This window comes from Pseudomonas sp. (assembly GCF_028293835.1).
Classification (GTDB): domain Bacteria; phylum Pseudomonadota; class Gammaproteobacteria; order Pseudomonadales; family Pseudomonadaceae; genus Aquipseudomonas.
This window is the reverse complement of record NZ_JAQGNX010000089.1, coordinates 57,672-111,954: the sequence shown is the minus strand read 5'-3', so window position 1 is coordinate 111,954 and position 54,283 is coordinate 57,672. Positions and strand designations below refer to the sequence as shown.

Here is a 54,283-nt window from a genome sequence, read left to right as displayed (position 1 = left end):
TATGACCCGTCTGGGGTGTTTTTCGTCGGCTTAAAATAGCCGTTTTAGCCTTACTTTGCCTTTTTGAGATGCTCTTCAATATGACCGACGTTCATAAGCGGCTGTACCCCTGGATTTGAGACCCTTTAGCTAGAAACCGGGTTAGAGTGTTCATCAATGTCTGTTCATAAGGGCCCTCCACTCGATTCGCGTAGTCGCGCCAAGCGGTTCCAGTGAATGAACAGAACCAAAATCCGTGTATCAATCGTTATGTGAAGAATGAAACGTTCGTTATTTGTTTCTCTAGATGGGCCCAAGGGAGCCGGCAAAACCACATTGTTGGAGGCCGTTACTAAAGAACTGAGGGCAGACAACAAAAAGGTGATCCGGCTTTGCGAGAAAAAAAGCGATCCCTATAGGGGTGAAACAATGGCCCTGGTTAACGAGCTCGTCAGATATCCCTCCCGGGATTTGGAGATGAGGGTTTGTGAGCGCTTTGCTGATAGTCGTACTTGGATTTCCCAGCACGTGCTGGCTAAACAGCCATCAGGCAGCATTATCTTGATTGACCGCTGGTACCCATCTGATGCCGCGTTTCGCCGGATAATCCCGTTTGCAGAGATCCTACAGTTGAACATCGATCGAAACGTGCGAGTGCCAGACCTGCATGTCGGGGTTGTCACCGCCCCTGATATTTCATGGGCGAGGGCAGCGGCACGACGGCGTGGGCTGGGCAGTACTGTGATCCATAAGCTGGAAGAACATGTCGCTTGTACCAAGGCGTTCGAGCGAGCGATTGCAGATCACGGTTGGTTTTTATGCCGTAATGAAGGAACGATCGAAGACGCAACGATGCAGGTGATTTCTGAGATATATAGAGTCCTTTGATGCCAATAAGCGAAGTTCGTTGCGCCGGTCTTGATGCGGTTGAGATAGCCGTAGATATAGTTTGTTAACAGGATCGATGATGAAACGGCCTGCATCGACTTCAATAAACGTGTTCTGATCCATCGCTGTGCTGGACACCATCCAACCACAATATACGGAGGAAGCCGAGGAGGGCGCTGGGCTGTCCAGCTCCCTCTCGGTTGATGCCAACGTTATGGCTGACCAGACTTAGCGCTAGTAATCCCTCCAATTTTACCTGCAGCAGCCAACGCCAAATAGTCCTTAGGTGGCAACGTCTCAATGGTGTAGGTCTTGATAGGGATGATCTTGGCTTTCGCATTTTCGTAGATCGCAACTCGGGTATTTGACGCTGCCACCAGAAATCCAGTAGCTACGATTCGAGAGCCGTCCATGATCACATGGCAGTAACCTTTAGGATTGTTGGGGTGATCACAGCCTTTGTCATAAATGGCGAGATCACGTTCCAAAGATTGATGCGCACCGTAAGTGCCGACAATCGCAGGCACAATGATAAGGGGCAAGATTATTAAGGGAACGAGTAAAAGCACTGTAGTGACAGCAGCGGATAATCCAACCAAGGCTGCCGTTAATGCCATGTACTTATTACGATCCAATGGGGTTGCTAGAGATTTGGCTGCTGCAGTTTTTGGAAGTTTTTCTAGGCAAATCCACTCAATGCCAAACAGCAAGATAATGCCAATGATGGAAAGCCAGACCCATGGATTAGAAATCAGGGTCATCCAGTTTCTGAGTGTCTCCAGTACGGCAATATAGGCGTAGACGAAGTATTCACTGACGTCACTTTTGAACAAAGTCTCGGGAACATCAAACCGCTCAAGGTAAATCTGCCTATAAACCAGCCCGGTAAGGTAAAGCGCTGCATAGCAAATCGATGCGAGAATCGGAACCGCCACAAGCGATCCAATGCGGGCGGCAAATGCAACGGCAGGTTTCTCAACAACCGATGGTTTTTCTTCGACAACGTCCATGGGAGTCTCTAGGAGTGTACGTGGATTGCAGAGTTGCGTAATTTCGTCCGAGTGGCAGAAACGGCAGGAAGCATAGGCGCTGATAAATCCACAAGCAACACCACACGACCTGATACGCGCGGGTCGACAGCGGACGGCCTCGGTCGGAGATGAACAAATAGCGGTAAAGCAATTTCATAAGTTTGCCGTCACGCAGAGGGCGCTGTTCGTTCTGGATATAGCGCTCGTAGACCAGATCGTGTAACCGTCCAATAATGCCAAAAGCGCCTGAAGTGGCAGGCCAAGATGTCGTCGATATCCAGATCTCGGCTTTTGGCATAGGTGTAGAAAGCCTGGTTGCAAGCAGGTGCGCTGCGGCGGTGTTGTATGCAGGATGCCTGAGCTTGAGCTGGATGAAGATACATGGAATGAGCATGGGCAACGTCGCCGCTTTACCAGCTTGCACGAGCAGCGACACGAGCTGATGTGGAGAGAAACGACACTGAATCAGCTTCATTAGCGGCCACCTCATTCAATGACGGGTTATGAACACCAGTACATGACCCGTTGAGATAGTGGACGTCATAAGCGGGTTTGTCGGATCAGTACCTTGGCCTGCTTATGAACATCTATGACATGACCCGTTATTTAACATAATATACATTATGCGAACCCACGATTCACTTCGCTGGCCTGCGGACATCGGTCTGGTACACCCACTTCTCGGCACCGTTGGTGGCGTCCAGAGCCAGCAGCGATGCGCCGTACTTGTGGTTCAATTCGGTGCGTTCAACACCATAGATGTCGGTGGACGAACTACCCATTGGCAGGAACGTAGTGTTGGTTGCCGGATCGTAAGACATCGGCGCCCAACTGTTTGGGGTGCTGCGTACGTAGGTGCTGTTCCCTGCCGGAACGGTTTTGCTTACCGGGTTACCCGGATCGAACGCCCAACGCATCTGGCCGCTGATCACGTCAAAACCACGAACCACGCCACCCGGCATGTCGGTCTGAACGTTGTCGGCAACGCGACCGCCGACCACCACGGTGGTGCCGGCCATCAGCGGCGCCGAGGACAATTGATAATAGCTGTCCGGGACATCGCCAAGACCGGCTTTCAGATCAACATGGCCATTGGTGCCGAAACAAGGTTATTCGGCAGCGGAGAAAAATGTCCGCCAGTAATTACTGCTAGCGTAGAGAAGGTCCGGCCGAACGTTTCCGCGTGCCCTTATCGAAGTTGGCCAAATAAAAGGTCTCGAAAGCCTTTACCCCTAGGCTGAGTACTTTGTTGGCAGAGCAGGAGGCCACCAAGGCAGCCCGGAAGAAATTCCGGTATGTGGACGTGGTATCGGTTCAGTCGATGTAAAGCAGATCTCCACAGCACGCGCTGCGACAGGCTGCTGTCGGCCAGGCTGGGTGAAAACTACTGCGGGCTGGGCACCTCGGTGCTACCACGCAATACTGCGTTAAAAACAGGCTCGTACGCGAGTCCGATCAAAATGCTCATTTACAACCGGTAGAGTCGATCGCGACCCCGGCCGTTTCTCGCCTGTTTTTGCCTTGTCTTGCCTTCGCTCGCTACGTTTTCACACAGCCTGGGCCAGAAGCGGCCTGCCAACGTTCTGCATCCCAGCCAGAACTAGACGCTTTAAGGCCAGCTCCTCCCGGATGAGCCCCGCCGTTCCCACACCCACTCTGCTGCAAAAAGTGACGGAAAGTAGCACCGCGATCAAACGGTGCTACGCGTTGGCGCATATTGGCACCTCAGCCAGATGTTTCACCAGTAAAAAGCCTTTAAGTATCTGAAATCTACGGAAAATAGTTATTTCCTTAATTAGGGAAATAATGGCATCTCCCGTGCATGAAACGTTGCCTCACCCATCAAACACCGAGGTAACACGTGAAAGCACTTTCCATAAGCATCCTAGGCGCTGGTATCGGCGGCCTGTGTGCCGCTATCGCCCTCCATCGCGCAGGGCATCAGGTCACGGTGTACGAGCAGGCGAAGGCGTTCATGCGCGTCGGCGCGGACATCAACCTCACTCCTAATGCCGTCAAAGCTCTGGACGGCTTGGGTATAGGCGAAGGCATCCGCCGCTTTGCCGCCCGCCCTACCCACCGCATAAGCCGTATCTGGGACACCGGCGAAGAAACTTCCCGGCTGGAAATGTCCGACGTTGCCGAACGCCAATACGGCGCGCCGCAGTTGACCATCCACCGCGCCGACCTGCTCAGCGTGCTGGCCGATGCCTTCCCGCTGGAACAGGTCCAGTTCGCCAAGCGTGCCGTAGCCGCTAGTCAGGACCTGGACGGTGCGCTGCTGCAATTCAGCGACGGCAGCCAGGCGAAGATGGACGTACTGATCGGTGCCGACGGTATTCATTCGGTGGTGCGCAATACCATGTTCGGCAAAGAGAGTCCGCGCTTTACCGGGGTCGTTGCCTTCCGCGCCGTGGTGCCGGCCAGCCGCGTGGCTCATGTGCCGAATATCCAGGCGTTCACCAAGTGGTGGGGGCCAACGGCCTATAGCCAGATCGTCACCTTCCCGCTCAACCGCGGCGAAGACATCTTTATCTTCGCCACCACCGCCCAGGACAGCTGGCATGAAGAGAGCTGGACCACCCCTGGCAGCGTCAGCGAACTGCGCGACAGTTATGCCGACTTCCATCCCGATGCCCGCGCGCTGCTCGATGCCTGCGATGAAGTATTGAAGACCGCCCTGTATGAGCGCGATCCGCTGCCCTATTGGACCCAGGACCACCTGGTGCTACTGGGCGATGCGTGCCATCCGATGATGCCGTTCATGGCCCAGGGTGCTGGCCAGGCAATCGAGGATGCCGTGGTCTTGGCGCGAGCACTCAATGAAGTGCAGTCTGCGAGACAGATGACCGATGCCTTGCTGAACTACCAGAACGCACGGATGGAGCGCGCCAGTCAGATCCAGATCGGCTCGCGCGGCAACCAATGGCTCAAGGCGGGCGGCAATGCCGATTGGGTGTATGGCTACGACGCTTGGCAAGTCTCTACCCGCCCAGCGGCATAACCCGCGACCTCACGACAGCGGCGCTGTTTCATATATAAAACAATGTTCCAAAAAAGCACTGTTATTTGGCACAAAATGTAACAGTGCCCGAGAAATGTGCAGCGCCGTATCACATTACAAACGTCGTTTCATATATAAAACATGCGTTGACCTTCAGAGCTGATGCAACTAATTGATTATCATCAGTTTTATTAATTAACGATGATTCAAACCCATATGGCATTGTTCATGCACTAACCGTTGTATCACTAGTAAAACAGACCAGAGACCTTTCCCAATGGCTGTCAAAGAGATGTTTGCAATCGCCCCCGACTGGACAGAAGCCCGCCGCTTGGCCAACGAGCCAACCGAGATAGAATTCCGCAAAGTCGGCAAGAGCTTCCCAGCCAAAGGGAAAGCCGATGCGCCATTCGCTATCCGTGACGTGAACTTCACCATCGCCCGCGGCGAAGTGGTGTCGATCATCGGCCCTTCCGGTTGCGGTAAAAGCACCATTCTCAACATGGGCTCGGGCCTCTACCGCCCTAGTGAAGGCGAAGTGTTCGTCGGCGGCGAAGCCGTCAACGGCCCGGTGAAGAAGGTTGCGTTCATGCTGCAGAAGGACCTGCTCATGCCGTGGCGCAGCATTCGTCAGAATGTTGAGCTGGGCCTCGAAATCCAGGGCATGGCCGCCAACGAGCGCCGCACTATCGCTGAAGACCTGCTCGACCGCTGCCACCTGCAGGGCTTCGCGGACCACCATCCGTTTCAGCTGTCAGGTGGCATGCGCCAACGCGCAGCCTTGGCTCGCACCTTGGCCATGGACCCACAGGTGCTGTTCCTCGACGAGCCGTTTTCGGCCCTTGATGCGCAGACCAAGATGATCCTGCAGCAAGACATGGCCCGCATGTTGTTCGAGGAAAAAAAGACCGCCCTGTTCATCACTCACGACCTGGTAGAGGCTATCGCCATGTCCGATCGACTGCTGGTAATGAGCGCGAGGCCCGGCACCATCATCGAAGAAATCGTCGTCGATTTGCCCTACCGCGAAAACCCCTTGGAACGCCGGAAGCTCGCCGAGATCGGTCCGCTTGCCGGTCGCCTGATGGAGCTGCTCAAAGTCGGCGAAGACACCGATCTGCATTGATCACTGCCCCGAACGGCCCTTCAACCCCTTCAGGAGTCACCATGTTCAAATTCGCTGTCATGACTGCATCGACTGCCCTCGGCCTTAGTTTCGCATTGGCCGCCCATGCCGCCACTGACGTCACCTATCTGTTGCCCGCTCCGCCCAGCTCCGCCGCGTTCGCGCCGTGGATCATCGCCAAGGAAAAGGGCTACTACGCTAGCGAGGACTTGAACGTCACGTTCATTGCGGCCAAGGGCGGGGTCGACGTCGCCAAGCAGATCGGCGCGGGCAATGCACTGATCGGCGGGGCTATCGGAGATACACCGATCGTGGTCCGCGCCAACGGTATTCCGGTGCGCGACGTGGCGGTACTGGGTGCCGGCGGGGTGACCATGATCGCCACCAATGCCGACGAGAACATCAACTCGGTGAAGGATCTCAAGGGCAAGACCCTGACAGTGATGTCGTACTCCGACACCACGTACTACGCCCTCCTCGCCTCCCTGCGCAAGGCCGGCCTGGACAAGAACGACGTCAACATCCAGGCCGCAGGACCTGCTGGTGTGTGGCAGCTGTTCGCCGCCAAGAAATCTGCAGCCATGGCCGGCGTTCCAGACTGGGTGACCGACTCGCAGGAAGCGGGCCTCAACGTCAAGCTGATCCCCCAGGATCAAGTGTTCGAGAGCATGGCGCAATCGATCATGGCTTCTGACGACGCCATCAACAATCACCCCGAGATCGTCCGCGGCGTGGTCCAGGCCACTCTGCAGGGCATGCGCGACATCATCGCCGATCCCCATGCCGCCGCCGCGACGTTCGCTAAGGCCGTGCCAAGCTACGCCGGCAAGGAAGCGCAGCTGGAGAAGACCTTCAAGCTCTACGTCGAGCACGTCTACGCGCAGCAGACCGTACTCGGTCGCATCGACCCGCAGCGCCTGGAAAAGGTCCGCCAGTTCTACGTGAGCGAAGGCATCGTCAGCAAGGAACCGAAGCTCGAAGACCTCTACACCAACCAGTTCATCGACACCACCACTGCCGCCAAGTAAGGGCCCGTGTCGTAAGCGCAAAGGTACTACCTTGATGAAAAGCCTCAACAATTCGATGTTCGGCAGCGTTGCTCTGCTGATCCTGTTTCTCGCCCTGTGGCAATGGGGCCCTGGCCTGCTGGCCATGCCTGAATTCGTCATGCCCAAGCTGAGCCGAGTGGCGCAGGAAGGCGTGCTGATGTGGAGCGCCAGCAACCTGCTGGAACATACCCTGATCACCGCCGTGGAGATTGTGGTGGGCTTTGCCCTCGGAGGCCTGCTGGGGGTGGTGATCGGCACCTCTCTGGGCCTTTCGCCCAAGGCCGAAGCCATGCTCTCGCCCTACATCCTGGCGCTGCAGATCGCGCCAAAAGTGGCATTCGCTCCGCTGTTCGTTATGTGGCTGGGCTACACCGTGTATCCGAAGATCCTGATCGCGGTACTGATCGTATTCTTCCCGGTGATGATTAACGTGCTCTCGGCGATCCGTACCGTGGACCCGGACATGATCAACCTGGTGCGCACCATGAACGCGAGCCGCTGGCAGATTTTCCGCCTGGTGGAGTTCCCTTCGGCGATGGCCGCGCTGTTCTCCGGCTTGCGCATCGCCTCGACCCTGGCCGTCATCGGCGTGACCGTCGGCGAGCTAGTCGGCGGCAATCAGGGCCTGGGCTTTCTGCTCGTGGACGCTGAAGGCCAGGGCAACACCGCTGGTGTGTTTGTTGCCATCGTCATGCTCACCCTGATCGGCGTGCTGGCCTATGGCGCGGTGGTCTGGGCCGAGAAACGCGTCCTGCATTACATGCCCAAAGCCATGCTGAGCACCAACTGATGAACCATTCGAACCAACTGTTGCAAGGTCGCCGCGTGCTCATCACCGGTGGCGCTCGCGGCTTGGGCTATGCATTCGCCCAAGCCATCGCCGAAGCCGGCGGGCGCGTGGTCATCGCCGATATCCTGGCCGAGCGCGTACAGCAGGCCGCTGCCGATCTGCGCGCCTTGGGCCTGGACGTTAGCGGTCTGAGCGTCGACCTGGCCGATCCGCTATCTATCCAGAGCTGCGCCGCCCAGGCTAGCGAACGACTGGGCGGCCTCGATGGCCTGGTCAATAACGCGTCGGTGACCAACTCCGGCGGCAAGTCCTGCGAAGCGCTAAGCATTGATACCTGGGATCAGGTCATGCAGGTCAACGTGCGCGGTACTTGGCTGATGACTATCGCTTGCCTGCCGGCACTGCGCCAGAGCGGCCAGGGCGCCATCGTCAACCTGGCCTCCGACACACCGCTGTGGGGCGCCCCCAACCTGATGGCCTATGTCGCCAGCAAGGGCGCGATCATCGCCATGACCCGCAGCCTGGCCCGTGAACTGGGCGTCGACAACATCACTGTCAATGCCATTGCCCCCGGCCTGGTACTGGTAGAAGCCACTGCTTATGTGCCCGAAGCGCGCCACCGCCAGTACACCGAACAACGCGCCATCCAACGTGCGCAGTTGCCCGAGGACGTCAGCGGCGCCGTGGTATTCGCCCTGTCGAACCTGGCCCGCTTCATCACTGGACAAACCCTGCCGGTCAACGGCGGGTTCGTCATGCCCTGAACCCTTGTTGAATTTAATGAAAATGGAGACTGCCATGACTGACCTGTCCACCACCACCGAAGCCCCAAAAAGCTGGGAACGTCCTGAAGGCGCCAGCCTCGAAGCCTGGATGCAGAGCCGCGTCGCACGTTACGAGACCCGCAAATACGACTGGAATGCGCTCAAGTTCCAAGCCGACTTCGACCCCAAATACGGTCGCGCACAGATGCGCTATATCGGCACTGGCGGCACCGGCGTCAGCACCGACATGAACACCATCCCCTCGGAGAACTTCACCTTCAGCACCATGGTCATCCCCGCCGGCCACGAAGGTCCGCCCCACCTGCACACCGACGTCGAAGAAGTGTTCTTCGTGCTGCGCGGCAAACTCAAGGTGGTGATCGAGAAGGACGGCGAGCGCTACGAGACCATCCTCACCGACCGCGACGTGATTTCCGTACCGCCAGGCGTGTACCGCGAGGAGATCAACATCGGTGACGAAGACGCGTTGATGTGCGTGATGCTCGGCGCGAAAAAACCGGTTACTCCGACCTATCCGCCAGAGCACCCTCTGGCGTCGGTCAAGCGCGGATAACCCCATGTTGCCAGCCACCCATACCCGCAGCCCTGTCGCCGATCTCGAGGCGCTGCTTGCCCAGCGCTTCGCACAACGCACCCTGGTGCTCGACGACAGCTCCCAAGCCGTTCGCGAGACCGGCACCGGACCCGCCGTAATGCTATTGCACGGTATCGGCTCAGGCGCCGGGTCGTGGCTGGAAGTCGCCCTGCTACTAGGGCAGTACGCCCGCGTGGTGGCCTGGGAAGCCCCGGGCTATGGCGACTCGACGCCGCTGTCGGTCGAGGCACCGAGTGCCGAGGATTACGCCGAGCGTCTGGTCGCCACCCTGGACGCGCTGGGCATCGACGATTGCCTGCTAGTCGGCCACTCACTGGGCGCCATCACGGCCGCCGCCTTTACGCGCCTGTATCCACAGCGGGTGCGCCGCCTGGTGCTGATCAGCCCGGCGCGGGGCTATGGCGGCCCGGCTCGCGAGATTCAGCGCCAACAGGTGCGAAGCAAACGCATCAGTACGCTCGAACAACTGGGCATTGCGCAGATGGCCGCCCAGCGCAGCGCAGCCATGCTCTCGCCGCGGCCTAGCGTCAAGGCGCTGGAATGGGTGCGCTGGAACATGTCGCGGCTCAACGCCGATGGTTATCGTCAGGCCATCGAACTACTGTGTGGCGCTGACCTGCTACGCCACACCCCGCTGGCGGTGCCTTGTGAAGTGCACTGCGGCGAAGCGGACGGGATCACCGCCCCCGAGGCCTGCCTGACGCTGGCCAAGGCGCTGGGTGCGCCCTTCACCCTGATCCCCGATGCCGGGCATGCCAGCCCTATCGAACAACCTCATCTGGTGGCAGGCCGACTGGCCTTCGCCCTCAAGGAATCACTGCCAGGAAGTGCTCAATGAATGACTCCGATCTGAAGGATTCGCAGGATAAATACATCGTTCCCGGGTTAGAGCGCGGTTTGTTGCTGCTGTGCGAATTCACTCGCCAGAACCGTACCCTCACCGCCCCCGAACTGGCTCGCCGCCTGGAACTGCCGCGCTCGACCATCTTTCGCCTGCTCACCACTCTGGAAACCATGGGCTTCGTCACCCGTAAGGGCAATGAATACCGCCTGGGCATGTCAGTGTTGCGCCTGGGGTTTGAATACCTGGCCTCCCTGGAGCTGACCGAGCTGGGCCAACCGTTACTGGCGCGGCTGTGTGACAAGCTCAACTTCCCGAGCAACCTGGTGGTGCGCGACGGACGCTCGATCGTCTACGTGGCCAAAGTATCGCCGCCATCGGTGTTTTCCAGCGCCGTCAACGTTGGCACGCGCCTGCCAGCCCATGCCACGGTGCTGGGGCGCATCCTGCTCGAAGACCTGTCCTTGGCGGAACTGCGCGAGCTGTACCCAGAAGAACACCTGGAACAGCATTCGCACTGCACGCCCAAGACCGTGCTGGAGCTGTTCGATCTGGTGCAGCACGACCGCGAGCGCGGCTTCGTCAGCGGCGAAGGCTTCTTTGAGTCAGCGATCTCTACCGTCGCCGCCCCGGTGCGCGATCACTCCGGGCGCATTGCCGCAGCGCTGGGCGTGACCATCCCGACCGCGCAGATCGGCCACGTCAACTTTGAAGAACTGCTCGATAAGGTGCGTCGCAGCGCCGACGAGCTTTCACGTTTGCTCAATTACACCCCCAGCCATGGCAGCCGCGTCACCGCGCTGATGAGAGACTGAAATGAGCCTTTATCCACTCCAGGGCAGCACCGCCATCGTCACCGGCGGCTCGTCAGGCATCGGCCTGGCGTGCGTCGAACTGCTGCTCGAAGCCGGCGCCGCCGTGGCGTTCTGTGGCCGTAACGAACAACGCTTACGCAATGCTGACCGCCAGCTACGTGAGCGTTTCCCCAAGGCTCGCCTGCTGGCCCAGCCTTGCGACGTGCTCGACGCCGCCTCGGTCAAGTCCTTCGCCGCCGCCAGCCTCGAGGCCTTCGGCCCGGCCCAGGTGCTGATCAACAATGCCGGCCAAGGGCGCGTATCGACCTTTGCCGACACTACCGACGAGGCCTGGAGCGAAGAGCTCAATCTCAAGTTCTTCTCGGTGATCTACCCCGTGCGAGCGTTTCTGCCCCAGCTCGAGCGCTGCGCGAATGCCGCGATCGTGTGTGTCAATTCGCTACTGGCCAGCCAGCCGGAACCCCATATGGTCGCCACCTCTGCGGCGCGTGCGGGCCTGAAGAACCTGGTGCGCTCCATGGCGTTCGAGTTCGCGCCCAAACAGGTGCGCGTCAACGGGATCCTCATTGGCCTGGTGGAGTCCGGGCAATGGCGGCGGCGCTTCGAAGCGCGCGCAGAACGAGAACTCGACTGGGCGCAATGGACCGCGCGGCTGGCCGTGAACAAACAGATTCCCTTAGCCCGCCTGGGCCTGCCGATCGAAGCGGCGCAGGCAATTCTTTTTCTGGCATCACCCCTGTCGGCTTACACCACAGGCAGCCATATCGACGTTTCCGGAGGCCTGTCCCGCCATGCGTAATGACAACCAAGTGACCGTAGGCGCTGCTATCACCGCCTTTCTAGAACAATGTGACGTCAAGGCCGCGTTCGGCGTGATCTCGATCCACAACATGCCGATCCTCGACGCCTTCGCGGTGCGCGGCAATATCCGCTTCGTGATGGCTCGCGGTGAGGCTGGCGCCACCAATATGGCCGATGCTTATGCCCGCACCAGCGGTGGCCTGGGCGTGTGCCTGACGTCTACCGGCACCGCCGCCGGCAACGCTGCGGGAGCCATGGTCGAGGCGCTTACCGCAGGCACGCCCCTGTTGCACATTACCGGCCAGATCGAAACGGCGTATCTGGATCAAGAGTTTGCCTACATCCACGAAGCCCGCGACCAGTTGACCATGCTCAAGGCCGTGTCCAAGGCGGCCTTCCGTGTGCGCAGCGTCGAGACCGCGCTGAGCACCTTGAAGCTCGCCGTGCAGACGGCCATGACCGCGCCCACAGGGCCGGTCAGCGTTGAGATCCCGATCGATATCCAGTCTACCTTCATTACCATGCCCACCGACCTCGCCCCCCTACCGGTGCCAGTAGCCGCCCCTGCGCGCGAAGCCCTGGAGCAGATGGCCGAACGGATGCTCCTGGCCAAGCGGCCACTGCTGTGGCTCGGTGGTGGCGCTCGCCACGCCGGCAAGGCGGTCAAGCGCCTGATGGACATGGGTGTAGGCGTAATCACATCGACCCAAGGCCGCGGTGTGGTCAATGAAGACGACGCGCGTTGCCTGGGCGCGTTCTCCCAGAACCGCCTGGTGGAAACCTTCATGCAGAGCTGCGACGCCTTGCTGATTGCCGGCTCGCGCCTGCGCAGCAACGAGACGTTCAAGTACGCGCTCAAGCTCCCTGACAACACCCTGCGTATCGACGCCAACCCGGCGATCGAAGGACGCAGCTACTCCAGTGATCTGTTCGTCTGCGGCGATGCCGCGCTAACCCTCGATGCGCTGGCCGACCGCCTCGAAGGTCGTCTGCAGACCGATCCGCAGTTCTTCACCGATCTCAACGAGGTACGCAGCAAGTCCCGCGCCGCCCTGGTCGCCGATCTGGGTCCTTACGCGTCCATGGTCGAGCAACTGCAAGCCGCGACCGGGCGCAACTTCAGCTGGGTGCGCGACGTTACGCTGTCCAACAGCATCTGGGGCAACCGCCTGCTCAACCTTTATCACCCACAAGCCGGGGTGCATGCGTTGGGCGGCGGCATCGGCCAAGGCTTGGCCATGGGCATCGGTGCAGGCATCGCAGCCGCCGAGTACGACCCGCAACGCAAGGTCTTCGCCCTGGCGGGTGACGGCGGTTTCATCCTCAACCTGGGTGAGCTGGCGACCCTGGTACAGGAGAAGGCCAACGTCGTGATCCTGTTGATGAACGATCAACGTTACGGCGTGATCCGCAACATCCAGGACGCTATCTACGGCGCCCGCCATGCCTACGTCGAGCTGCACACCCCGGACTACACCCAGTTGGCCGAATCCATGGGCATCCGCCATGGCCTGGTCAGCGACCTCAAGGATTTCAGCGCTGAGCTGGAAAACGCATCCAGTCAGCCGGGCCCCTTCTTGCTGGAAGTGGACATGTTGGCTGTCGGCGACTTCGCCACTCAGTTCGCCGGCCCGCCCAATAGCGAAACCAAAGCCCAGAAGGCCACCGCCTGAGGATCGCACCATGCTGCATATCACCATGATCGGCTGTGGCGCCATTGGCGTCGGGGTGCTGGAACTGCTCGAGCAAGACCCACAGCTGTGCGTCGACTACGTGATCGCCTCAGCCGGCTCCGAAGACTTGGTACGCCAACGTCTGGCCAGTTTCAAACACCCCCCCAAAGTGCTGACCGCGCTGCCGGCGGATACGCGTCCTGACCTGCTGGTCGAGTGCGCCGGCCACCGAGCGATTGAAGAACACGTGCTGCCCGCCTTGGAGCGTGGCATCGCCTGCCTGATCGTGTCGGTGGGTGCCCTGTCTGAGGTCGGTTTGGTGGAGCGCCTGGAGGCCGCCGCGCAACGGGGCAACACACGCATCGAACTTCTGCCCGGTGCCATCGGCGGTATCGATGCCCTGTCGGCCGCCAAAGTCGGCGGGCTGGACAGGGTCAGCTACACCGGCCGCAAACCGGCCAAGGCGTGGAAGAACACCCCAGGCGAGCTGGCCTGCGACCTGGACGCGATCACCGAAGCCACGGTAATTTTCCAGGGTTCGGCCCGTGAAGCTGCGCGGTTGTACCCCAAAAATGCCAACGTCGCCGCCACGTTGTCACTGGCCGGGTTGGGCCTGGACCGTACCCAGGTGACGCTGATCGCCGATCCGCAGAGTGACGAGAACGTTCACCAGTTCGAGGCCCGCGGTGCGTTCGGGCGCTTCGAGTTGAGCCTGCGCGGCAAACCCCTGCTGGCCAACCCGAAGACCTCGGCGCTGACCGTGTACAGCGTAGTGCGCGCCCTCGGCAACCATGCCCATGCGATTTCCATTTAAGCGAGGCAATCAATGACCACCGAACAAACCTTACCCCTGTGCATCGCCGGCCAATGGCGCCTGGGCCGTGGCGAGCGCTATGCCAGTTACTACCCCGCCACCGGCGAACCCGTCGCCTGGCTCAACGCCGCCAGCCTGGAGGACGTCGAAGACGCTGTACAAGGTGCCCATCAGGCGTTTTTGCATAGTGGCTGGGCGCAACGCAAACCCCACGAGCGAGCTGCAGTGCTGTATCGCATCGCACAGTTGATCCGCGAGCAAGGCGAAGAACTTGCGCAACTGCAGCGCCAGGACAACGGCAAGCCGATCGGCGAAACCCGCAATCTGGTCGCCAGCGCCGCTGGAACGTTCCAGTTCTTTGCCGCAGCCTGCGAAACCCTGGAAGAGACCATCACCCCGTCGCGGGGCGATTACGTCACCATGAGCGTCTACGAACCCATGGGCGTGGTGGCGGCCATCACGCCGTGGAATTCACCAATCGCCAGCGAGGCCCAGAAAGTTGCGCCCGCACTGGCAGCCGGTAACGCGGTGGTGATCAAGCCTGCGGAAATCACCCCGCTGCTGGCCCTGCAACTGGCGCGCATCTGCGAAGAAGCGGGCCTGCCCAAGGGCCTGATCAGCGTGCTGCCGGGCAAGGGTTCGATCTTGGGTGACGCGCTGACCCAACACCCATTGATCAAGCGCGTGTCATTCACCGGCGGCACGCGCACCGGCAAGCACATCGCCCATATCGCCGCCGACAAGATGATGCCCGTGTCCCTGGAGCTGGGCGGCAAATCACCGACCATCGTGCTAGACGATGCCGATCTAGATCACGCGGTATCCGGCGTGCTCTACGGTATTTTCAGCTCTTCGGGCGAGGCCTGCATCGCCGGTTCGCGGCTGTTCGTTGCGCGCGCTTTGTATGAGCCTTTCATGCAGCGCCTGTGCGCGGCGGCAGCCACCATTAAGGTCGGCAACCCGGCCGACGAGAGCACGCAAATGGGCCCGCTGATCAGTGCCGCGCACCGCGAATCGGTGGAGCGCTATGTCGCGCTCGGCCTCAGCGAAGGCGGCCGGCTGCGCCTGGGCGGCGAGCGCCTGCGCGGTGGAGATTACGACCGGGGCTTCTTTTTCCCGCCGACCATTCTTGAAGGCCTGAGCAACGACCAGCGCGTCTGCCAGGAAGAGATTTTTGGGCCAGTGCTGGTGGCCCTGCCATTCGACGATGAAGCCGACCTGATCGATCAAGCCAACGACAGCCTGTATGCCCTCGCCGCCGGCATCTGGAGCCGCGACTACAAACGCGCCTGGGCTCTGGGCCGCAAGATCCAGGCCGGAACGGTGTGGATCAACACGTACAAGCAGTTCTCCATTTCCACCCCCTTTGGTGGCTGGCGAGACAGCGGCTTGGGCCGTGAAAAAGGCCGCCTGGGCATCCTGCAGTACATGGAACAGAAAAGCCTCTACTGGGGCATGAACCAACAGCCGCTGGCTTGGGCCAGTGAGCAACGGGAGGTAACGCTATGAGCGTATTGGGTATTGATGAAGTCACCTACGGCGTCGAAGACCTCGACACCTGCGTGCGGTTTTTTGCCGACTGGGGCCTGAAGCAAGTCAGCTGCGCCCCTGACGAAGTGATCTTCGAAACCCTCAACGGTTGCCGAGTGGTGCTTGCCGCCAAGGACAAACCCGGCCTGCCACCGGCTATCGAAATCGGCTCGACCATTCGCGAAGTCGTCTGGGGTGTCGAAAACCAGGCTGATCTGGCCCTCTACAGCCAGCGCATCGCCAACGACCCTGGTTTCGTGGAAGGCAACGGTCGCATCGGCTGCACTGACCCCAACGGCCTGGCGATCCGCCTGCAAGTGACCCGCAAGCGCACCCTCGACATCGAGTGCAGTGGCCACAACACCTGGCAGGTCAAGGGCCGCATCAACAAGCCGGCACCGGTGTACGAGCGCGCCACGCCCATCGAAGTCGGCCATGTGGTGTTCTTCGTCACCGACGTCAATGCCTGCGAGGCCTTCTATCACCAGCGCTTCGGCTTTCAGGCCTCGGATCGCTACCCCAATCGCGGCGCCTTTTTGCGCACCGCCGAGGAAGGCGGCCACCACGACCTGTTCATGCTGCAGCTGCCCGCACCCCGGGCCGGCCTCAATCATGTGGCCTTCACCGTGCGCGACGTGCATGAAGTGTTCGGCGGCGGCATGCACGTTTCCCGTAGCGGCTGGACCACGGAAATTGGTCCGGGCCGACATCCGGTGTCGTCGGCCTTCTTCTGGTACTTCAAGAACCCCGCAGGGGCACTGGTAGAGTACTACGCCGACGAAGACCAACTGACCGGTGAATGGCAGCCCCGGGAATTCGAACCGGGCCCAACGGTATTCGCTGAATGGGCCATCGCCGGTGGTATCGATGGCAATACCCGTCGCCAACAGAACATCGAAGCGCCTCAGGGCAAGTTCCTCACGGACAAACCCAAGCCATGACCGACACGATGCTGCTGACCGTGCTGCTCAAGCACGACCAAGCCAAGAACCTCGACGATATCCAGGCCCACATGAAAAAGGTCGATTGGTGGGAGCGCTTTCCCGTTGAAGGCGTGCAAGTGGTGAACTGGACCGTAGCCATGGGCCTGGGCCAGATCGTCACCCTGCGCTTGCCGCCGGCACTGCTACCCAAGCTCAACGTCGAACTGGAGCGCTCCGCCTGGGGCGTGTTCCGCACCGAATGCTACCCCACCTATGACTTTGTCCCGGTCCGCGAAATGATCCGCGAACGGGTCCGCAACGGAGGCCAATGAAATGAGCGAGCCCTACAACGAAACCCACCAGACGCGCTTGCGCCCGAACACACCGTTCGAAGACTTGCTCGGCGATTCCATCGAGCGCGCCTTCGGGGCCGGTAAATACGACCTGCCCAGCCTGCTCGATCACCTGAACCTGGCGGGTCCGCCCTGCCCGCTCAACAGCGGCGAATGGACGGCGGACACCTACAGCACCCTGATGGCCAAGCTCGGCGCCTGAGCCTCGGAGGATAAGAGATGAATATGCAACTGACCGTTGATCCTGTTGAAAACGTTCTGGTCAAAGGCCTCAAGGACCTGTGGTTCCCGCTGCTGCCTTCGGCGCTGTTGGGCGACAAACCCCTGTCAATTCGTCGCCTGGGCTACAAGATCGCCTTGTGGCGCGACAACGACGGCAGCGCCCATGCCCTCGAAGACCATTGCCCGCATCGCGGCGCACCGCTGTCCCAGGGCCCGGTACTAGGAGATCGCCTCCAATGCCCTTACCACGGCGTCGAAGTGCGCTATGACGGCACCGTGACCAAGGTCCCTGGCAGCCCCGGCTGCAAGCTCGAAGGCAGCCGCCCGACCCGCATGTTCCACACCCGTGAAGCGGCCGGCGTGATCTTCGTCTTCAATGCCACCGACCCGCATCTGGCCGAGCCGCCGGAGCTGGTGCTGCCCGAGCAACTGACGTCACCTGACTGGAGCCATTTCGTTTGCTACACCGAATGGAAAGGAGACTACCGCTACGTGATCGACAACGTCATGGACCCGATGCACGGCACCTACCTGCACAAGATGTCGCACTCCATGAGCGAAGGCGAAGCGACCGCCAGGTTCGTTACCCGTGATACCGATCAGGGCTTTTTTTTCGAGAAAGAAGGCCAGCGAGGCGTGAACTTCGACTGGACCGAATTCCTCGACAACGGCTGCCACTGGCTGCGTCTGGAGATCCCCTATCCGAAGACCGGCGGCCCCGGCGGTAATTTCACCATCGTTGGCAGCTACACCCCGGGGGACACGCAGATGTGCGGCGTATTCCACTGGCGCGCCCGGCCCTTGACCGGCTGGCAGCGCGACACCTGGCGGTTCCTCTACAAGAACCGCCTGGAAGCGCGCCACTGGGCAGTGCTGGAACAGGATCGGGTACTGCTGGAGAACATGGAATTCGACGCCAACCAGCGCGAAAACCTCTACCAGCACGACCTCGGCGTGGTGCGTATTCGCCGCTATCTCAAGGGCAAGGCCAAGGAACAAACGGCGCTGATCGAGACTAAGGCGGTCTCATGAGCACAGTCTCCACAGCTACCGTGGCAGTCCAGCGCGTTCAGGCCCCAGGCCTGAACGAGCTGGCCACGGCCACCTGGTCCAATGCCCTGCTGCTGGGCAATGACGTGATGATGTCCGGCATGACCGGGCATCCCGCCACCCGCCAGGCAGCCGAAGCCGGAACCCCTCTGGGCGCCTACGATCAGACCCTGTTGGTGTTGAACAAGGCACGCGCGCTGGTCGAAGCCGCAGGCGGGCACATTGGCAATATCTACCGGCTGACCGTCTACGTCACAGCGATCTCCGACAAGGATGAGGTGGGCTGCGCCCGCCGGGATTTCTTTGCCGGCTTTGCCACCTACCCGACCTCGACGCTGGTGGAAGTCAGCGGCCTGGTATTTCCGGAACTGGTGGTGGAAATCGAAGCCAGTGCGCGTCTCGACATCGATCTGCGCGCGGTCGTCGCGCCTGCAACCCCTATCGTAAAGGGCTGAACCATGTACATTTCCTCTACCCTCACTGCGTTGGTCCACACCTTGCGCCATGAAGCTGAAGGCATCATGAGTGTCGAACTCCGCCCCCATGGCGACTGCGTATTCGCACCGTTCGAGGCCGGATCGCATATCGACCTGCACCTGCCCAATGGCTTGGTACGCAGTTACTCGCTGCTCAATTCGCCGGCGGAGCAAGGCCGGTACGTAGTGGGCATCCTGCGCGACCGCGGCAGCCGCGGGGGCTCGCTGTGGGTGCACGAGCAATTGCGCGTCGGCACCACCTTGCAGATCTCCGGGCCGCGCAACAACTTTGCACTCGACACCGGCGCCTCCCATAGCGTGCTGGTGGCTGGCGGCATCGGCATCACACCGATCTACTGCATGTTCCGCCGATTGCTTGCACTTGGTAAATCCGCCGAACTGATCTACTGCGCTCGCTCACGCAAGGAAGCCGCACTGGTCGATGAACTCAGCGGCCTGGACGCCAACGTAGTGCTGCACTTCAATGACGAGAAAGACACCGCCCCTGACCTGCGCCACTACCTGGCGGGACAACCGGCGGATACGCATTTCTATTGCTGCGGGCCGACGCCCATGCTCGATGCGTTCGAAAGCACCTGCGAGAGCCTAGGCTACCCCCATGCCCATATCGAGCGCTTCGCCGCGGCCGAGCTGCCGCCCTCCGAAGATGCCCAGGACAGCTACAGTGTCGAGCTGAAAAAATCCGGCAAGACGCTCACCTTGGAGCCCGGCCTTAACCTGCTCGATGTCCTGCTCGAAGCGGGATGCGACATCGATTACAGCTGCCGCGAAGGAGTATGCGGTTCCTGTGAAACCAAAGTGCTGGAGGGTGAGATCGATCACCGCGACGGCGTATTGAGCAAAGCCGAGCGCGCCGCCAATGAGTCGATGATGGTCTGTGTGTCCGGCTGCAAGAGCCGACGCCTGGTACTCGATATTTAATGACATGCTTTTTTGGAAGCTGTGGCCGACTCCTCGTCGGCTTTTTTTTGCCCGGGTCAATTACATGCCTTGCCTCAAATAGATTCGACGCCCCAACAAGTTTCGATTCGCACCACTTTCGCTCCCCAAACGTGCATATCGGTAACTGCCAAACAGGTAAGTTTCACCTGTGATACAAATTTCTTTGTTTCGCATGTAATTCATTGAAAATAAATACTTTTTATTAACTAATAGTACCAGATTAAGAATGGCACGCTTCCTGCTCTATTACTTGCGAGCTCGCTGGTAAGACGGCGTGTCACCCTTGAAACAACACTTAACTTTAATTGTGCAACTACCGGCATACTTGTCCATAGAGACAAGGGCCCTCCTGTTGCCAGTCATATCCGCAGCAGTACACTTGCAGGTGAGGTCGCAATGAACAAGTACATCATGAGAGTGGGGTTGCTGCTTAGTGCGGGCTTGTGTGCCGCCGAGCCAGGCCCCGATGTCACCAATACTCAATCGGTCGCCGCGCCCGTAGCGCCGAAACCAGGGGTGAAGAAGCCATTCCCGCATATTTCCTGGCGCAGCGGCGATGGCGATGCCAGCTTCGATCTTGGCGGTGCATTGCGTACCAACTGGCGCGACGAGCACTGGAGCACCAGCGAAAACAACACTCGCTGGTTGTTCGACACGATGCGTTTCGATCTCAAGGCCACTTATAAAAAGGCCTTCGTCGACATCAATTACTGGTTCTATGACCTCAACAAACGTTCCGTCGACCGCGGCTACGTGGGTTACAACCTCACCTCGCAGTCCAATATGCAGGTGGGCCTGCCGTTCAAGCCGTTCGGCCTGGAACCCTACCCGCAGTTCGGCTGGAGCTACCACATCCCCTTCTTCATGGGTTACGGCGTAAGCGATGGTCTGGGCGCCAAGTACAGTTACAAGGACAAAGACTGGGACGTGCAACTGGGCTACTTCCCGCGCATGGCGCCAGGCGGCACGCGCTACTCGGGAGAGATTTCCCGCTACGCCGACGTCAAGGACAATGCGGTCGCCTTCACCCAGTCCGGCCAGGACAACGAAAAGCGCAACCAGGTGAACGCCCGTGTCGCTCGCACCTTTACCAGCGGCGACTGGAAAACCGAAGTTGGTGCTTCGCTGGCGGCCTCCCAGCTGTACAACGAAACTACCGACGACAACGGCAGCTACTGGGCCGTCGGCCTGCACACGGTCATCAATAACGGCCCGTGGACCGCTACCGCTGAAGCCATCCGCTACGAGTACGACCCCAAGAACCCCAATGGCGTTAGCAAGGATTCGGTGCTCATGGGAGGTAACGGCCTGACACCCGCCTACCTCATCGCTTCCAAGGCGACGATGGCGGCGCTGAACATCGGTTACGACATCTACACCCCAAAGCTGGGCCAGTTGAAGAAGATCAAGCTTTACAACGACTACAGCCGCATGATGAAAGACAAGAGCGGCTGGGACGACTCGCAGATGTACACCGTCGGCGCGCAGCTGTTCGCCCTGCCTGTCATGGCTTGGATAGACCTGACCTGGGCCAAGAACGCCAACCCCTATGGCGGTGCAGAGAACGGTACCGGCTGGACCAGCACCTCATCGGTTGGCAGCAACCAGTGGTACTACCGCACCAACGTCAACATCGGTTACTACTTCTGAGGCACATCGGCCCACTTCGGTGGGCCTTTCGCCGAGCGGCAGCGGGTGTGTAAAGTGTCGCCCCAGCTACCAGCTACCAGCTACCAGCTACCAGCTACTAGCAATAGCCCTGTGCCGAGTTATGATCCCAGCCTATGGACATTTCATCTAAAAAGAATAAACGCGGGCGCCCAGAGCAAAAGGCAGCCATTGGCCGGGAAGGCTTGATCGAAGCCACCTTGAGTTTGCTGCGCACCTGCGCGCCTACCGACCTCACGCTGCTGGACATCGCCCGACTGGTGAACGTCGACCCAGCCCTGATTCGCTATTACTTCGGTGGCAAGGACGGCTTGTTGCGTGCGGCAACCTTGCAACTATTGGACGTGACACAACTGGGCAGCCAGGCGCAGAGCGATGGGCAGGACATCGAGAAAATGCTCTACAGGCGTATTCGCTTGATCATCGATATCGGCCAGCAGAATCCACACTTCATGCAGTTGGTACTGCGCGAAATCTACCAGGGCAAAGACCCCCAGACCGCCGCGGTGCTCGACACCATCGCGCAACGCGGCGTGGGCTTGAGCGAGGCGCTCTTGCACGCGCGGCCAGCCAGGCCTGGGTTGCCCGAAATCGATCCGCGAATGCTGCACGTGGCGCTGCTGGGCGCTTGTACCTTTTTTGCCACGGCCCAGCCGCTGTTCGATGTGCTGTTTGCGAATAGCACCGATGAGGCATTGGCGCAGCAGTACGCGCAGTTCCTGACCGACCTGCTGCTGCGAGGATTGGGTGTGGAAACGCGGACGGGGGGTTAGCCGCCAAAACCCGCATGACCGCCAATGCCAGTTCTTTCCCGTTGTTGCACATGCTAAGACCGATTTCGCAATAATCCGTGGCCTGAGGGATATAGGTGGTGGGGATTACGTTGCCGCTCGCCTAGCACCTAGACATCGATTCGTTCCTCAGTTTTTGTGGTCAGCGGAGCAGGCGCTAGAGAAATACCTGAAAGGCATCCTTACCCTTGACCGTGTCAGCGCTCTAACTATGGGCACGACATATCGAAAGCTTTGACGCTGATAGAGGAGAACTTGGGTTTGAGATCGCTCTTACTCTGCGGCAGAAGCAGGTATTTGAGGTAATCGCTGAGTGGAATTCGGATAGATAGTTTCTAAATCATCTTGGCGTGATGGGCCATGAACTGCGTTATTGGATCAGATGGTCTGGCGGAAGCGGCAGTATACGATAACCCAACCACCGGAACGTTGAACTGGTCGCGCGATGCTAATGAGTTCTGCTGGCACTGCATGCACGGATCGTATGGTGTAAATGATAATCGGGCCCATTGAGCATTCTCCATATCCAACGCAGTGACATCGCCAACAAGATCACGAAAGTCAAACTCTTCAATCTCCCGCATTGACTTCTCTTCCAGGCATTATTTCTGCTCTGACTGAGCCCTGGCTTACAGTGGAGATTTTCCCTGACCCAAGGTGGCGAACCAAGATTTTAGATAATGAAGGTATCCACAGTATCTCGACGACGCTGTCATTTGCGAGCACACGCCTACCAAGCTGTAGCGATATTGTTTTCATGGTCCTTTCCCTGCACGAGAAATTACACTTTAGCGATAAACACCTAAATGTCCCGAGCGGAGATTGGATCGTAATGTAGGAGCGGAAATTTTATTTAATAATGTGATATCAAATGATATTCCGACGTTGTTTTCGATAATTTTCATACCCTTAGGTAGTAGAAGATTTTTTTATGAAAAAAGTATAATATATGCAGCAGCAAATTTTGTTCACCAGGTAGGCTGTTTAAGATCGATTCGAAGCTAGCACAGCAAACCAACTCGAAAGTAACATTAGCTATTCTACCCCTGACATACTAACCCTAGCCTTGGGGCTAGCGGCCCGTAAGGCCAGTCTGGCTTAGCTATTTGCCAGCACACACCGCAACATCCAATTATTTAATCATGAGAAAACAGTCAAAAATGACATTAATCATGAGAAAAAACTAATTCTACCTATCAACGCTACAAACAAAAATAAAAATCAAGTAAATCAGGCGCTTGATCCCGTCTCACAATTTGTTATCCGTGACACATGCTAAACAGGTGGGAACTTATAAAGGACGGAAAATGGTTTTCTGAAGCCTGAAAGCAGAAAACTCTAAAAGGCACCACGGTATCACCTCGAGTACTCCAAGCTTTCCCCCTCGCACGGCGATTGCCAGTTTCGACCCCACTTATCTTGAAGCCCTTAGCCTCGTACGTTTACGGTAGCTTTCGATGGTGACTTGCACATGGTTGCTGCTTCGTGGGCCCTCAACTGTCCGAATCTGGCCGCACAATTATGCAGCCAGATTTCGATCCAGTGCCCTCTCTGGACCGAGGCAAAAAAATCGATCTGACTACTTGGTATCGGAAGACGGGACTGATCTTGGCTTGTAGCCAGGCAAGGAAGCAGCAAAAGCCAGAGCCTCCTCCCGGGAACCGAAGGAGCCAAGCCGGTCAGTCTTTGTGCAGACTTTCCACGGGCCGCTATTCACACTAAGCACGTCATAGCCATTGATGTGCATTTTGGTAAGGATTGGAGCACTCATAGTCGCCTCCTTTTGGAGAGATAATCTAGGGTTGCTCTGTCCACCTTACACTCACTTCCCGTGTCTGTGCCTACCGCATATCGCTATACAATTTTCAGATTCGCGAAACGTGTCATCGACTTTTTCAGCGAGACAACCACAACGGCGCCCAGAACGCAGATGCCTTTATTGCCACCAAGACGTGGTACAGGCCATTTATCGACTGTTCGAACACAAACTCATGTATGGGACTTGCGCAACCGGTATTATGGTATACCATCAGACGCACAAACCTCTTTTTATCCTATACGGAGCAGCTCATGAGTTTCGAAATCCGCAAGATCGTCAGCTACGTCGAAGAAACGTTTATCGAAGGCGGCAAGGCCACCGATACACCTGTAACCATGGTCGGTCTCGCCGTAGTGATGAAGAACCCTTGGCTGGGCAACGGCTTTGTCGAAGACCTGAAGCCACAAATTCGCGCCAACTGCTCCGACCTCGGTGCACTGATGGTTGAACGTCTGCTGAGCATCATCGGCGGTGCCGAGAAGATCGAGGCTTACGGTAAAGCGGCCGTCGTAGGCGCCGATGGTGAAATCGAGCACGCCTCCGCCGTTATCCACACTCTGCGTTTTGGCAATCATTACCGCGAAGCGGTTAAAGCCAAGAGCTACCTGAGCTTTACCAACAAGCGTGGCGGTCCAGGCACCTCGATCCAGATTCCGATGATGCACAAGGACGATGAAGGTCTGCGTTCGCACTACATTACGTTGGAAATGAAGATCGAAGATGCACCACGTGCCGACGAAATCGTCGTGGTCCTGGGTTGCGCCGATGGCGGCCGCCTGCACCCACGCATTGGCAACCGTTACATCGACCTGGAAGAACTGGCTGCCGAAAAAGCCCAGTAACTCCGGTGAGAGCAACTACAACAAAAAGGCATGCAGGAGCGCTCCATGATTCGGCTCACCGCTGAACGCACCCCGGCTGGCACCAGTTATCTGGCGACCGGCCAAGGCCAGCCCGTGGTCTTGATCCACGGCGTGGGCCTGAACAAAGAAATGTGGGGCGGCCAAGTCGTTGGCCTGGCCACGAAATACCGTGTGATTGCCTACGACATGCTCGGCCATGGCGCCAGCCCACGCCCACAAAGCGGTACTCCCCTGCTTGGCTATGCCGACCAGTTACTGGAGCTGCTCGACCACCTGCAATTGCCGCAGGCGACGGTAATCGGTTTTTCGATGGGTGGGCTGGTAGCACGGGCTTTTGCCTTGCATTACCCGCAACGCCTGCAAGGCATGGTGGTGCTCAACAGCGTGTTCAATCGCAGCGCCGAACAGCGCGCCAGTGTCATCGCCCGCACCAGTCAGGCGGCCGAGCACGGACCGGATGCCAATGCCGAAGCTGCACTGTCGCGCTGGTTCAGCCGCGAATACCAGGCAGCCAATCCGGCGCAGATTGCAGCCTTGCGCCAGACCTTGGCCAACAATGACCCTCAGGGTTACCTGACCACCTATGAGCTGTTCGCGACCCAGGACATGTACCGCGCCGAAGATTTGGCCAGTATTCAAGTGCCGACACTGATCGCCACCGGCGAACTGGATCCGGGCTCGACACCGCAAATGGCCATGCAATTGGCTGAGCGAATTCCCGGCGCGACAGTTGCCGTGCTCGCCGAGCAGCGGCATATGATGCCTGTAGAATCACCGCGCCTGGTCAACCAGCTGTTGCTGGAGTTTCTCGACACAGTGCACTCCCGACAAAACTTTATAAAGGGGATCGTTGCATGACACTCGCACGCTACCAGATGTGCATCGGCGGTGAATGGGTCGATGCCCTGTCCGGCAAGACCTTTGAAAGCCTTAACCCGGCGCTGGCCCAGGCCTGGGCGCAATTGCCCGACGCCGATGAAGCCGACGTCGAACGCGCTGTCCAGGCTGCGCAGACTGCCTTTGAAAGTCCGGCCTGGCGCTGCCTGACCGCCACTGCTCGCGGCAAACTGCTGCGTCGTCTGGGTGATCTGATCGCTGACAACAAAGAACATCTGGCGCAGCTGGAAAGCCGCGACAACGGCAAGCTGATTCGCGAAACCCGTGGCCAGGTCAGCTACCTGCCGGAGTTCTTCCACTACACCGCCGGCCTGGCGGACAAGCTCGAAGGCGGCACGCTGCCGCTGGACAAGCCTGATCTGTTTGCCTACACGGTGCACGAAGCGATGGGCGTAGTCGCCGCGATCATTCCCTGGAACAGCCCGCTGTACCTGACCGCAATCAAACTGGCCCCGGCGCTGGCCGCGGGTAACACCATCGTAATCAAACCTTCGGAGCACGCCTCGGCGACCATTCTCGAGCTCGCCCGCCTGGCGCTGGAAGCCGGCATTCCGCCGGGCGTGGTCAACGTTGTCACCGGTTACGGCCCAAGCACCGGCGCCGCCCTCACCCGTCATCCACTGGTCCGCAAAATTGCCTTCACCGGCGGTGCCGCCACAGCACGACATGTGGTGCGCAGCAGTGCCGAAAACTTTGCAAAGCTGTCCCTGGAACTAGGGGGCAAATCACCGAACATCATTTTTGCCGACGCAGACCTCGACAGCGCGATCAATGGCGCCATCGCCGGGATCTACGCCGCCTCCGGCCAAAGCTGTGTCTCCGGTTCGCGGCTGCTGGTGCAAGACGAAATTTACGATGAGTTCGTCGAGCGTCTGGTCGAACGAGCCAAACGTATCCGCATCGGTAATCCGCAGGACGACACTAGCGAAATGGGCCCCATGGCCACTGCGCAGCAACTGGCGGTGGTCGAAGGCCTTGTCGCTGATGCTATCGCCGAAGGCGCACATCTGCGTCTGGGCGGCAAGCGTCCGCAGAATCTGGGCGAAGGCTGGTTTTACGAGCCGACCTTGTTCGAATGCGACAGCAATTCGATGAAGATCATGCAGGAAGAAGTGTTCGGTCCAGTAGCCTCGGTCATCCGTTTCAAGGATGAAGCCCAGGCTCTGGCGATTGCCAACGACTCGCAATTTGGTCTCGCTGCCGGCATTTGGACCCGTGACCTGGGGCGTGCCCACCGCCTCGCCCGGGACGTGCGCTCCGGGATCATTTGGGTCAATACCTACCGCGCCGTATCGGCCATGGCGCCAATCGGCGGCTTCAAGAATAGCGGTTATGGACGCGAGAGTGGCATCGATTCGGTGCTGGCCTACACGGAGCTCAAAACAGTGTGGATCAACCTCTCCCAGGCACCGATGCCTGATCCCTTCGTGATGCGTTAAGAGACCACCTACATGATCGAACCCGGCATTTACAAAGACGTCATGAGCTCGTTTCCTTCCGGGGTCACGGTGGTCACCACCCTGGACCCGGAAGGCGGCATCGTCGGCATTACCGCCAGCGCTTTCAGCGCACTGTCGATTGATCCGGCACTGGTGCTGTTCTGCCCAAACTACGCCTCTGACACGTACCCGATCCTGCGCGACAGCAAGCAGTTCGCGATTCACTTGCTGTCCGCTGACCAGACCGCCGAAGCCTACGCGTTTGCCAGCAAGGGCAAAGAAAAGGCCAAGGGTATCGAATGGCACTTGAGTGCCTTGGGCAATCCATTGCTGGGTAAAGCCACGGCGATCATCGAGTGCGAACTATGGCGCGAATACGACGGTGGTGACCACGCAATCATCGTCGGCGCGGTGAAGAACCTGATTCTGCCCGCCCAGCCGGTCACGCCGATGGTCTACCACAAAGGCAAGCTGGGCCCCCTACCCACCCTGGCCTGACGTTTTTCTTTCGGGCCGCGCAATGTCATCCGTGGGGCCCCTTTATAATTTCAGGAGCCAGGTGCCGAACCTTGCCGCCACCGCACCCGGCCGCTTCAGGAAATGGAAGACTGCTGGGGCCACGGCCGTGAGGGCTTGTCGCTTAAAGAACGCAGCATGATAAACTTGCCCATGATTTCGGCCCTCAATCGGCCGCACGAACTCAAGGTGCATGTACGCGGTGCCTTGCGTAACGGGCTGAGTCGTGAACAAATAAGCGAAACTCTGCTTCAGGTCGGTATTTATTGCGGTGTCCCCGCTGCCGTAGATAGTTTCCGGCTCGCCCGTGAAGCGTTCACCGAAGCCGATGCCGAGGCCTCCAGTTAACCCTTGGCTGTTTGATCTGACCGGAGCATCGATGGTCGTAATGATCGAAGTGCTCTTTTTGCATGGACAGCCACATTCAGAGCGGACCCCATGAAACGCCTGCCACTCGACGACAGCTTCAAGGTCAATCGCAACCCCGTTACCCTGCGCGAAATAGTGCTGGATAAACTGCGAAGCGCCATCATGAACTTCCAGCTTCTGCCGGGAGACCGTCTGGTCGAGCGCGATCTTTGCGATCGCCTGGGCGTCAGTCGCACATCCGTACGCGAAGCCTTGCGTCACCTCGAATCCGAAGGCCTGGTGGAGTTTGCCGACGCCAAGGGCCCGAGGGTGGCAATCATTACCCTGGCTGATGCCGGGGATATTTATGAATTGCGCTGTGTGCTCGAAGGCTTGATCGTCCAGCTGTTCACCCTGCGCGCCAAGGCCAAAGACATCAAGGCCCTGGAAAAAGCCCTCGAGAACAACCGCAAGGCCCTCAAGGACGGTGAGCTGCAACAGGTCATCGACTCGGTCCAAGGGTTTTATGACGTGCTGCTCGAAGGCTCCGGCAACCATGTAGCGGCCCTGCAACTGCGCCAGTTACAAGCGCGAATCAGCTACTTGCGCGCGACCTCGGTGTCTCAGGAGAACCGTCGCGGCGCGAGCAATCAGGAAATGGAACGGATCGTCGACGCGATCAAGAGCGGAGATCCTCTCGCGGCGCACCAGGCCTGCGTCGAACATGTGCGCGCGGCGGCGGCGGTCGCTCTGGAATACCTCAAGCGCAAACAGGAAGAAACGGGCGTGATCCCGCAAATCACCCTGCCGATCGCGCTTAAAGAACCGCGCATAGGTCATTGAAAATGTTCAGCCCGAGCTTTTGTCCAAAGTGCGGCAGCAATGATCTCGGTCATCAGCTACCACCGGGCGATACGCACGAGCGCCTGATGTGCCGCGGTTGCGGCTACATCCACTACATCAACCCGAAAATCATTGCCGGTTGCATCATCGAGCAAGATGACAAGTACTTGCTGTGCCAGCGCGCCATCCCCCCGCGCCCCGGCACATGGACGCTGCCGGCGGGCTTCATGGAAGGCGGCGAGACCACCGAACAGGCGGCGTTGCGTGAGGTCTGGGAAGAGAGCGGCGTGCGCGCGGAGATTCTTTCGCCTTACTCGATCTTCAGCGTGCCGAAAATCAGCGAGGTGTACATCATCTTCCGCGCCATCGCCCTGGAGATCACCGGCCAGTACGGCCCGGAAACTCTCGACTACAGATTCTTCGCGCCCGAAGACATTCCCTGGGACAGCATTTACTACCCGGCGATTCGGCAGATCCTCGAACGCTATATCGAGGAACGCCAGGCCGGGGTTTACGGTATCTACATTGGCAACGACGATACCGGCAAGATCCATTTCATCCGCTAGCAGCCTTGCATAATCACAACGGCGCCACACCCTCGACGATGATGATCTCGGCCTGGGCCACTCCCTCCCGGTGCCGTTTCGCCCCCTGATATTCCTCCGACCGGTAGCAGGCCAGCGCTTGCTCATACGAGTCGAACTCGATGACCACATTGCGCTGCGCCGTGGCCCCACCTTCCAGCGCTTCGCTGCGCCCACCCCGGGCCAACAGCCGCCCGCCATACAACGCAAAAGCGGCTGGGGCGCGCTGGGTGTATTGGCTGTATTGGTCGGGATCGGTGACATCTACATGAGCAATCCAGTACGCCTTCATAGTGACCTCTCTGTTTATTTTGTATTATGGTATACCACATAGTATTTCCATCAAACACTGAGAATCCAGCATGGCCTTCAACAGCATCGCAGAAATCATCGAAGACTACCGACTCGGCAAAATGGTGCTCCTGGTTGACGACGAGGACCGGGAAAACGAAGGCGACCTGCTGCTGGCCGCCGACTGCTGCACCGCCGAAGCTATCAGCTTCATGGCCCGGGAAGCCCGCGGCCTGATCTGCCTGACCTTGACCTACGACCACTGCCAACGCCTCGGGCTGGAGCAGATGGTGCCGAGCAACGGCAGCGTCTTCAGCACCGCGTTTACCGTGTCCATCGAGGCCGCCACTGGCGTAACCACCGGCATCTCCGCTGCCGACCGGGCGCGCACCGTTGCGGCCGCTGTCGCCATCGAGGCCGGCCCTGCCGACCTTGTGCAACCCGGCCATATCTTTCCGTTGCGCGCCAAGGAAGGCGGCGTACTGACCCGCGCCGGTCATACCGAAGCCGGATGCGACCTTGCACGCCTGGCCGGCTTCACACCGGCCTCAGTGATCGTCGAGGTGATGAATGACAACGGCACCATGGCCCGCCGACCGGATCTGGAAGTGTTCGCGCGCAAGCACGGGATCAAGATCGGCACCATCGCCGATCTTATTCACTACCGCCTCAGCACCGAACACACCGTCGTGCGTATCGGTGAACGAGAATTGCCGACGGTGCACGGCACCTTCCGACTGATCACTTTCGAGGACCGTATCGAGGGCGGTGTTCATATGGCAATGGTCATGGGCCAGCCGCAACGGGACGAACCGACGCTGGTGCGCGTGCACGTGATCGATCCGCTGCGTGATCTGGTGGGCGCCGAATACAACGGCCCTTCCAACTGGACATTGTGGGCAGCGCTGCAACGCGTGGCCATGGAGGGTTGCGGCGTTGTGGTGGTATTGGCCAACCATGAGTCATCGCAGGCGCTGCTCGAGCGAGTGCCTCAGTTGACCCAGCCGCCTCGCCAGTTCAGTCGCTCGCAATCGCGCATCTACTCTGAAGTGGGAGCAGGTGCACAGATTCTTCAAGACGTTGGCGTAGGCAAGCTGCGTCATCTCGGCCCACCGCTGAAATATGCCGGGTTGACTGGCTACAGCCTCGAAGTGGTAGAGAGCATCGCTTTCACCGAATGAATCCGGGCCTGTCGCCCTACTCACTCAGGCCGCCACCCGGCGGTCTGGGGGATCAAAAATTGCTCTTTTGGCTGATAGTCGGTAAGGCAAAGTGCTTGCACAAAGTTTGGAATACCATAATATGATATTCCATAGACCCGACCGCCTTACTGGCCAAACGGACCTACTGCTCCCGACAGGCGGGCACTTAAAGCCCCGCTCATAAACACAACAATGAGGGCGTGAAAATGGTGTTGAACAAACGTGCAACCGCGGTAATTTTTGCGGGACTGCTGAGCGCGACCAGCCAGGCGTTGATGGCGGCTGAAAGCGTCAACTTCGTCAGCTGGGGCGGTAGCACCCAGGATGCGCAGAAGCAGGCCTGGGCCGATCCGTTCAGCAAGGCCAGCGGCATCACCGTGGTCCAGGATGGCCCGACCGACTACGGCAAACTAAAGGCCATGGTCGAAAGCGGCAATGTGCAGTGGGATGTGGTCGACGTCGAGGCCGACTTCGCTTTGCGCGCAGCCTCCGAAGGCTTGCTCGAACCCCTCGATTTCACGGTCATCCAGCGCGATAAGATCGACCCGCGATTTGTCTCTGACTACGGTGTCGGTTCGTTCTACTTCTCATTCGTCTTCGGTTACAACGAAAGCAAACTCGGCACCGGCAAACCGCAGGACTGGTCCGCGCTGTTCGACACCAAGACATACCCCGGCAAACGCGCCCTCTACAAATGGCCAAGCCCTGGCGTACTAGAACTGGCCCTGCTGGCCGATGGCGTACCTGCCGACAAGCTCTATCCGCTGGACCTGGATCGCGCCTTCAAAAAACTCGACACCATCAAGAAAGACATTGTCTGGTGGGGCGGTGGGGCCCAGTCGCAACAACTGCTGGCCTCTGGTGAAGTGAGCATGGGGCAGTTCTGGAACGGCCGGATCCACGCCCTGCAAGAAGACGGCGCACCAGTTGGCGTAAGCTGGAAACAAAACCTGGTCATGGCCGACATTCTGGTCATTCCTAAAGGTTCGAAAAACAAGGCGGCGGCCATGAAGTTCCTGGCCAATGCCAGCAGCGCTAAAGGCCAGGCGGATTTCTCCAACATGACCGCTTATGCGCCGGTCAACATCGACAGCGTGGCGCGCCTGGATTCGGTGTTGGCCCCTAATCTGCCGACTGCCTACGCCAAGGATCAGATCACTCTTGATTTCGCGTACTGGGCCAAAAACGGTTCGGCCATCGCGACACGGTGGAACGAATGGCTAGTCAAATGAAAATGACGGCAACCGCGTCCCGTCAATCCACGCAGGCCGGGAGCGACACTGGCGCTGCCGGTTCGGCTCCCGGCAAGGCGGCTGTAGTGACCCAATCCCCCTCCCTGGCGCAGCGCTGGCGTGGTGCCGGTAATCTGGTCCCCGCGCTGCTATTCCTCGGCCTGTTTTTTCTGGCGCCGTTGATCGGTCTATTGCTGCGTGGCGTGCTTGAACCAACACCGGGGCTGGGTAACTACGAGCAGTTGTTCGCCAACTCGGCGTATGCCCGCGTGTTGCTCAACACCTTTTCGGTGGCCGGTCTGGTGACCCTGTTCAGCCTGGTGCTGGGCTTTCCGCTGGCATGGGCGATCACTCTTGTACCGCGTGGCTGGGGTCGCTGGATTCTTAGCATTGTGCTGCTGTCGATGTGGACCAGCCTCCTGGCGCGGACCTACTCCTGGTTGGTGTTGTTGCAAGCTTCCGGCGTGATCAACAAGGCATTGATGGCGATGGGTATCATCGATCAGCCGCTGGAAATGGTGCACAACCTCACCGGTGTGGTGATCGGCATGAGCTACATCATGATCCCGTTCATCGTCCTGCCATTGCAGGCGACCATGCAAGCCATCGACCCGATGATCCTGCAAGCCGGGTCGATCTGCGGCGCGAGCCCCGGGACCAACTTCTTCCGGGTGTTCCTGCCGCTCTGCCGGCCGGGATTGTTCTCCGGTGGTTTGATGGTGTTCGTGATGTCTCTTGGGTACTACGTCACCCCGGCGTTGCTGGGCGGCGCGCAAAACATGATGCTGCCCGAGTTCATCATTCAACAGGTGCAGTCGTTCCTCAACTGGGGCCTGGCGAGCGCCGGCGCCGCGTTGCTGATCGTCATTACGCTGGTGTTGTTCTACTTCTACCTGAAGCTCCAGCCGGAATCCCCGGTTGGCGCCAGCAACGCGAGGTAAGCCGTCATGCTGCTAAGCCCCAATGCAATGAGCCGACGCATGCGTTTCGGCATGTACTTCACGACTGGTTTGATCGCTCTGTTCCTGCTGTTACCGATCGTGTTCATCGTGCTGCTGTCCTTCGGCTCCTCCCAGTGGCTGGTGTTCCCACCGCCGGACTGGACGCTGAAATGGTACGGCCAGTTCTTCTCCAACCCCGACTGGATGAACGCCGCGCTGGCGAGCCTCAAGGTCGCGGTGCTGACCACGTTTTTTTCCGTAGCCCTTGGACTACCGACCGCTTTCGCACTGGTGCGCGGGCGCTTCCCTGGACGGGAAATGCTTTACGGCCTGTTCACTTTGCCGATGATCGTGCCGCTGGTGATTATCGCAGTGGCGGTGTATGCGCTATTTCTCAAACTGGGTTACACCGGGACGATGTTCGCTTTCGTCGTTAGTCACGTCATTGTTGCCTTGCCGTTTACCATTATCTCAATCATCAACTCGGTGAAACTGTTCGATCAGTCGATCGAAGATGCCGCTGTGATCTGTGGCGCGTCGCGTTTGCAAGCCGTGTTCAAGGTGACCTTTCCGGCGATTCGACCGGGCATGGTCGCCGGCGCCCTGTTTGCATTCCTGGTTTCCTGGGATTAAGTGGTTCTGAGCGTGATGATGGCCAGCCCGACCCTGCAAACGCTCCCAGTAAAAATGTGGACCACCCTGCGCCAGGACCTGACGCCAGTGATCGCCGTCGCCTCGACGCTGCTGATCGGCCTCTCGGTACTGGTCATGGTGATCGCCGCCGCCCTTCGCCGGCGCAACCCAATCAGCGCCTGAGCGCCTAGGAGTACGAAATGAGTGCCGTGATCAAAGACCCCGCGCAACACAATGACAAACCCCTGGTCAGCCTGCGCAACCTGAACAAGTACTACGGCGAATTTGCCGCCGTGGACAACATCTCGCTGGACATCAAGGAGGGTGAATTTCTGACCTTTCTCGGTTCCAGTGGCTCCGGTAAAAGCACAACGCTATCGATGCTCGCCGGTTTTGAAACCCCGAGCAGCGGCGAAATCCTGGTCAATGGTCAATCGCTGGTCAACGTGCCGCCGCACAAGCGCGATATCGGCATGGTGTTCCAGCGCTACTCGCTGTTCCCGCATCTATCGGTGCGCGACAACATCGCCTTTCCGCTGGCTATTCGCAAACTGGCCAGCGCTGAGCGCGAACGCCGTGTCGACGCCATGCTCAAACTGGTGCAACTGGAACAGTTCGCCCATCGCCGTCCTTCGCAACTCTCCGGTGGTCAGCAACAGCGCGTCGCCATCGCTCGGGCGCTGGTTTATGAGCCGCGTATTCTGCTGATGGACGAACCGCTCGGTGCACTGGACAAAAAACTGCGTGAAGATTTGCAGGACGAACTGCGCCAGTTGCATCGACGCCTGGGCATCACCATCGTCTACGTGACCCACGACCAGGAAGAAGCCATGCGCCTTTCCCAGCGGATTGCGATTTTCAGTCATGGCAAGATTGTCGGTTTGGGCAGCGGTTATGACCTTTATCAAAACCCGCCGAATGCGTTTGTGGCTTCGTTCCTTGGCAACTCGAATTTCCTCAAGCTCAAGGCCCAGGGCAATGCGGTCGCTACGTTTGAGGGGCAGTCGCTGTCGATTCGTCTGACCCCTGGCCTACAAACCGATCAGGATGTACTGCTGATGGTGCGCCCGGAAAAAGCCCAGGCGCTGAGTGTTGCGCAAGCCGGTCAGGAGCCCCTGGCGGCCGGCTGGAACGAGGTTTCGGCCACCGTCGGCGAAGTGCTGTTCCTCGGTGAAAGCCAGACCTGCGCCGTGGTAACTTCCGGTGATACCTCGATGACCGTCAAGGCGCTCTCCGCCGCTGGGATGCCACTCAAGACCGGTGATCCGGTGCGCGTGCGCTGGGCTACGGCAGATGCCTGTGTGTATACCGAATGGGCTGATAGTGATCTGAACAAGGCTGCTGGCGCTCATTAATCCTTCGCAGGCCCATGTTCGTGGGCCGTAAAACCGTGTCACTTTCCGGGTCGCTGCAACGTTGAGTTGTGGCGGCTTTTTTTGGTTTGCATGGCGCACCAACAAAAATGCCCGGCAATAAGCCGGGCATTCCAGACTAAAACAAGCGCTATCAATCAGTCAGCATAATCAAGTCGCGAAGCCCTGCTCTGTTGCGCCTGCCCACGCGTCGCCAGGCAGTAATACAAAGGACAAGTTACCACCAACCCCACCAGCCACGACAGATCCGCACCGTCCACCAGATTGGCATACGGCCCGACATACAGCGACGTATTGGCAAACGGCAGTTGCACAATAATCCCGATGAAATACGCAACGATTGCATGCAGATTGAACCGTCCATAAATTCCGCCATCCGCACGAAAGATCGAGGCAATGTCATAGCATCCGCGCTTGATCAGATAGAAGTCGATCAAGTTGATCGAAGCCCAAGGCACCAACACCAGCAACAGCGCCAGAATCAGCCCAATGAACTGCGAGACGAAGTCTGCCGAAGCCCCGAGCGCCACCACGCAACACCCCGCCAACACCACACTCGACAACACCACGCGCAGCTTGATGCTCGGCGTCCACTGGCTGGCAAAGGTCTGGATAGAGGTGATGATCGATAACACCGCGCCATACAGATTCAAGGCGTTATGGCTGATGATGTTGAGCAAAAACAGCACCATCAGGATCGGTCCCAGCCAGCCGGTGGATTGCTTCACTGCGGCCATCGCTTCCGTGCCCTCCGGGGTTGCCAATACCGCAACCGCACCGAAGGAAAACGACAAAATGGTGCCCAGCGTCGCGCCCAGGTAGGTGGCGAAGAATGGACGGGCGATCCCGATATCTGCCGGCAGGTAACGCGAATAGTCAGATACGTAAGGCGAAAAGCTGATTTGCCAGATGATCCCCAGCGACACCGTCGCCAACCATCCCGACAGGTTGAAATTACCACGCGTGAAGAAGTCCGCCGGCAGGTCATGCGCAAAGATGTAAAGGAAACCGGCGAGCAAGGCGCTGCCCATGACCCAGGTCCCGATGCGGTTGAGGGTGTGAATGAAGCGGTAACCGATGACCCCGATTGCAGTGGCGCTGAGGGCGCCCATCAGGATGCTGGCCGGTACCGGAACCGATGGCACAATGCCGACAATCGACTTGCCGGCCAACACGATGTTGGAGATGAAAAATCCGATGTAGATGATCGCCGCGAAGAATACGATCAGCAATGCGCCATAGCGGCCGAATTGACCACGGCTCTGCACCATCTGCGGAATGCCCATGCGCGGGCCTTGCGCCGACGCCAGAGCAATCACCAGACCGCCGATCATATGCCCGAGAGCAATCGCAATCAGCCCCCAGAACAGGTTGAGATTGAACACTTGTACAACCATGGCGCCGGTGACGATGGGTAGTGGCGCAATGTTGGTGCTGAACCATAACGTGAATAGATCGCGGGCCTTCCCGTGGCGTTCCGCGAGTGGGACGTAGTCGACCGTGTGGTTCTCGATCAAGGGGTCTTGCCGGGACATCTGGGGCATGTGCATGAACTCGAGTTTGTCTGATCTTATATTTGTATGAAGCCAAACCGGGGGTGCTCTTCGGCAATCCCACAGATGTGTACCATATTATGGTATTCCAACGTTTAAACAAGACCGGTCAGTCTTAAGTATTCATCTGATCCAGGATTCTGACGTATGACTGCACGCACTGCCTAGCTTTACGCCCAGCAATCATTGCCTTTAAGACCAAAGGTGCACGTTTGTCGGTCCGTGGAGAAAGCCGTTGCAAACTATGTATTACGGTATACCATCAGACCTATAAACTCATAAAAACTATTTCACTACCTGAGGGACCGTCCCATGATCGATGCCGCCATCTACAAACAAGTGATGGGTTCGTTTCCGTCCGGGGTTACCGTGATCACCACGCTCGATGACGACGGGCAAATCGTCGGTCTGACCGCCAGCGCCTTCAGCTCGCTATCTATGGACCCGGCGCTGGTACTGTTTTGCCCTAACTACAGCTCCGATTCCTACCCGGTATTGATCAAGAACAAACGCTTTGCCATTCATGTACTTTCCGGCGGCCAGCAAAACGAGGCCTATGCCTTTGCGCGCAAAGGCAAAGACAAGGCGCAAGGAATCGAGTGGACCCTTAGCGAGTTGGGCAACCCGATTCTGGCCAATGCCACGGCGGTCATCGAATGCGAGTTGTGGCGCGAGTATGAAGGGGGCGATCACGCAATCATGGTCGGCGCGGTGAAGAACCTGATCGTGCCCCGGCAGATCGCCGGGCCATTGGTATATTGCCACGGCAAGATGGGCGCCCTGCCCGTTCTCGCCTGATTCAATCAAACGGCAGCGGTGTAAAAACTCCGCCGCCGTTCCTGCCTTACGTTCTAAAACGACTGACTAACTGATTCAACGTCTCGGACAACGCTGTCAGGTTCTTTGCATCCTGACGGGTGGAATCCGCAAGGCTGGCGACCAATTGCGCATCACCGTGAATCTGGCTGATGTGCCGATTGATATCTTCGGCGACCTGGTGCTGCTCCTCCGCCGCGGTGGCGATCTGCGTATTCATATCGCGGATCACGTCCACCGATTCGCGGATCAGCCCGAAGCTCGCCCGCGCCTCGTTGATCGACACCACCGTCTCCTGTGATACCTCAAGACTGGCATGCATTTGCTTGCCCATCTGATGGGTCCGGCGTGCCAGATTCCCAAGTAAGGCATCGATCTCACTGGTGGAGTCCGAGGTGCGCTTGGCCAGCGCCCGCACCTCATCGGCCACGACAGCAAACCCGCGACCTTGATCACCGGCGCGCGCGGCTTCGATGGCGGCATTCAGGGCCAGCAGGTTGGTCTGTTCGGCAATCGAACGGATGGTCCCGAGTATCGACTGGATGTCATTGCTGTCCTGCTCCAGTTGCTGCATCGACTCGGCAGTGTGGCTAATCTCCTGACTCAGGCGGTCGACGTTACTCACCGCCGCATCAATTTGCTGCTGCCCGGTATGGGCCTGGCGTTGACCGTTGTCCGCCGAGTCGGCGGCCTGGCTGCAGGAGCGCGCAACTTCATTGGAGGTGGCGACCATTTCATGAAACGCGGTTGACACCATGTCCACCGCCTCACGCTGGCGGGAGGCGGCTTCGGCCATTTCTACCGAGACCTCGGTAGCACTGCCGGAGCTGCTGTGAATCTGTCCCGCCGCCTGGCCAATGCGCTGGATCAGCGTGCGAATCGCTTCAAGAAACTGGTTGAACCAGCCCGCCAATTGCGCGGTTTCATCCTGCCCGCGTACGGCCAGGCGTGCGGTCAAATCGCCCTCGCCCTGGGCAATGTCTTCCAGCCCACTGGCCACACCGCGAATCGGTTTGACGATCAACCCGGCAAACCAGGCCCCGGCCATGGCAAAAAGTCCGGCACAGACCAGCGCAACCACCGCGATGATCCAGGTCAGCCGAGTGGCACCGGCCATCACTTCACTTTCCCGGACCACGCCGACAAAGCGCCAGCCCAAAGCCTCGGAGGGCCAGACTAAAGCCATATAACGCTCGCCCGCCAGCTCGACTTCAACCAGACCTTTGCCCGCCGCGGCGAGCTGACGATAACCGTCGCCCAGTTCACTGAGCTTTTTGAAGTTGTGGGTCGGGTCCTTCGGGTCGACCAGCACGGTGTTGTTACCTTCCATCAACATCAAGTAACCACTGGCGCCGAGCTTGATCTGCTTCACCAGATCGGTCAGCTGTTTGAGGGACACGTCGATGTTTACCACACCGGCATTGGTGCCCAGGCGATTGCTGAAACTTTGAACGGTGCTGACCAGCACCACGTCATCAGCCGCCCAGTAATAAGCGTCGGTCCGCACGGTTTTGCCCGGCTGAGCCATCGCAGCCTTGTACCAGGGGCGCGTGCGCGGGTCGTAACTGGCGAGCTTGGGATCGCCCGGCCAGAACACATAACCACCCTCTTCAGTACCGAGCGAAAGATAGGCATAGGCCGAATGACTCTTGGCCAGGCCAGCGAACAGCTGGAACAGGTGTTGGTCCTGTTCGCCCATGGAAACTTGAGCCGCATCACTGGCCAGATATCGCTTGAGGCTGGTATCAATGCCCTGCAGTTGCGGGTGGTCAGCCAAGTAAGCGACGTTCTGGCTGATGCCTTCAAAAAACAACTGCATGGCGTTTTCGACCTGCCGAATTTCCCGACCACTACTGTCGATAAACGCTTCTCGCGCCTCGTGGCGCACATTGAGAATGATCAGCACAGCCACCAGAATGACCGGGAGGCTGGCAATCACCGCAAATGCCAGGATCAATTTTTGTTTTATGTTCATCTAGCTCGCCTTCCTTGTAAGGTGAGAACGCTACCGTCGGAGAGAAATATTTTGCAGATATTCCATATTATGGTATACCAATATACAATCAGCCGAATAGCCGTTCTTAACGACGTGCTTCAACCGGCTAGAACACCCGGGAGCGCCCAGGGCTCACTCCAGGCAACAGGCCCGCAATCGACCGGCCGACAACAAAAGATCCGAGGTAAGCGTCATGAAATTTTCCCTGTTCGTGCACATGGAACGTTGGGACGAAAGCGTCAGCCACCGTCAACTGTTCGAAGACTTGACCGAACTGACCCTGATGGCCGAAGCCGGTAGTTTCAGCACTGTCTGGATCGGCGAACACCACGCCATGGAATACACCATCTCGCCTAGCCCGATGCCGCTGTTGGCTTACCTGGCGGCCAGGACCCGCACCATTCACCTCGGCGCCGGCACCATCATCGCGCCGTTCTGGCACCCGTTGCGGGTCGCTGGCGAATGCGCGCTGCTGGATGTGATTAGTAACGGTCGTATGGAAGTCGGCCTGGCGCGCGGCGCCTATCAAGTGGAATTCGACCGCATGGCCGGCGGTATGCCTGCGTCGTCCGGCGGCCAGGCACTGCGGGAAATGGTTCCAGTGGTGCGCGCCTTATGGAAAGGCGATTACGCCCACGATGGCGATATCTGGAAGTTCCCGACGTCCACCAGCGTGCCAAAGCCGATCCAGAAGCCTAATCCACCAATGTGGATCGCCGCGCGCGACCCGGATTCGCACAACTTTGCGGTGGCCAACGGCTGCAATGTAATGGTCACGCCGCTGATGAAGGGTGATGAAGAAGTCCTGGATTTGAAGAACAAGTTCCAGGCCGCTCTCGATAACAACCCGGACGTGCCTCGCCCGCAACTGATGGTGCTGCGTCACACCCACGTGCACGAGGTCGATGATCCTGAAGGCTGGAAAGTCGGGGCCAAGGCAATCTCGCGTTTCTACCGTACGTTCGATGCCTGGTTCGGCAACAAGGAGGTACCGGTCAACGGATTCCTGGCACCGAGCCCTGAAGAAAAATTCGCCACTCGACCGGAGTTCGAACTGGAGAGCATCCACAAGAGCGCGATGATCGGCACCGCGCAAGAAATTATCCCGCGCATCAAGTACTACCAGGAACTGGGGGTCGATGAGTTCAGCTTCTGGTGCGATAACAGCCTGCCCCACGCGGAGAAGAAAAAATCCCTGGAGCTGTTTATCAAACAGGTGGTGCCAGCGTTTCGCTGAGCCCGCTGACCTGCCCCTCGGACGCGAAGCCTTGGGGTCAACCTGACTGGGGTGAAGCTCATCCGGGCAGACAACAGTCTGCCCGGCCCTCGAATATGACCTTTTTTTCCTGGCCTCCGATATGGCTCTACTCAAGCGGTGATCAGCAAATCCCGCAGCGATGCAATGTCTCTCATATTCTCCAAATGATTTACTGCATTGATCAATTTCTCGCTCCGGCTTTTCCCGATCACAGGGACGATCAGATCCCGAACCTTGGCGTTCACTGCATCAACGCTCAGAGGATTTTCCTTAGTGCCAGAGGGATAGCGTGTGTGATGCGTCAACGTCTGCCCGTCGTTCAGGATCACAGTGACGATTGCTCCACGAGGGGCTGCGGGATCGTCCAAGGATTTGTCGACCACCACGTTCACCTTCGCGCGCTGCTCCACCATCCGGGGCTGATGCATAAGTGTGGAGTCATGGCTGTCGACAAACGAGACCGCGCCCTTCACCAGCGCCACTGCAACCATATGGGCGCAATTAACATCTGGCATTGCACTGTCCCCCACGATGCCGATAGCGTCACTAGGCACTTTCACCTCAATGCTTTTGACTTGATCAGGGGTAAGGCTGTGCTCCTTGCGCAGGGTCAAAAGCGCGTCCAATGATGCCTGGATCGGGTACCCTACCGAGTACGTCTTGATCGCAGTTTCGGTGACAAAATAGCGAATACCGAGGCCCTCCAGCATGAGTTGCGGCTGTGGCTGGGTTGACAGTGCGATCAACAAATTATGGGTGCCGTCCAGCACATCATCCACGCCTGTCATTCCGGCCTGGACCATGGTGACAGCCTGAACGCCGTTGCGAGCGCCCATGCCGGCAAAATCGAATGCCTTTTCGATGTGATCGTGGTCTTTCACCCAGCTCCACAAGCCCGACTCCTGCTGCGCCGCGTACGACAGCGCAAACCGTGTGCTCTGCTCGTCGAGCTTCGCTAAAGCTGACGCTGCACCTACGGCGCCAAACGTGGCGGCGGTCCCTTCCGCGCTACGGTGACTCCCCCGCACACGGTCTGGCCCAAGCGCCATCAGCAACCGGCAACCGGTGTCGTAACCCAGCGCCACAGCCCGCATGAAGGCCTCGCCACTGCTGTGTTGCCATTCACCCATGGCCAACGCTGCTGGCACAACCGAACTTCCAGGATGAGCTTTAGTGACCGGTTCAAAATCATCGGTTTCATCGGAGTGCGCGCACATGGCATTAGCGAGCGCCGCATTGACTGTGCTGGTCTTCAGGTTCGATCCGACTACGCTGGCTTGCCGAGTGCCGCCCTGCCCCCGCACGTATTCTGTAGCTAACTGACCGGGCCGCATGCGCGAGCCGGAAAGCATCGCCCCTAATGTATCCAGAATATGGTTCTTGCAGGCGATCGCCACGTCAGCGGGCAGCGCCGCGCTTCGCGACGCCACCATGTAATGCGCCAGCTGTGCCGTCACGTCGGTAGCCGCTTCGGCAGCCAATAACAGGCGGCAGGGCGTGAAGCCGGCCGCCAAAACTGCGCCGCCTTTGAGTAACTTACGCCGAGACCATACTAGGCGATCAGACATTAAACCTCCCCAAGCCTCAAGCGCTCATGGCGCTGAGACTTTTTTTATTTATCGGGTCGCACGGTAGATGCGATCAGTGGACGTTAGCTGACAACGGTCGCCGCCTTGGCGATGTCAGCTGCGCTCTCGAGTTGTTCAACGTCCCAGCAGGTCGCAATAAGCTTGCGTGCCTGGTCGTCCGACAAAATGCCTTTAGCCAGATCGAGAAACTTCGCCTCTAGTTGTTGATCGGTCATCGGTACCTCAAGGCTGCCAATGGCATGTTCGATAAACTTGTGAAGCGTGCGGCCGTCTTTCAGAGTGATAGTCATGTCCACCTGCTCTGGCCTGATGGCCGGGTCAATCGTGGCAGTTACCTTGTCACGCAAGCTGATTACGGTCGGATCAAGCACAGCACTGTCGCTGTACTGGCGTTCTCCAGCCGCCCCTTGAATAATGGCGACTGCAACCGAGTGGTAGATGCTGAACTTACCCTCAAGGCCTGTTTTGGGCGTTTTTTTACCGGTCAGTTCGATCACGAGTGGATGAACCTTCAGGTCGACCCGACTGATCTGGTCTGCGCTCAGTGAGTTCTCATTTCGCAATTGAATAGCCGCGTCCAAGGCGGGATGAATGACGATGCCGCAAGCGAACGGCTTGTAGGTGTTTAGCGTTGATTCATAGCGACTGCCCAAACCATCGGTGATTTCAGAAAAGTCCTGCTTGGTGCTAATGGTGTGCGCCCAGCCGCGCTTTGCTTCAATCATCGAGTCTGAACTGGTGAAATCTTTGGCGGCTAAAAAAGCGGCGAACAAGCCGTTGCTTGCGGCCCGCCCAGGGTTGAAGCTTTTATTCATGGAGCCGAAGGATTCACGCAATCCGACTGGCTGCGATGCAGCCAGGCCCAACGCCCAGACCATTTGTTGCTCGGTCAGATTGAGAAGTTTACCGACCGCAGCGGCTGCGCCAAACACACCAGCAGTGCCAGTAATGTGCCAACCGACATCGTAGTGATTGGGATAAACCGAATTGCCGATACGACACTCCGTTTCAATCCCAAGGATCAGCGCATTAAGAAACTCTTTGCCCGTTACCGGGTGATATTCCGAAAGTGCCAGAATCGCGGACATTACCGGCCCGGCGGGATGAATGATGGTTTTGAGATGGGTGTCATCAAAATCGAAAATATGGCTGGCAACGCCATTCAAGAACGCAGCATTCATGACGTCGAAGCGCTGTGATCGGCCTAACAGGCTCGACTGCGGCGGCCCGGAAAACGGGGTCAAGGCTGCGATGGCGCGATCAAGGGTCTCATGGTGCGATCCTCCCACCGCTACGCCCACCCAATTGAGTAGCGTTCGTGTACCTTCCTTGCGCACATTGGCGGGAAGGTCCTCATAGCGCGCTTGCACGATATAGCGGGCAAGTGTTCGGGTAACGCCCTGTCCATCACTGCCCGGTTTGGCGACAGGTTCAGTCGGTGCCGGCTTTGCAGTCTCGGCTGCAAACGTCAAGCCAGGCGTCGCTGCGGCGATGGAGGCAATGGCTCCAACCTTCAAAAGATTACGGCGATTCAAAGAGTTCACGGGTGTGTTCCTTTCTTATAGTTGTCAGGTGGCGGGTTGCGCTGAACGATAATGAAGGAGCTTTATCAGTATGTTAATTGCAAGAATCGGATGGATTTATGCGCGGCGAACATAAAATAGAAATGAGCGACTTGCGTTCGTTCGTAACGGTAGCCGAGCGTGGAAGTTTCAGCGCGGCTGCAGTGGACCTGCACTTGTCGCAGCCTGCCCTCTCTCGTCGCATTGCCAAACTGGAAAGCACCATGGGTGTTCGCTTGATCGAACGCACTACGCGGCGGGTCGACCTGACCGCCGTCGGACGTGATTTCGCTCGCAAGGCGCGAGAAGTGCTGAACGCTTTCGAATCATCACTGTCGGGCATAAACGAGGGCACAAGCCATCTTTTTGGCGAAGTTACCGTCGCCTGCGTGCCCTCCGCTGTCATCCATTTCCTCCCTGATGTGCTCAAGGAGTATCGCCGTATCTACCCAAGAATCCTGGTCCGCGTCATAGATGAAGGCGCGAGCCATACCCTATCAAGCGTCGCTCGAAGTGAAGCGGACTTCGGGATCAATTACATCGGTGCCCAGGAAATCAACATTGAATTCGAGCCAATGTTCAAGGAGCGGTTTGTGCTGGCCTGCCGTTATGATCATCCGCTGGCCGAACGAACGTCCGTGACGTGGGCCGAGATCCACGAATTCGATTACATCGCCGTCGCCAAAGCCAGTGGCAACCGCTTTCTTCTGGATATGGCGCTGGCAGACTTACCCACATTGCCGCACCCCGTCTGCGAAGCGAGGCATGTCCGAACAGTGGTTGACATGGTCGAGGCTGGCTTAGGAATAGCCGCTGTGCCGCTACTGGCAATGCCTCGCCCAAACCCGCATTCCACGTTGCGCAGCATTGCTCTGGAACAGCCGCAGGTTTCCCGCACCCTGGGATTGATTCGTCGTCGTGGACGAGTGCTTTCTCATGCTGCCGAACAGCTGTATGGGATGATCAAGCAGTGGTCGATCCATACACCCCTTACTGCCTGAGTTGCGCTCCTGGGTCAAGTTCACGCTCAAAACCCAACAAGGCATCAAGACCCTTCGACCCAGAAGGCCACCCTACCCCGTAACCGACACCCCCAAATCCCGCCCAGACGCTTACTGCCTTAAGCGACCTCTGCATGCCTGTCACCGACAAATTCCTCCTCGCCTCTTTATTTAATTTACTAGTTGATTAATTAATGGCGCGTCGCTGGATGAATGCTTCCAGGCGAGATCGCAACCGAACGATTTCCCGCAAGCAGAGCTGAAAAGCTTCCTCCGCAGACGGTTGACTGCCGCCAAACAGATACTGGGCAAGGTGTTGCTCATAGACTCTCTCAGGAGAAATGCGATGCGTAGGTTGATGTGTGCACAACTGGCAGCAATAGCAGTCCTCGGTTCAGCCACGGCTTTTGCACAAGACACGATCAAGATTGGTGTCATACAGCCGTTGACCGGGTCGGTCGCCTACAACGGCACCGCGGATGTCAATGGTGCCAAGCTGGCTGTCGAAGAACGCAATAAGGCCGGCGGCGTGCTGGGGAGGCAAATTCAGTTGGTGATCGAAGACGGCCAATGCAGCCCGGCCAACTCGGTCAATGCCGCTGAAAAGCTCATACAAAAAGACAAGGTTGTCGCATTCTCCGGCGCGTTCTGCAGCTCAGCCACGGCGGCAATTATGCCCGTGGCCCAAAAGTACAAACTGCCGCTGCTGACCGGCGTGTCCTCCATGGCCGGCCTGACTGAAAAGGGTAATCCGTATTTCTTCCGCTCCGCCGAGACCGACGCCCTGCTGGCAAACGCCTTTTCAAAAGTCATCGCTGACACCCTGAAACTGAAGAAGGTCGCCTACATCGGCGTGAACGACGATTGGGGCCGTGGCGGCGTCGAAGAGTTCTCTAAGGACCTCTCAGGCCGGGGCGTTGAAAACGTGATGACCGAGTATTTCGATCACGGTACGACCGACTTTTATACGCTCCTGGCCAAACTCCGTAACTCAGGCGCCGATGGCGTGTTCGTAGCGGCGGAAACCCAGGACGGTTCGATTCTGGTCAAACAGTTGAAAGAGTTCGGCATCAACATGAAAGTCTTCGGCGTTGGCTCGTGGGCCACTGCCGATTTCGTCAATCTGGCGGGCGATGCATCTGAGGGCATTTATGCCGCCGTCCCTTATGTCGAATCCCTGCCCGGCGAGCGCAATGAACAGTTCGTGGCTGCCTACAAAGCCCATTACAAACAGGCGCCAGACAAGTATTCGGCAGCCGGCTACAACGCCACCAATATTCTGATGGAGGCCATCCAGCGCGCCGGTTCCACCGATGCTGAACAGATTCGCGTGGCGCTCAACGCCACCGACTATCAAGCACCTAACGGCCACTATCGGTTTACCGACAACGGCCAGGCGTATGGCTTCAATGCCGCGCTGGTGCAGATCATCAACAAACAGCCCAAGGTCGTCGCTACCACCTCTGTTGAAGCCCCCATACTGTCTGCCAAGGGAGAATGACGGTGAACCTCTTCCTGCAGTTCCTGGCTAACGGGTTGGTGACAGGGACGTTCTATGCGCTGTCCGCGTTGGGTCTGACCCTCATTTTCGGATTGATGCGCATCGTCAATTTCGCCCATGGCGAGTTTTACATGCTCGGCGGTGTTCTCGGCTGGTTTGTCACCACGCGACTGGGTCTGGATTTTTTTTCCGGCCTGCTGGTTGTTGCGGTGGTCATGGCGGCATTCGGCTGGGCCGTGGATCGCTTTCTCATGGAGCGGGTTCGAGGCCAAGGTGAAGAACCGGCCATCCTGCTGACCATCGGCCTTTCGATCTTCCTCGCCAATTCGGCACTGATCATGGCCGGTAGCGCGCCACTGAAGATCGAAGGCCCTGTGCCCAATGCGCCGATTTTCCTTGGCCCGGTGGTGCTGACTGAGATGCGCGTGTTCGCGGTGGGCGCGTGCGCCGTGCTGATTCTGGGCGCGCATTTGTTGATCAAAAAAACCAGGCTCGGCCGTGCCATGCGCGCCACCTTTCAGGACCCAATGGCAGCAAAACTGGCGGGCATCAACACGGCTCGGGTGTATGCCGCCACGTTTGCCTTGGGTTCTACGTTAGCGGCCTCTGCCGGCATGCTGCTGAGCGCCATTTATTCGGCCCAGGTGGCCATGGGCGGGGTCGTCAGCCTGAAGGCTTTCGTCGTGGTGATTCTCGGGGGCATGGGCAGTTTTGCCGGGGCCATTGTCGGCGGGCTGCTGCTGGGTGTCGCTGAAGCAATGTGGGGCGGCTACATCTCTACCGGCATGGTGGATATCGTCGGCTTCATCATTGTGATCCTGACCTTGATCTTCAAACCCTACGGCCTGTTCTCATCAGCCCGCTCGGAAAGGGCATGACATGAAAATCGAACGCAATACTTTGCTGATTCTTGCGGTGCTCGCGGTGTTTTTCCCGCTGCTGGTGAGTGATCAATACGTGCTGCACATCGGCATCATGGTGCTGTTTTACACCGTGCTCGCCTCCAGCCTGAACCTGACGGTCGGGTACGTGGGAGAGTTTTCCCTGGGGCATACCGCGTTTCTCGGCCTGGGCGCTTATACGGCGGCCATTCTGTCGACGCATTTCGGTCTTCCGATGTGGCTGACGGTTCCGCTGGCCGGCGTTGTCGCGGCGGTCTTCGGCGTCCTGATCGGGGCGATCACCTTGCGCCTGCAAGGCCCCTATTTCGTGATCATCACCCTGGCCTTCGCCGAAGTGCTGCGCATCATCGCCAACAACTGGATCGGCGTGACCAACGGACCCATGGGCATCGCTGGCGTCCCACAACCGGAACTGCTGGCCACCGCTTCAACGCTGCTTGCCAAACGTCTGTACTTCTATATCGCGTTGCTGATTACTGCCATCACGCTGTACCTCTCCTATCGTTTTGTCTACTCCAGTACGGGACGCGCTGCCGTGACAGTGCGGGAAAACCGTTATGTTGCCCAATCGGTAGGCATCCTGCCGTACGGACATGCCATGCGCGCCTTTGTGCTCGGGGCTTTTCTGGCTGGGTTGGCGGGTGGTTTTTACGCTCACTACATTTCGTTCGTCGGCACCGACGTGTTCCGGTTCAGCTTCATGGTGACCATGATCATCATGGTGTTGATCGGCGGCAAAGGCACATTGCTCGGGCCGCTGGTGGGCGCGTTGCTGGTGACCTTGCTGGAGGAATACCTGCGCGAAGCCCAAGAGTTGCGGATGACCGTGTTCGGGCTAATCGTCATGCTCGTGGTGCTGTTCCTGCCTAAAGGGCTAATGGGTTTCTTGACCCTGCGGCGCGAACAGCGCGAAGACCCGATCGCCTCGCCGGCCCGCACACGGGTTCAAGGAGACGTCGCATGAGCGTGCAATCCCTCCCCTCGCCCTTGTTATCTGTGCACGGTCTGGAAAAATCATTCGGCGGACTTAAGGCGGTACAGAACGTCAACTTTGAGGTCAAACCGGGTGAAATTCTGGGCTTGATCGGCCCCAACGGTGCCGGCAAGACCACTTGCTTCAATCTGATAACCGGGTTCTACGCACCGTCAGCCGGACGCGTACTGTTCAAAGGCGAGGACATTACCGGTAGAAGACCGTATGTCATCGCGCAAAAAGGCCTGGTACGCAGCTTTCAAAAGACCAACGTTCTGAAACCGCTGACGGTATTCGAGAATGTGCTGGCGGGGCATTACCTGAGTACCCGGCAATCACTGCTGGACACGTTCTTTCCCCGGGCCCATGTGCGCCAGGCAGAACAGGCCGCCCGAGACAGCGCGGCGTTGATCATCGAAACCATGGGCCTGTCCAAACGCATCAATACCCCGGCCTATGTGTTGTCCTGTGGCGAGTTGCGGTTGCTGGAAGTGAGCGTCGCCCTGGCGGCCTAACCCACCCTGCTCATGCTGGACGAACCGGCCGCCGGCCTGAACAGTAATGAAGCCCTTGTGTTCGGTGAAATCCTCAAACGTCTGCGCCAGACCCAGGTTCAATCAATCGTTATCGTCGAACACAACATGGGCCTGGTGATGGGTTTGTGTGACCGCCTGGTGGTGATGAATTTTGGACAAAAACTGACCGAAGGCACACCCATGCAAGTGCAAGGCAACCCACAGGTCATAGAGGCCTATCTCGGAAAGGCACGCGCATGAATCAGACAAGCACAGCTCTCCTGGAGATTCGCGATCTGCAGGTTGCCTATAACAAGGCACCGGCACTTCACGGTATCGACCTGCACATTGCCCAGGGCGAAATCGTTGCGCTGATCGGTGCCAATGGCGCGGGCAAGAGCACAACGCTGCGGGCGATTTCAGGCCTGCTCAAGCCCCTCTCGGGCGCGATTGAGTGGGAGGGCAAACCAATCACCGGCTGGAGCGCAGAACGTATCGTCGCCCAAGGCATCGCCCATTGCCCGGAAGAGCGCCACGTCTGGCCGTCAATGACGGTGAAGGAAAACCTCATGCTCGGTGGCTTCCTGTGCCGAAGCAGCGCCGAGGTCGAGACGCGTATCGGCATGGCCTTTCACCGTTTTCCCCGCCTGCGCGAGCGACAAAAGCAACTGGCGGGCACCTTGAGTGGCGGTGAGCAACAAATGCTCGCCATCGCCCGGGCGCTGATGTCCGAACCCCGGCTGCTGCTGTTGGACGAACCCAGTCTTGGCCTGTCACCAAAAATGGCCGACGAGGTCTTTGATGTGGTGCGTGAAATCAATGCCCACGGGGTCACAGTGATGGTGGTCGAGCAAAACATTTACAACGCACTGTCCGTGGCCTCTCGGGCTTACGTGGTCGAGACCGGACGCATCAGTCGCAGCGCCGATGCCGACAGTCTGCTCCATGACCCGGAGCTGCTGAACGCCTATCTGGGAGCTTGAAGGGTTCGTTCAGCCATCGAGCCACAAGGTCCCGATTGATAATTAATTAACTGTGTACTTAATAAGGAGCATCCTCATGACTCGTCCATTTCGTGTCGCCATCATTGGTGGCGGAATAGGTGGCGTCGCCCTCGCCCGCGCCCTGCAACTCCAAGGGATCGACTTTCATCTGTTCGAACGCGCCCAAGCCTTCGGCGAGATCGGTGCCGGGGTGCAAATGACGCCCAACGCCGTCAAGACGTTGAAAGCACTCAAGGTCGAAGATGGCCTGCGACGCATCGGCTTCTTGCCCGAAGCAATGGTCGGACGCAACTGGGAGACCGGCAGCGAACTCTTCCGGACACCGCTCAAAGACAGTTGCCTTGAAGTGTATGGCGCTGAATTCTTCCACGTTCACCGCGCTGACCTGCATGCAATCCTGTCGGAAAATATCGCGCCGCACCAAGTGACCTTTGGCGCGCACTGCACCGGCGTGGCCCAGAGTACTGGCTCGGCCATCGCCATGTTCGCCGATGGAACCCGGTTCGAGGCTGATTTAGTGGTGGGTGCCGATGGCATCCATTCCGCTGTACGTGGCGCTTTGTGGGGCGAGGACAAACCGCAATTCACGGGCCATATGTGCTGGCGCGCCCTGGTGCCGGTCGAGGAACATCCCCTGCCCTTCGTCAGCCCGGACGCTGCGTTCTGGATGGGGCCAAAGGCCCATGTCGTGACCTACTACGTCAAGGGCGGCAAGGCGGTGAATATCGTCGCCGTCGCCGAAACAGAGGACTGGGTGAAAGAGTCCTGGACCGAACACAGCTCGACAGAAGAACTCATGCAAGCCTACACCGGGTGGCACAGCAACCTGATCGAGCTGTTCAAGCGAACTGATCCTTCACAGACCTACAAGTGGGGCTTATTCGACCACGATCCAATGGATCGCTGGTCCGTCGGGCATGCCACTTTGCTAGGTGACGCGGCGCATCCGATGCTGCCGTTCCTGTCCCAGGGCGCCGCGATGGCCATCGAAGACGGGTACGTGTTGGCTGAGGCCCTTGCGCATTTTGCAACCGACATACCCGCAGCGCTTGAAGCCTATGAAACCGAGCGTCGCCCTCGCACCTCCCAGGTTCAGCTTCAGGCTCGCGAGCGTGGCCGTACCTATCACTTGTCTTCGCCTGAAGAGTTGCGCAAACGCGATCTTGCCTATCAGCAAGAACAAGCCAACAACCCCAACGCGGTGGGTATCCGTGCCGAGTGGATTTACGAATATGACGCCACGACCTGTCGCGAGCGTTTCGACACGCAAACGCTGACGGCCTGATCAGCGATCTGAACGGGCGGGAGAGCAACCCGCCTCAAGGACCAAGGAGATTTACATGAGCCATTACCTCTACGGCGCCAACGTCCAGGCCAACGGCATACGCCAGCACTACTTGCGTTACGGTGGCAAAGGCCTGCCAGTGATCCTCATTCCGGGCATCACCAGCCCGGCAGTGACCTGGGGCTTCGTCGCCGAGCGCCTCGGTCGGACTTGTGATGTGTATGTCCTCGACATTCGCGGGCGCGGCCTGTCCGAAGCGTCGGCGACGCTGGACTATAGCCTCGACGCCCAAGCCGCCGACGTCGCTGCATTCGCCGTCGCCATCGGCCTTGAGCGCTACACGGTGGTGGGTCACTCCATGGGCGGCCGCATCGCGATCCGCATGGCCCGGCAGTTCAAACCCCAGGCATTGGAGCGTCTGGTTCTCATCGATCCGCCAGTCTCAGGCCCGGGTCGGCGCGAATACCCGAGCGGTTTGCCGTGGTATGTCGACTCGATCCGTTTGTCCTTGAAGGGCATGGACGCTGACGCCATGCGCACCTTTTGTCCGACCTGGACCCTTGAACAACTGCGCCTGCGGGCGGAATGGCTCGCGACCTGCGATGAACGCGCCATCGTCGCCAGTTATGAGGGCTTTCAGAACGACGACATTCATCAAGATCTGCCGCACATCGACGTGCCGACCCTGTTAATGGTGGCCAGCCGCGGCAACGTCTTGCTGCCAGAAGACATCACCGAAATTCAACAGCTGATGCCCGACGTGACGGTGGTCCGCGTTGAGGACGCGGGGCACATGATTCCGTGGGACAACGAGGAAGCGTTCTATCGGGCGTTCGGCGATTCCCTCGGATTATCCGTGTAAGAGGACAACGACATGGCTATTAGCGATATTGATCTGATCAACGCCTGGAAACAGGTCTTGACCCTTTCCAGGCTCAAGGCCGGTGACATTGTTACCGTGCTGACCAGCGACACCACCCATCCGCAAACCCTGCGCACCGCCATCATCGCGGCAAGCAGCCTCGATGCGCGGGTCAACCGCCTCGATTTGCCGCCGGTCAATGGCGAAAAATCTCATAGCCGCGACAGTCTGGCGTACCTGGGCACGACCCCGCTGACAGGCAACCGAGCGGCCATCGCTGCACTCAAGGAAAGCGATCTGGTGCTGGACTTGATGACGCTGTTGTTCTCCCCCGAACAGCACGAAATTCTTGAATCCGGGACAAAGATCCTGCTCGCCGTTGAGCCACCGGAAGTGCTGGTGCGGATGGTGCCCACCGAGGCTGACCGTGCTCGGGTCATCCGTGCCGCCGCTCAGCTCGAAGGTGCCAGGGAAATGCACATCACCTCGGCGGCCGGAACCGACCTACGCTGCCCATTGGGGCAATACCCCGCTATCAAGGAGTACGGCTTTGTCGACGAGCCCGGTCGCTGGGACCATTGGCCGAGCGGCTTCATCCTTACCTGGCCCAATGAAGGCGCGGCGAACGGCCGTATCGTGCTGGATAAGGGCGACATCCTCTTGCCGCAGAAATGCTACTTGAACGACCCCGTCACTTTGACGGTGACAGACGGGTTCGTGAGCGCTATCGAAGGCGGTCTGGACGCCGAATTGCTTAAAGACTACATGGATGCATTCGACGACCCCCAAGCCTACGCACTGTCCCACATCGGTTGGGGTCTGCAAAAACGGGCCCGCTGGTCGACGCTCTCGCTTTACGATCGCGAAGCCACCATCGGCATGGACGCTCGCGCCTTCGAGGGCAACTTTCTGTTCTCCATGGGTCCGAACAACGAAGCCGGCGGTGATCGGGTCACGGCGTGCCATATCGACATCCCGCTGCGCAATTGCACGGTCAGCCTGGATGACAACGTAGTGGTGCGCGACGGCAAGGTAATCGGCAATCCGGCGTAGACATCGCCGTGGGTACGGGCCGTATCCAGGACAGTTTTTACAGATTCCGTTTTCACCAACTCAGCCACAAGGAACGTAACCATGCAACGCGACGAAGCGATTTACCAACGCCAGGGCTTTGGTGCCCGACTGGGTGTCCAGGGCCAGATAGGGCTGTTGATTATTGATTTCGTGAACGGCTTCGCCGATCCAGCGGTTTTCGGCGGCGGCAATATTCCCGCTGCCATCGCGGCGACGATTCCCGTGCTGGCACAAGCACGCAAGCGCGGCTGGCCGGTGGCGCATAGCCGCATCGTTTATGCCGACAACGACAGCGACTGCAATATTTTTGCCCTGAAGATTCCTGGGATGCTCACGCTCAAGGAGCAGCACCCCAACAGCGCCATCGTCGCGCAACTGGAACCGGCCGAGGGCGAATTGGTGGTGCGCAAAACCGTACCCTCGGCATTCTTCGGCACGGGACTTTCGTCCTGGCTCACCCAGCACGGCGTACAAACCTTGCTGGTCGCTGGTTGCACCACCAGCGGCTGCGTGCGTGCCAGCGTGGTGGATGCCATGTCTTACGGGTTTCGGCCGGTGATCCTGGAAGACTGCGTGGGCGACCGCGCCTTGGCACCCCATGAAGCCAATCTCTTCGACATGAGCCAGAAAAACGGCGATGTATTGAGGTTCGACGCGTTCTTGAAAGATCTTGATAGTTAACGCATCGGCAATGACTCATTGAGCCGTGGTGATATCATTCGACGCCTCATCGCTGCACCGTAAGGATGTATGGCGTCTAATAAATTGAGGCAACATGGACAGCGTAAATATCAGCGGCCGACGTGGCGTACCGAACAAGCGGCGCGAGCCAGCCAACAAAAACAAGCCGGGGCGGCCTGAAGGGTTAAGCAATGTCCGGGACGAGATTCTGGACGCGGCTGAAATAATCTTCGCGGACCATGGCTATGCCGGCACAACGCTTCGCGAAGTGGCGGAAGCGGCCAAGGTCACGCAGGCGCTCATCAATTATTACTTCGGCTCCAAGTTTGGCCTGTTCGAACAAGTGTTCTTGCGGCGCGGAAGCAAGATCTCCGACGAACGACTTGATCGGCTCCATGAACTCAAACAGTCCGGCCAATACGATGTGAAGAACATCGTTCTGGCCTTCCTCAGTCCGACCCTGGTATTACGCGAAACCAAGGCGGGGCGCGCGTTCATTCGTCTGCAGGCACGCTTGCATACCGAGCCACCAGAAGTTTCCTACAAACTGCGAAACGAGGCTT

53 protein-coding genes and 3 pseudogenes (1 of these 56 running past the window's edge) are annotated in these 54,283 nt (G+C 58.5%); 47 read left to right on the top strand and 9 right to left on the bottom strand.

Annotated elements, in window-relative coordinates:
• Positions 1 to 258: 258 nt before the first annotated feature.
• Positions 259 to 867 (top strand): dTMP kinase, encoded by a 609-nt coding sequence (locus tag JWR17_RS12050; RefSeq protein ID WP_299831662.1) that lies wholly within the window; start codon positions 259 to 261, stop codon positions 865 to 867.
• 212 nt (positions 868 to 1,079) lie between these two features.
• On the opposite strand, the gene JWR17_RS12045 is transcribed toward JWR17_RS12050, so the two are convergent.
• The 3 genes and pseudogenes from JWR17_RS12045 to JWR17_RS12035 all read right to left on the bottom strand — a co-directional run.
• Positions 1,080 to 1,877, bottom strand: coding sequence for a hypothetical protein (locus tag JWR17_RS12045; protein WP_299831660.1), 798 nt, complete (start codon positions 1,875 to 1,877; stop codon positions 1,080 to 1,082).
• Positions 1,843 to 2,373 (bottom strand): hypothetical protein, encoded by a 531-nt coding sequence (locus JWR17_RS12040; protein ID WP_299831659.1) that lies wholly within the window; start codon positions 2,371 to 2,373, stop codon positions 1,843 to 1,845. Before JWR17_RS12040 ends, JWR17_RS12045 begins: the two co-directional genes overlap by 35 nt.
• A 187-nt stretch (positions 2,374 to 2,560) precedes the next feature.
• Positions 2,561 to 3,001 (bottom strand): annotated as a pseudogene (locus tag JWR17_RS12035) (membrane-bound PQQ-dependent dehydrogenase, glucose/quinate/shikimate family); the annotation flags it as partial.
• A 758-nt stretch (positions 3,002 to 3,759) separates the two neighbouring features.
• Here JWR17_RS12035 and JWR17_RS12030 point away from each other — a divergent pair.
• The 20 genes from JWR17_RS12030 (at position 3,760) to JWR17_RS11935 (ending at position 22,149) form a co-directional block, all read left to right on the top strand.
• Entirely contained in the window at positions 3,760 to 4,902 is a 1,143-nt protein-coding gene (locus tag JWR17_RS12030; protein WP_299831657.1) for an FAD-dependent monooxygenase, read from the top strand.
• A 292-nt stretch (positions 4,903 to 5,194) separates the two neighbouring features.
• On the top strand, positions 5,195 to 6,028 hold the full coding sequence (locus tag JWR17_RS12025; RefSeq protein ID WP_299831668.1) for an ABC transporter ATP-binding protein: 834 nt from the start codon (positions 5,195 to 5,197) through the stop codon (positions 6,026 to 6,028).
• Positions 6,029 to 6,087: 59 nt separating this feature from the next.
• Positions 6,088 to 7,056 carry an ABC transporter substrate-binding protein gene (locus tag JWR17_RS12020; RefSeq protein ID WP_299831666.1) on the top strand — a complete coding sequence of 323 codons (969 nt, stop codon included), beginning with the start codon at positions 6,088 to 6,090 and terminating at the stop codon, positions 7,054 to 7,056.
• A gap of 34 nt (positions 7,057 to 7,090) precedes the next feature.
• The gene (locus JWR17_RS12015) at positions 7,091 to 7,867 is read left to right on the top strand and encodes an ABC transporter permease (RefSeq protein ID WP_299831655.1); all 777 of its coding nucleotides are present in this window, start codon (positions 7,091 to 7,093) and stop codon (positions 7,865 to 7,867) included.
• The gene (locus JWR17_RS12010) at positions 7,867 to 8,631 is read left to right on the top strand and encodes an SDR family oxidoreductase (protein ID WP_299831653.1); all 765 of its coding nucleotides are present in this window, start codon (positions 7,867 to 7,869) and stop codon (positions 8,629 to 8,631) included. The genes JWR17_RS12015 and JWR17_RS12010 overlap by 1 nt, the downstream gene beginning before the upstream one ends.
• 34 nt (positions 8,632 to 8,665) lie before the next feature.
• Positions 8,666 to 9,205 carry a cupin domain-containing protein gene (locus tag JWR17_RS12005; RefSeq protein WP_299831651.1) on the top strand — a complete coding sequence of 180 codons (540 nt, stop codon included), beginning with the start codon at positions 8,666 to 8,668 and terminating at the stop codon, positions 9,203 to 9,205.
• 4 nt (positions 9,206 to 9,209) lie between these two features.
• Positions 9,210 to 10,085: an alpha/beta hydrolase gene (locus JWR17_RS12000; protein ID WP_299831649.1), complete on the top strand. Its 876-nt coding sequence runs from the start codon at positions 9,210 to 9,212 to the stop codon at positions 10,083 to 10,085.
• On the top strand, positions 10,082 to 10,903 hold the full coding sequence (locus tag JWR17_RS11995) for an IclR family transcriptional regulator (RefSeq protein WP_299831648.1): 822 nt from the start codon (positions 10,082 to 10,084) through the stop codon (positions 10,901 to 10,903). Before JWR17_RS12000 ends, JWR17_RS11995 begins: the two co-directional genes overlap by 4 nt.
• Before the next feature lies 1 nt (position 10,904).
• The gene (locus JWR17_RS11990; RefSeq protein ID WP_299831646.1) at positions 10,905 to 11,702 is read left to right on the top strand and encodes an SDR family oxidoreductase; all 798 of its coding nucleotides are present in this window, start codon (positions 10,905 to 10,907) and stop codon (positions 11,700 to 11,702) included.
• Positions 11,695 to 13,377 (top strand): thiamine pyrophosphate-binding protein, encoded by a 1,683-nt coding sequence (locus JWR17_RS11985; protein ID WP_299831645.1) that lies wholly within the window; start codon positions 11,695 to 11,697, stop codon positions 13,375 to 13,377. The genes JWR17_RS11990 and JWR17_RS11985 overlap by 8 nt, the downstream gene beginning before the upstream one ends.
• Before the next feature lie 10 nt (positions 13,378 to 13,387).
• Positions 13,388 to 14,191 carry an aspartate dehydrogenase gene (locus JWR17_RS11980; RefSeq protein WP_299831644.1) on the top strand — a complete coding sequence of 268 codons (804 nt, stop codon included), beginning with the start codon at positions 13,388 to 13,390 and terminating at the stop codon, positions 14,189 to 14,191.
• 12 nt (positions 14,192 to 14,203) lie between these two features.
• Positions 14,204 to 15,700 (top strand): aldehyde dehydrogenase, encoded by a 1,497-nt coding sequence (locus JWR17_RS11975; RefSeq protein WP_299831643.1) that lies wholly within the window; start codon positions 14,204 to 14,206, stop codon positions 15,698 to 15,700.
• Positions 15,697 to 16,662, top strand: a complete 966-nt coding sequence (locus JWR17_RS11970; protein ID WP_299831641.1) for a VOC family protein — start codon at positions 15,697 to 15,699, stop codon at positions 16,660 to 16,662. The genes JWR17_RS11975 and JWR17_RS11970 overlap by 4 nt, the downstream gene beginning before the upstream one ends.
• Positions 16,659 to 16,976 carry a hypothetical protein gene (locus tag JWR17_RS11965; protein ID WP_299831639.1) on the top strand — a complete coding sequence of 106 codons (318 nt, stop codon included), beginning with the start codon at positions 16,659 to 16,661 and terminating at the stop codon, positions 16,974 to 16,976. Before JWR17_RS11970 ends, JWR17_RS11965 begins: the two co-directional genes overlap by 4 nt.
• A gap of 1 nt (position 16,977) precedes the next feature.
• On the top strand, positions 16,978 to 17,199 hold the full coding sequence (locus tag JWR17_RS11960) for a recombinase-like helix-turn-helix domain-containing protein (RefSeq protein WP_299831636.1): 222 nt from the start codon (positions 16,978 to 16,980) through the stop codon (positions 17,197 to 17,199).
• A gap of 17 nt (positions 17,200 to 17,216) precedes the next feature.
• Positions 17,217 to 18,251: an aromatic ring-hydroxylating dioxygenase subunit alpha gene (locus JWR17_RS11955; RefSeq protein ID WP_299831633.1), complete on the top strand. Its 1,035-nt coding sequence runs from the start codon at positions 17,217 to 17,219 to the stop codon at positions 18,249 to 18,251.
• On the top strand, positions 18,248 to 18,724 hold the full coding sequence (locus tag JWR17_RS11950; protein WP_299831630.1) for a Rid family hydrolase: 477 nt from the start codon (positions 18,248 to 18,250) through the stop codon (positions 18,722 to 18,724). The genes JWR17_RS11955 and JWR17_RS11950 overlap by 4 nt, the downstream gene beginning before the upstream one ends.
• 3 nt (positions 18,725 to 18,727) lie before the next feature.
• Positions 18,728 to 19,687, top strand: a complete 960-nt coding sequence (locus tag JWR17_RS11945) for a PDR/VanB family oxidoreductase (protein ID WP_299831626.1) — start codon at positions 18,728 to 18,730, stop codon at positions 19,685 to 19,687.
• A gap of 417 nt (positions 19,688 to 20,104) precedes the next feature.
• Positions 20,105 to 21,358, top strand: coding sequence for a hypothetical protein (locus JWR17_RS11940; protein WP_299831624.1), 1,254 nt, complete (start codon positions 20,105 to 20,107; stop codon positions 21,356 to 21,358).
• 134 nt (positions 21,359 to 21,492) lie between these two features.
• The gene (locus JWR17_RS11935) at positions 21,493 to 22,149 is read left to right on the top strand and encodes a TetR/AcrR family transcriptional regulator (protein WP_299831621.1); all 657 of its coding nucleotides are present in this window, start codon (positions 21,493 to 21,495) and stop codon (positions 22,147 to 22,149) included.
• Between the two features lie 1,597 nt (positions 22,150 to 23,746).
• Here the strand turns inward: JWR17_RS11935 and JWR17_RS11930 are convergent.
• Positions 23,747 to 23,938 carry a DUF2188 domain-containing protein gene (locus JWR17_RS11930; RefSeq protein ID WP_299831618.1) on the bottom strand — a complete coding sequence of 64 codons (192 nt, stop codon included), beginning with the start codon at positions 23,936 to 23,938 and terminating at the stop codon, positions 23,747 to 23,749.
• Positions 23,939 to 24,237: 299 nt separating this feature from the next.
• Here JWR17_RS11930 and JWR17_RS11925 point away from each other — a divergent pair, with 299 nt between their 5' ends.
• The 7 genes and pseudogenes from JWR17_RS11925 (at position 24,238) to JWR17_RS11895 (ending at position 29,458) form a co-directional block, all read left to right on the top strand.
• Positions 24,238 to 24,828 (top strand): amino acid synthesis family protein, encoded by a 591-nt coding sequence (locus tag JWR17_RS11925; protein WP_297838321.1) that lies wholly within the window; start codon positions 24,238 to 24,240, stop codon positions 24,826 to 24,828.
• 45 nt (positions 24,829 to 24,873) lie between these two features.
• Positions 24,874 to 25,707 (top strand): alpha/beta fold hydrolase, encoded by an 834-nt coding sequence (locus JWR17_RS11920; RefSeq protein WP_299831615.1) that lies wholly within the window; start codon positions 24,874 to 24,876, stop codon positions 25,705 to 25,707.
• On the top strand, positions 25,704 to 27,185 hold the full coding sequence (locus JWR17_RS11915; protein WP_299831612.1) for an aldehyde dehydrogenase: 1,482 nt from the start codon (positions 25,704 to 25,706) through the stop codon (positions 27,183 to 27,185). The genes JWR17_RS11920 and JWR17_RS11915 overlap by 4 nt, the downstream gene beginning before the upstream one ends.
• Before the next feature lie 12 nt (positions 27,186 to 27,197).
• Positions 27,198 to 27,683, top strand: coding sequence for a flavin reductase family protein (locus JWR17_RS11910; RefSeq protein ID WP_299831609.1), 486 nt, complete (start codon positions 27,198 to 27,200; stop codon positions 27,681 to 27,683).
• An 84-nt stretch (positions 27,684 to 27,767) separates the two neighbouring features.
• Positions 27,768 to 28,049: pseudogene (locus tag JWR17_RS11905) on the top strand (carboxymuconolactone decarboxylase family protein); the annotation flags it as partial.
• 90 nt (positions 28,050 to 28,139) lie between these two features.
• A complete protein-coding gene (locus JWR17_RS11900) occupies positions 28,140 to 28,892 on the top strand; it encodes a GntR family transcriptional regulator (RefSeq protein ID WP_299831606.1) in 753 nt (250 codons plus the stop codon).
• Positions 28,893 to 28,894: 2 nt separating this feature from the next.
• On the top strand, positions 28,895 to 29,458 hold the full coding sequence (locus tag JWR17_RS11895) for an NUDIX hydrolase (protein ID WP_299831603.1): 564 nt from the start codon (positions 28,895 to 28,897) through the stop codon (positions 29,456 to 29,458).
• A 13-nt stretch (positions 29,459 to 29,471) separates the two neighbouring features.
• On the opposite strand, the gene JWR17_RS11890 is transcribed toward JWR17_RS11895, so the two are convergent.
• Complete coding sequence (locus JWR17_RS11890) at positions 29,472 to 29,768, bottom strand: DUF1330 domain-containing protein (RefSeq protein WP_299831600.1); 297 nt, start codon at positions 29,766 to 29,768, stop codon at positions 29,472 to 29,474.
• Between the two features lie 70 nt (positions 29,769 to 29,838).
• Here JWR17_RS11890 and ribBA point away from each other — a divergent pair, with 70 nt between their 5' ends.
• The 5 genes and pseudogenes from ribBA to JWR17_RS11865 all read left to right on the top strand — a co-directional run bounded on the left by ribBA (position 29,839) and on the right by JWR17_RS11865 (position 35,130).
• Positions 29,839 to 30,948: a bifunctional 3,4-dihydroxy-2-butanone-4-phosphate synthase/GTP cyclohydrolase II gene (gene ribBA, locus JWR17_RS11885; protein WP_299831597.1), complete on the top strand. Its 1,110-nt coding sequence runs from the start codon at positions 29,839 to 29,841 to the stop codon at positions 30,946 to 30,948.
• 227 nt (positions 30,949 to 31,175) lie between these two features.
• Entirely contained in the window at positions 31,176 to 32,201 is a 1,026-nt protein-coding gene (locus JWR17_RS11880) for an ABC transporter substrate-binding protein (protein ID WP_299831594.1), read from the top strand.
• The gene (locus JWR17_RS11875; RefSeq protein ID WP_299831591.1) at positions 32,198 to 33,142 is read left to right on the top strand and encodes an ABC transporter permease; all 945 of its coding nucleotides are present in this window, start codon (positions 32,198 to 32,200) and stop codon (positions 33,140 to 33,142) included. Before JWR17_RS11880 ends, JWR17_RS11875 begins: the two co-directional genes overlap by 4 nt.
• Before the next feature lie 6 nt (positions 33,143 to 33,148).
• Positions 33,149 to 33,958 (top strand): annotated as a pseudogene (locus tag JWR17_RS11870) (ABC transporter permease).
• A gap of 17 nt (positions 33,959 to 33,975) precedes the next feature.
• Positions 33,976 to 35,130: an ABC transporter ATP-binding protein gene (locus JWR17_RS11865; RefSeq protein WP_299831587.1), complete on the top strand. Its 1,155-nt coding sequence runs from the start codon at positions 33,976 to 33,978 to the stop codon at positions 35,128 to 35,130.
• 155 nt (positions 35,131 to 35,285) lie between these two features.
• On the opposite strand, the gene JWR17_RS11860 is transcribed toward JWR17_RS11865, so the two are convergent.
• Positions 35,286 to 36,692: a cytosine permease gene (locus JWR17_RS11860; RefSeq protein ID WP_299831585.1), complete on the bottom strand. Its 1,407-nt coding sequence runs from the start codon at positions 36,690 to 36,692 to the stop codon at positions 35,286 to 35,288.
• A 321-nt stretch (positions 36,693 to 37,013) separates the two neighbouring features.
• Between JWR17_RS11860 and JWR17_RS11855 the strand changes: the two genes are divergently transcribed.
• Positions 37,014 to 37,499, top strand: a complete 486-nt coding sequence (locus JWR17_RS11855; protein WP_299831582.1) for a flavin reductase family protein — start codon at positions 37,014 to 37,016, stop codon at positions 37,497 to 37,499.
• 46 nt (positions 37,500 to 37,545) lie between these two features.
• Here JWR17_RS11855 and JWR17_RS11850 read toward each other — a convergent pair whose 3' ends face one another.
• A complete protein-coding gene (locus JWR17_RS11850; RefSeq protein WP_299831578.1) occupies positions 37,546 to 39,492 on the bottom strand; it encodes a methyl-accepting chemotaxis protein in 1,947 nt (648 codons plus the stop codon).
• Positions 39,493 to 39,706: 214 nt separating this feature from the next.
• Here JWR17_RS11850 and JWR17_RS11845 point away from each other — a divergent pair, with 214 nt between their 5' ends.
• A complete protein-coding gene (locus JWR17_RS11845; RefSeq protein ID WP_299831575.1) occupies positions 39,707 to 40,750 on the top strand; it encodes an LLM class flavin-dependent oxidoreductase in 1,044 nt (347 codons plus the stop codon).
• Between the two features lie 131 nt (positions 40,751 to 40,881).
• Here JWR17_RS11845 and JWR17_RS11840 read toward each other — a convergent pair whose 3' ends face one another.
• Complete coding sequence (locus JWR17_RS11840; RefSeq protein ID WP_299831572.1) at positions 40,882 to 42,339, bottom strand: MmgE/PrpD family protein; 1,458 nt, start codon at positions 42,337 to 42,339, stop codon at positions 40,882 to 40,884.
• A gap of 83 nt (positions 42,340 to 42,422) precedes the next feature.
• Positions 42,423 to 43,904, bottom strand: coding sequence for an MmgE/PrpD family protein (locus tag JWR17_RS11835; protein ID WP_299831569.1), 1,482 nt, complete (start codon positions 43,902 to 43,904; stop codon positions 42,423 to 42,425).
• Between the two features lie 98 nt (positions 43,905 to 44,002).
• Here JWR17_RS11835 and JWR17_RS11830 point away from each other — a divergent pair, with 98 nt between their 5' ends.
• The 12 genes from JWR17_RS11830 to JWR17_RS11775 all read left to right on the top strand — a co-directional run.
• The gene (locus tag JWR17_RS11830; protein ID WP_299831566.1) at positions 44,003 to 44,923 is read left to right on the top strand and encodes a LysR family transcriptional regulator; all 921 of its coding nucleotides are present in this window, start codon (positions 44,003 to 44,005) and stop codon (positions 44,921 to 44,923) included.
• A gap of 346 nt (positions 44,924 to 45,269) precedes the next feature.
• On the top strand, positions 45,270 to 46,424 hold the full coding sequence (locus tag JWR17_RS11825) for a penicillin-binding protein activator (protein ID WP_299831563.1): 1,155 nt from the start codon (positions 45,270 to 45,272) through the stop codon (positions 46,422 to 46,424).
• Between the two features lie 2 nt (positions 46,425 to 46,426).
• Positions 46,427 to 47,302 (top strand): branched-chain amino acid ABC transporter permease, encoded by an 876-nt coding sequence (locus tag JWR17_RS11820; RefSeq protein WP_299831560.1) that lies wholly within the window; start codon positions 46,427 to 46,429, stop codon positions 47,300 to 47,302.
• Position 47,303: 1 nt separating this feature from the next.
• Positions 47,304 to 48,290 (top strand): branched-chain amino acid ABC transporter permease, encoded by a 987-nt coding sequence (locus tag JWR17_RS11815; RefSeq protein WP_299831557.1) that lies wholly within the window; start codon positions 47,304 to 47,306, stop codon positions 48,288 to 48,290.
• The gene (locus JWR17_RS11810; protein WP_299831554.1) at positions 48,287 to 48,814 is read left to right on the top strand and encodes an ATP-binding cassette domain-containing protein; all 528 of its coding nucleotides are present in this window, start codon (positions 48,287 to 48,289) and stop codon (positions 48,812 to 48,814) included. The genes JWR17_RS11815 and JWR17_RS11810 overlap by 4 nt, the downstream gene beginning before the upstream one ends.
• Positions 48,815 to 48,826: 12 nt before the next feature.
• On the top strand, positions 48,827 to 49,075 hold the full coding sequence (locus JWR17_RS11805) for a hypothetical protein (protein WP_299831551.1): 249 nt from the start codon (positions 48,827 to 48,829) through the stop codon (positions 49,073 to 49,075).
• Complete coding sequence (locus JWR17_RS11800) at positions 49,072 to 49,797, top strand: ABC transporter ATP-binding protein (protein ID WP_299831548.1); 726 nt, start codon at positions 49,072 to 49,074, stop codon at positions 49,795 to 49,797. The genes JWR17_RS11805 and JWR17_RS11800 overlap by 4 nt, the downstream gene beginning before the upstream one ends.
• Before the next feature lie 76 nt (positions 49,798 to 49,873).
• Entirely contained in the window at positions 49,874 to 51,103 is a 1,230-nt protein-coding gene (locus tag JWR17_RS11795) for an FAD-dependent monooxygenase (RefSeq protein ID WP_299831545.1), read from the top strand.
• 55 nt (positions 51,104 to 51,158) lie between these two features.
• Positions 51,159 to 51,965 carry an alpha/beta hydrolase gene (locus JWR17_RS11790; RefSeq protein WP_299831541.1) on the top strand — a complete coding sequence of 269 codons (807 nt, stop codon included), beginning with the start codon at positions 51,159 to 51,161 and terminating at the stop codon, positions 51,963 to 51,965.
• A 12-nt stretch (positions 51,966 to 51,977) separates the two neighbouring features.
• On the top strand, positions 51,978 to 53,018 hold the full coding sequence (locus JWR17_RS11785; RefSeq protein ID WP_299831538.1) for a 2,5-dihydroxypyridine 5,6-dioxygenase: 1,041 nt from the start codon (positions 51,978 to 51,980) through the stop codon (positions 53,016 to 53,018).
• An 81-nt stretch (positions 53,019 to 53,099) separates the two neighbouring features.
• Positions 53,100 to 53,720 carry an N-carbamoylsarcosine amidohydrolase gene (locus tag JWR17_RS11780; RefSeq protein ID WP_299831535.1) on the top strand — a complete coding sequence of 207 codons (621 nt, stop codon included), beginning with the start codon at positions 53,100 to 53,102 and terminating at the stop codon, positions 53,718 to 53,720.
• Positions 53,721 to 53,814: 94 nt separating this feature from the next.
• Positions 53,815 to 54,283: the 5' portion of a TetR/AcrR family transcriptional regulator gene (locus JWR17_RS11775; RefSeq protein ID WP_299831533.1), read on the top strand. The gene runs 245 nt beyond the window's last position; only the first 469 of its 714 coding nucleotides appear in the window; it begins with the start codon at positions 53,815 to 53,817; its stop codon lies off the right edge, out of view.

Bases quoted from the DNA above. Each gene is read 5' to 3' on its own strand.
- JWR17_RS11945 (WP_299831626.1), top strand. From the start codon at position 18,728: ATGTACATTTCCTCTACCCTCACTGCGTTGGTCCACACCTTGCGCCAT.
- JWR17_RS11825 (WP_299831563.1), top strand. From the start codon at position 45,270: ATGCGTAGGTTGATGTGTGCACAACTGGCAGCAATAGCAGTCCTCGGT.
- JWR17_RS11960 (WP_299831636.1), top strand. From the start codon at position 16,978: ATGAGCGAGCCCTACAACGAAACCCACCAGACGCGCTTGCGCCCGAAC.
- JWR17_RS11840 (WP_299831572.1), bottom strand. From the start codon at position 42,339: ATGTCTGATCGCCTAGTATGGTCTCGGCGTAAGTTACTCAAAGGCGGC.
- JWR17_RS11970 (WP_299831641.1), top strand. From the start codon at position 15,697: ATGAGCGTATTGGGTATTGATGAAGTCACCTACGGCGTCGAAGACCTC.
- JWR17_RS11880 (WP_299831594.1), top strand. From the start codon at position 31,176: ATGGTGTTGAACAAACGTGCAACCGCGGTAATTTTTGCGGGACTGCTG.
- JWR17_RS11865 (WP_299831587.1), top strand. From the start codon at position 33,976: ATGAGTGCCGTGATCAAAGACCCCGCGCAACACAATGACAAACCCCTG.
- JWR17_RS12010 (WP_299831653.1), top strand. From the start codon at position 7,867: ATGAACCATTCGAACCAACTGTTGCAAGGTCGCCGCGTGCTCATCACC.
- JWR17_RS12045 (WP_299831660.1), bottom strand. From the start codon at position 1,877: ATGGACGTTGTCGAAGAAAAACCATCGGTTGTTGAGAAACCTGCCGTT.
- JWR17_RS11940 (WP_299831624.1), top strand. From the start codon at position 20,105: ATGAACAAGTACATCATGAGAGTGGGGTTGCTGCTTAGTGCGGGCTTG.
- JWR17_RS11920 (WP_299831615.1), top strand. From the start codon at position 24,874: ATGATTCGGCTCACCGCTGAACGCACCCCGGCTGGCACCAGTTATCTG.
- JWR17_RS11860 (WP_299831585.1), bottom strand. From the start codon at position 36,692: ATGCCCCAGATGTCCCGGCAAGACCCCTTGATCGAGAACCACACGGTC.
- JWR17_RS11805 (WP_299831551.1), top strand. From the start codon at position 48,827: ATGCTGGACGAACCGGCCGCCGGCCTGAACAGTAATGAAGCCCTTGTG.
- JWR17_RS11935 (WP_299831621.1), top strand. From the start codon at position 21,493: ATGGACATTTCATCTAAAAAGAATAAACGCGGGCGCCCAGAGCAAAAG.
- JWR17_RS11980 (WP_299831644.1), top strand. From the start codon at position 13,388: ATGCTGCATATCACCATGATCGGCTGTGGCGCCATTGGCGTCGGGGTG.
- JWR17_RS12025 (WP_299831668.1), top strand. From the start codon at position 5,195: ATGTTTGCAATCGCCCCCGACTGGACAGAAGCCCGCCGCTTGGCCAAC.
- JWR17_RS11990 (WP_299831646.1), top strand. From the start codon at position 10,905: ATGAGCCTTTATCCACTCCAGGGCAGCACCGCCATCGTCACCGGCGGC.
- JWR17_RS11830 (WP_299831566.1), top strand. From the start codon at position 44,003: ATGCGCGGCGAACATAAAATAGAAATGAGCGACTTGCGTTCGTTCGTA.
- JWR17_RS11800 (WP_299831548.1), top strand. From the start codon at position 49,072: ATGAATCAGACAAGCACAGCTCTCCTGGAGATTCGCGATCTGCAGGTT.
- JWR17_RS11975 (WP_299831643.1), top strand. From the start codon at position 14,204: ATGACCACCGAACAAACCTTACCCCTGTGCATCGCCGGCCAATGGCGC.
- JWR17_RS11875 (WP_299831591.1), top strand. From the start codon at position 32,198: ATGAAAATGACGGCAACCGCGTCCCGTCAATCCACGCAGGCCGGGAGC.
- JWR17_RS11850 (WP_299831578.1), bottom strand. From the start codon at position 39,492: ATGAACATAAAACAAAAATTGATCCTGGCATTTGCGGTGATTGCCAGC.
- JWR17_RS11995 (WP_299831648.1), top strand. From the start codon at position 10,082: ATGAATGACTCCGATCTGAAGGATTCGCAGGATAAATACATCGTTCCC.
- JWR17_RS11895 (WP_299831603.1), top strand. From the start codon at position 28,895: ATGTTCAGCCCGAGCTTTTGTCCAAAGTGCGGCAGCAATGATCTCGGT.
- JWR17_RS11780 (WP_299831535.1), top strand. From the start codon at position 53,100: ATGCAACGCGACGAAGCGATTTACCAACGCCAGGGCTTTGGTGCCCGA.
- JWR17_RS11955 (WP_299831633.1), top strand. From the start codon at position 17,217: ATGAATATGCAACTGACCGTTGATCCTGTTGAAAACGTTCTGGTCAAA.
- JWR17_RS11915 (WP_299831612.1), top strand. From the start codon at position 25,704: ATGACACTCGCACGCTACCAGATGTGCATCGGCGGTGAATGGGTCGAT.
- JWR17_RS11890 (WP_299831600.1), bottom strand. From the start codon at position 29,768: ATGAAGGCGTACTGGATTGCTCATGTAGATGTCACCGATCCCGACCAA.
- JWR17_RS12050 (WP_299831662.1), top strand. From the start codon at position 259: ATGAAACGTTCGTTATTTGTTTCTCTAGATGGGCCCAAGGGAGCCGGC.
- JWR17_RS11925 (WP_297838321.1), top strand. From the start codon at position 24,238: ATGAGTTTCGAAATCCGCAAGATCGTCAGCTACGTCGAAGAAACGTTT.
- JWR17_RS12005 (WP_299831651.1), top strand. From the start codon at position 8,666: ATGACTGACCTGTCCACCACCACCGAAGCCCCAAAAAGCTGGGAACGT.
- JWR17_RS11785 (WP_299831538.1), top strand. From the start codon at position 51,978: ATGGCTATTAGCGATATTGATCTGATCAACGCCTGGAAACAGGTCTTG.
- JWR17_RS11790 (WP_299831541.1), top strand. From the start codon at position 51,159: ATGAGCCATTACCTCTACGGCGCCAACGTCCAGGCCAACGGCATACGC.
- JWR17_RS11985 (WP_299831645.1), top strand. From the start codon at position 11,695: ATGCGTAATGACAACCAAGTGACCGTAGGCGCTGCTATCACCGCCTTT.
- JWR17_RS11930 (WP_299831618.1), bottom strand. From the start codon at position 23,938: ATGAGTGCTCCAATCCTTACCAAAATGCACATCAATGGCTATGACGTG.
- JWR17_RS11950 (WP_299831630.1), top strand. From the start codon at position 18,248: ATGAGCACAGTCTCCACAGCTACCGTGGCAGTCCAGCGCGTTCAGGCC.
- JWR17_RS12020 (WP_299831666.1), top strand. From the start codon at position 6,088: ATGACTGCATCGACTGCCCTCGGCCTTAGTTTCGCATTGGCCGCCCAT.
- JWR17_RS11900 (WP_299831606.1), top strand. From the start codon at position 28,140: ATGAAACGCCTGCCACTCGACGACAGCTTCAAGGTCAATCGCAACCCC.
- JWR17_RS11855 (WP_299831582.1), top strand. From the start codon at position 37,014: ATGATCGATGCCGCCATCTACAAACAAGTGATGGGTTCGTTTCCGTCC.
- JWR17_RS12000 (WP_299831649.1), top strand. From the start codon at position 9,210: ATGTTGCCAGCCACCCATACCCGCAGCCCTGTCGCCGATCTCGAGGCG.
- JWR17_RS11810 (WP_299831554.1), top strand. From the start codon at position 48,287: ATGAGCGTGCAATCCCTCCCCTCGCCCTTGTTATCTGTGCACGGTCTG.
- ribBA (WP_299831597.1), top strand. From the start codon at position 29,839: ATGGCCTTCAACAGCATCGCAGAAATCATCGAAGACTACCGACTCGGC.
- JWR17_RS11965 (WP_299831639.1), top strand. From the start codon at position 16,659: ATGACCGACACGATGCTGCTGACCGTGCTGCTCAAGCACGACCAAGCC.
- JWR17_RS11815 (WP_299831557.1), top strand. From the start codon at position 47,304: ATGAAAATCGAACGCAATACTTTGCTGATTCTTGCGGTGCTCGCGGTG.
- JWR17_RS11795 (WP_299831545.1), top strand. From the start codon at position 49,874: ATGACTCGTCCATTTCGTGTCGCCATCATTGGTGGCGGAATAGGTGGC.
- JWR17_RS12015 (WP_299831655.1), top strand. From the start codon at position 7,091: ATGAAAAGCCTCAACAATTCGATGTTCGGCAGCGTTGCTCTGCTGATC.
- JWR17_RS11910 (WP_299831609.1), top strand. From the start codon at position 27,198: ATGATCGAACCCGGCATTTACAAAGACGTCATGAGCTCGTTTCCTTCC.
- JWR17_RS11845 (WP_299831575.1), top strand. From the start codon at position 39,707: ATGAAATTTTCCCTGTTCGTGCACATGGAACGTTGGGACGAAAGCGTC.
- JWR17_RS12040 (WP_299831659.1), bottom strand. From the start codon at position 2,373: ATGAAGCTGATTCAGTGTCGTTTCTCTCCACATCAGCTCGTGTCGCTG.